Origin of the sequence: Nocardioides lianchengensis (assembly GCF_900101465.1) — a bacterium.
Lineage (GTDB): Bacteria > Actinomycetota > Actinomycetes > Propionibacteriales > Nocardioidaceae > Nocardioides > Nocardioides lianchengensis.
This window is the reverse complement of sequence record NZ_FMZM01000006.1, coordinates 29,988-83,352: the sequence shown is the minus strand read 5'-3', so window position 1 is coordinate 83,352 and position 53,365 is coordinate 29,988. Positions and strand designations below refer to the sequence as shown.

Below are 53,365 nucleotides of genomic sequence, written 5' to 3'. Positions count from 1 at the left end.
GGCCTTGCCGGAGAAGCCGAGCAGGAACCCGAGGTCGCCCGCGAAGAGCTCCAGCAGCACCTCCGCCGCAGCCCCGTCGACCGTCGCCGCCCGGTCCAGCCCGACCTTGACGTCCCACGCGTGCGCGGCGACCTCGTTGAGGCGCATGCCGACCGCGACCACCAGCGGCACCGGGGCGGGCAGGAACCCCATGTCGACGCTGATGCTCCCCTTCTGCTCGGGGGTGAGCGCCGCGAGGGTCTCCAGGTAGCGCGCGTCGTGGCGGACGTACGCCTCGGCCTGCTCGCGGGGCGTCGAGCCGTCCCAGCGGGCCCAGACCGACTGGTTGTCCTCCTCGTCGAACGGCTGGCCGGAGGCGGCGGCCACCGGCTTGCGGCTGATCTCCGCCCCGCTGCCGAGGTGGGACAGCACCTGAGCGACGGTCCACTCGGACGCGCCGCTCGGGCCGGCGAGCTGCTCGTCGGTCAGCGTCGGCACCAGCAGGGCCAGGTCGTCGTGGTGCGCGCGCAGCGAGGCGATCGCGCGGTCGAGGAGAAGGGTCATGCCAGCGACGGTAGCGCTCGTGGCGGGCCTCGGAAGTTGTTGAGTGCCTGGCGTGCTCAGGGCGTGGCCGTCGCAAGGCGCCGGCGCGCCGCCGTACTGGCTCGTCCAGCAAGCGTCGGCAACGCCGCGAGGGGCGCGTCCTGGGTGCGCGAGGTGCTCAAGAACTTCTGACGCGCGCCACTAGCTTGCGGCTGTCGAGGACGCCGTCCGCGACGCCGTAGGCCACCGCCTCCGGGGCGGTGAGCACCAGGTCGCGCTCGGTGTCCTCGCGCAGCCGCTCCAGCTCCTGTCCGGTGTGCCGGACCAGGATCTGCTCCATCTCCGAGCGCAGCCGGACGATCTCCTTGGCCTGGAGGGCCAGGTCGGGCAGGGTGCCCTGCCCGCCGCCCGACGGCTGGTGCAGGACGACGCGCGCGTGCGGCAGCACCATCCGCCGGCCAGGGTCCCCCGCGGCCAGCAGCACCGCGGCCGACGAGCCGGCCTGGCCGATGCAGGTGGTCCCGACAGGCGGCCGGACGAACTGCATCGTGTCGTAGACCGCGAGCATCGCGGTGACCGAGCCACCGGGGCTGTTGAGGTAGAGGTTGATCGGCGCCTCGGGGTTCTCCGACTCCAGGTGCAGCAGCTGCGCGATCACCACGTTGGCGACGCCGTCGTCGATCTCGGTGCCGACGTAGACGATCCGGTCGGACAGGAGCCGGCTGTAGATGTCGACGGCGCGCTCGCCACCGCGCACGGTCTTCTCGACCACGCTGGGGATCGTGTAGGAGCTCATCGGCTCAGCCCGATCCGCTGGGACGGGTACGACGGGGTCACGTCGGCCACGTCGGTGAGGATCGCGTCGACGAAGCCGTAGTCCAGGGCCTGCTGCGCGGTGAACCACCGGTCCCGCAGCGCGTCCCGCTCCACCTTCTCGACCGGCTGGCCGGTGTGCTCGGCGATCAGGCCGATCATCACGTTCTTGGTGTGCTCCAGGTTCTCGGCCTGGATCTCGATGTCGATGGCCGTGCCACCGATCCCGGCCGAGCCCTGGTGCAGCAGCACCCGGCTGTGCGGAAGGGCGAAGCGCTTGCCCGGCGTACCGGCCGAGAGCAGGAACTGGCCCATGCTCGCCGCCAGCCCCATGGCCAGCGTGCTGACGTCGTTGGGGATCAGCCGCATGGTGTCGTAGATGGCCAGGCCGGCCGAGACCGAGCCGCCGGGGCTGTTGATGTAGAGGCTGATGTCGCGCCGCGGATCCTCGGCCGAGAGCAGCAGCAGCTCGGCGCACAGGCGGTTGGCGATCTCGTCGTCGACCTGCTGGCCGAGGACGAGGATCCGTTGGTGGAGCAGCCGGTCGGCCGCCGAGGGTGAGAGCGTCGTGGTCATGGAGCCAGCGTGGTCCGGCGTACGGCGCCACCCCAGCGATTCTGCTGCCGGCGGTTCTGCCCTGGGCAGATCCGCCGCCTAGGCTGGCCGGGTGATCGAGCTCCGCACCCCCGCCCAGATCGAGCAGATGCGCCCCGCCGGGCGCTTCGTCGCCGACGTCATCACCCGCCTCGCCGAGGTCGCCGACGTGGGCGTCAACCTGCTCGAGCTGGACGCGGTCGCGCACGAGATGATCCGGGAGCGCGGCGCGGAGTCCTGCTACATCGACTACCACCCGTCGTTCGGGGCCTCGCCCTTCGGCAAGGTGCTGTGCACGTCGGTGAACGACGCGGTGCTGCACGGCCTCCCGCACGACTACGTGCTGCAGGACGGCGACCTGCTCAGCGTCGACTTCGCGGCCAGCGTCGACGGCTGGGTCTCCGACTCGGCGCTCAGCGTCGTCGTCGGTACGCCGCGCCAGGAGGACCTCGACCTGATCGCGACCACCGGCCGCGCCCTCGAGGCCGGGATCGCCGCCGCGACCGTCGGCAACAAGGTCGGCGACATCTCCGCGGCCATCGCCGGCGTGGCCCGGGAGGCCGGCCTGGCGATCAACACCCAGTTCGGCGGGCACGGCGTGGGCCGGACGATGCACGGCGACCCGCACATCCCGAACGACGGCCGCGCCGGCCGGGGCTTCAAGCTCCAGGCCGGGCTGGTGATCGCCATCGAGCCGTGGTTCCTGCACACCACCGACGAGATCTACACCGACCCCGACGGCTGGACGCTGCGCAGCGCCGACCGCTCCCGGGGCGCCCACATGGAGCACACCGTGGCGATCACCCCGGACGGTCCGCAGGTGCTGACCGCCCGGGGCTGAGCCCGTCGTACGACGGGGTCAGGCGCCGTACTGGACCTGCAGGTCCTTGATGCCGTTGACCCAGGAGTGGCGCAGCCGCGCGGCCGGGGCCAGCCGGGTGATGTCGGGCGCGTAGTCGGCCAGCGCGTCGAAGATCACCTTGATCTCCTGGCGGGCCAGGTTGGCACCCAGGCAGTAGTGGTTGCCATGCCCGCCGAAGCCGAGCTGCGGGTTGGTCTCGCGGGTGATGTCGAACCTGAACGGGTCCTCGAAGACCGTCTCGTCGAAGTTCGCGCTCGCGTAGAACAGCGCCGCGCGCTGGCCCTTCTTGAACTGCACCCCGCCGAGCTCGACGTCGTGGAGGGCCGTGCGCTGGAAGACCGTCACCGGCGTCGCCCACCGGACGACCTCGTCGATCATGGTCGCCGGACGGTCCCGCTTCCAGATCTCCCACTGCTCGGGGTGGTCGAAGAAGGCGTTCATGCCGTGGGTGATCGCGTTGCGGGTGGTCTCGTTGCCCGCGACCGCCAGCAGGATCACGAAGTAGCCGAACTCGTCGTCGGTCAGGCCCCGCTCGCCCTTGTGGGCGTTGATCAGCTTGGTGATCAGGTCGTCGCGCGGGTTGGCCTGCCGCTCGGCGGCCAGCATCATCGCGTAGCCGAGGATCTCGGCGGCCGCGACGTCGTTGGCGCCCTCGTAGTCGGGGTCCTCGCCCGCGAGCATCAGGTTGGACCACTCGAAGAGCTTGTGACGGTCCTCCATCGGGACACCCAGCAGGTCGGCGATGGCCTGCAGCGGCAGCTCGGCGGCGACGTCCTCGACGAAGTTGCCGGTGCCCTTGGCCACCGAGTCCTGGACGATCTGCGCGGCCCGCTTGATCATCGTCTCCTCGAGCTCGTTGATCGAGCGGGGCGTGAAGCCGCGGGAGATGATCTGACGGGTGGTGGCGTGCTCGGGTGGGTCCTGGTTGATCAGGATGACCCGCTGGAGCTCGATCTGGTCGCGCGACATCTCGCCGGGGAAGCGGATGATCGCGCCGTTCTCGGCGGTGGACCAGTTCTTGCTGTCCTTGGAGATCGCGGCGACGTCCTCGTGCCGTGTGACGGCGTAGTAGCCGGTCCCGGACTCCGGGGCGAAGCCGCTGCGCCAGAGCTGGTCCTGCTCGATCCAGATGATGGGCTCGTTCTGCCGTGCAGCCCGGAACTCGTCGTGCGGGATGCCCCGCTGGTTCACGTCCGGGTCGGTGAAGTCGAACCCCTCGGGGAGGACATCGGTAGCAGTCACGTGCGTTCCTTCGGTCGACGAGAGGTGGAACAGGTTCTAGTGGCCCAGGTTACATACTCTCGGTACGTCCTGCCAAGCACCCTTGTCGAAGAACGAGAACCTGTTCTACTTTCTGATCCATGGGCACCCCTGTGATCATCGACGCGGTCCGCACTCCCCTCGGCAAGCGGAAGGGCTGGCTGGCCGGCGTGCACCCCGCCGTCCTCATCGGCCACGCGATGCGCGAGGTCCTGGCCCGCTCGGGCCTCGACTCCGAGCTGGTCGACCAGGTGGTCGCCGGCTGCGTCACGCAGGCGGGTGAGCAGTCCAACGGGATGGCCCGCCGAGCGTGGCTGCACGCCGGCCTCGCCCAGCACACCGCCGGCACCATGGTCGACGCCCAGTGCGGGTCCGGCCAGCAGGCCGCCCACCTGGTCAACGACATGATCACCGCCGGCACGATCGACATCGGCATCGCCGCCGGCGTCGAGGCGATGACCCGGATCCCGCTGGGCGCGAACGTGCCGCTCGGCACCGGCGACCCGCGCCCCGACGACTGGTCGATCGACATGCCCAACCAGTTCGAGGCGGCCGACCGGATCGCCAAGAACCGGGGCCTGTCGCGGGCCGACCTCGAGGCGTTCGGCCTGGCATCGCAGCAGAAGGCCCGCGTCGCCGTCGACGAGGGTCGGTTCAAGCGCGAGATCGTGCCTCTCGAGGCGCCGGTGCTCGGCGAGGACGGCGCCCCGACCGGGTCCACCCGAGTGGTCGACACCGACCAGGGCCTGCGCAACACGACGCTCGAGGGCCTGGGCGGGCTCCGCACCGTGCTCCCCGACGGCCTCCACACCGCCGGCACGTCCTCGCAGATCTCGGACGGCGCGTCCGCCGTACTCATCATGGACTCCGACCGCGCCGCCGCGCTCGGCCTGAAGCCCCGCGCCCGGATCGTCAGCCACTGCCTGGTCGGCTCCGACCCCTACTACCACCTCGACGGCCCGATCGACGCGACGCAGCGGATCCTCGACCGCACCGGCATGGCGATCTCCGACTTCGACCTCTTCGAGGTCAACGAGGCCTTCGCCTCCGTCGTCCTCTCCTGGGCCGGCCAGCACCACGTCGACCTCGACAAGGTCAACGTCAACGGCGGCGCCATCGCCCTCGGCCACCCCGTCGGCTCCACCGGCACCCGCCTGATCACCACCGCGCTCCACGAGCTCGAGCGCCGCGATGCCTCCACCGCCCTCATCTCGATGTGCGCCGGCGGTGCCATGGCGACCGGGACGGTCATCGAGCGGATCTGAGGGGTCGGGCGGGGTCCACGTGAGTTTCATCGGCTAGCCGATGAAACTCATCCCGGGACGATGAACCTTTGTCGTCCAGGGACGAGCCTCGCGGAACCGCCTATCCACAGATGCCCCGGAGCGCCCCCGATCGGCCGTCCGGGCAGGCAGCCTGTCCGCCATGCCCGACATCCCGTTCGACCAGCACGGCATCCTGCTGCGCCGTGCGGCGATCCGCGCCGGGTACGACGACAACTGGCTCAACCGCATGCTGAGGGCCGGAGCCGTCGTCCGGATCCGGCACGGCGCCTACGCCGATCCGTCGGTGTGGGCGCACCTCACCGCTGCGGAACGTCACGTCGTACTCAGCAGAGCAGTCCTCGAGCAGTACGACGACCGCGTCGCGCTCTCGCACGCGAGCGCGCACCTGCTGCGGGGCGGGCCGGACTGGGGACTCGACCTGAGCACGGTCAACCTCACGAACCTGTTCGGGCGCGGTGACCGGACCCAAGCGGGCATCACCCACCACCACGGGACCGTTCGGGTCGGCGACATCACGCGTCACGAGCCCCACTGGATCACCTCGCCGGGCCGGACCGCGGTCGAGACAGCGGCCGCCGCCGAGCACGTCGCCGCGGTTTGCGTCCTCGACTGGACACTTCAGCAGAAGCTCGCGACCCAGGAGGAGCTCACGGCGTACGCGGAGACGCACATGCGCGAGTGGCCGGGCAGCATCGGGCTTCCCCGTGCGGTCGCGAGAGCCGACGGGCGCTCGGAGTCTGTCGGCGAGACTCGGACGCGTCTGAATTTGAACGACCACCACATCGCGACCGAACCGCAGTGGAAGATCCTCCACTCGTCCGGACGCGTGGCCGGGCTGGTCGACGCGCTCCTCCCCGACCTGGGCGTCATGGTCGAGTTCGACGGCGCGGTGAAGTACGGCCGGCTCCTGAAGCCCGGTCAGACCATCTCCGACGTGATTCGCGCCGAGCGCGCCCGCGAGTTGCTGCTGGAGGAGCTCACCGGCCTGAGGATGGTGCGCTTCGTCTGGGCCGACCTGGACCGCCCCGACCGCATGGCGGAGCGCGTCCGCCGGGTGGCCGAACAGCGTCGAGCTAGCTGACCCCGCGAAGCTCACGCCGGGACGACAAAGGTTCGTCGTCCCGGCGTGAGTTTCATCGGCCAGCCGATGAACCTTTACGGCCGCCCGGCAACCCACCACCACGAACCTCACGCCCGGACGACGAAGCTTCATCGTCCCGCCGTGAGTTTCATCGGCCAGCCGATGAACCTTTGCGGCGGCGGCGACGACCCCTCACGCCCCGTACACCGGCTCCGGGGCAGGCGCGTCGGCGAGCAGCCGCCGGAGGGCGGGGCCCACGTCGGGGGCCGACCAGCGGGCGCCGAGATCGCGGGCGGGGCCGTGGGACCAGCCGTTCTCGACGGTGATCTTCCCGCCCTCGATCTCGATGACGCGACCGGTGACGTCCCCGGCCTCGACGGAGGCCAGCCAGGCGACGATCGGGGAGTTGTCCTCGGGCAGGGCCATGGCGGAGGTGTCGAACGCACCCTCGGTCATCCGGGTGCGGGCGACCGGCGCGATCGCGTTGACGGTGACGCCGTACCGGCCCAGCTCCTGGGCGGCGACCAGGGTGAGGCCGGCGATGCCGGCCTTGGCGGCGGAGTACGTCGCCTGCCCGACCGAGCCCTGCAGCCCGGCGCCCGACGACGTGTTGATGACCCGCGCCGAGCGCTCACGTCCGGACTTGGACTCCGTGCGCCAGTAGGCGCCCGCGTGGCGCAGCGGGGCGAAGTGGCCCTTGAGGTGCACCCGGACGACGGCGTCCCACTCCTCCTCGGAGGTGTTCACCAGCATCCGGTCGCGGACGAACCCGGCGTTGTTGACCAGGACGTCGAGGCCGCCGAAGGTGTCGATGGCCTGGCGCACCATGTCCGAGGCCGCCTCGAAGTCCGCGACGTCGGCGCGGTTCACCACCGCCTGGCCACCGGCGGCCTCGATCTCGGCGACCACGGACTCGGCCGGGGTCTCCCCCGTGTCCTCGCCGGCCAGCGAGACGCCGTAGTCGTTGACGACCACCGCCGCCCCGTGCCGGGCCAGCTCCAGCGCGTGGGCGCGGCCGATGCCGCGGCCGGCTCCGGTGACGATCGCGACGCGACCCTCCAACAAGCTCATGACAGTCCCTTCTGCACCAACAGGAAGGCGGGCGTCTCTCCCCCGCCGTGACAGGCGACGCTCGCCCCGGAGACGTACGACGCGAGGTCGCTGGCCAGGAAGGCGGCGACGTGGCCGACCTCCTCGGGCCGGGCCATCCGCCCGAGCGGGATGGTCCGCTCGATGGTGGCGACCGAGGCGTCGTCGCCGTAGTGATCGTCGGTCTGCTCGGTCCGGCAGAGGCCGACGTCGATCGCGTTCACGCGCACCCGCGGCGCCCACTCCATGGCCAGCGAGGCGGTCAGCGAGTCGAGCCCGGCCTTGGCGGCGGCGTACGCCGCGATCGTCGGCGCCGGCCGGCTCGCCGAGATCGACGAGATGTTGACGATCGTGCCGCCGGAGTCCTGCTGCTGCATCACCGCGTTCGCGGCCTGCGCCACCAGCAGCGGCGCGAGCAGGTTGAGCCCGACGATCCTCTCGTGGAATCGCGGGGAGGCCGTGGCCGCGTCGACGGCCGGCGCTCCCCCGGCGTTGTTGACCAGGACGTCGAGCCGGTCGAGCGACGCCACCAGCGCCTGCACCGACTCGGGGTCCCGCACGTCGCAGACCCGGTGAGTGGTGCCCGGCACGGGCTCGACCTCCGAGCGGGAGCAGGTCACGACGGTCGCGCCGGCGGCCTGGAGTGCCCGCGTGATGCCGAGCCCGATGCCCCGCGCCCCGCCGGTGACGAGCGCGACGCGACCGGTGAGATCCAGGACGAGCGACATGCTGCAACCGTACCAAGCAAATGTTAGGTTGGCACTCATGGCGATCACCTCCGACCTGCGTGACGACGGCATCCGCGTGGTCACGATGGAGCACCCCCCGGTCAACGCCCTCACCGTCCAGGGCTGGTACGACGTCGCCGCGGCCCTCGACGAGGCGGCCACGGACCTGGACACCAAGGTGGTCGTGCTCCGGGCCGAGGGCCGCGGGTTCAACGCGGGCGTCGACATCAAGGAGATGCAGCACACGACCGGCTTCGACGCCCTGATCGGCGCCAACAAGGGCTGCTTCGCCGCCTTCAAGGCCGTCTACGAGTGCGCGGTCCCGGTCGTCGCGGCGGTCAACGGCTTCTGCCTCGGCGGTGGGGTCGGCCTGGTCGGCAACGCCGACTGCGTGGTGGCCAGCGACGACGCGTTCTTCGGCGTACCCGAGGTCAAGCAGGGCGCGCTCGGCGCGGCCACCCACATGGCCCGACTGGTCCCCCAGCACATGATGCGCACCCTCTACTTCACCGCCCGCACCATCAAGGCGCAGGACCTCGTGCAGTTCGGCTCGGTCCTCGAGGTGGTCCCCCGGGCCGAGCTCGACGACGCGGCCCTGCGGGTCGCGACCGACATCGCGGCCCACGACACGCGGGTCATCCGGGCGGCCAAGGAGTGCCTCAACGGCATCGACCCGATCGACGTCAACAAGAGCTACCGGTTCGAGCAGGGCTTCACGATGGAGCTCAACCTCGCCGGCGTCAGCGACGAGCTGCGCGACCAGTTCGCGGGAACGGACAAGGCCAAGCGATGAGCAAGGGACCCCGCGACAAGCGGATGAGCATCGACGACGTCGTCGGCGAGCTGCGCAGCGGCATGACCATCGGCATCGGCGGCTGGGGGCCGCGGCGCAAGCCGATGGCGCTGGTGCGCGCGATCCTCAACAGCGACCTGACCGACCTGACGATCGTCAGCTGGGGCGGTGCCGACGTCGGCCTGCTCGCCCGGGCCGGGAAGATCCGCCGGCTGGTCTACGCCTTCGTCAGCCTCGACTCGGTGCCGCTGGAGCCCAGCTTCCAGAAGGCCCGCCAGGAGGGCACGATCCCCGAGGTCGTCGAGCTCGACGAGGGCATGTTCCAGACCGGCCTGCGCGCGGCGGCCCAGCGGCTGCCGTTCCTGCCCATGCGCGCCGGGCTCGGCTCCGACGTCCTGGTCAACAACCCGTGGATCAAGACCGTCGAGAGCCCGTACGACGAGGGCCACGGCCACGAGGATCTGGTCGCCGTGCCGGCGCTGCGCCTCGACGTCGCCCTGGTCCACCTCAACCGGGCCGACCGGCACGGCAACGCGACGTACCTCGGTCCGGACCCCTACTTCGACGACCTGTTCGCGATGGCGGCCGAGAGGACCTACCTGTCCGTCGAGCAGGTCGTCGACACCGCCGGCCTGACCGTCGACACCCCGGTGCAGCGGCTGCTGCTGAGCCGGATGCTGGTCGACGGGGTCGTCGAGACGCCGAACGGCGCGCACTTCACGACCTGCACGCCCGACTACGAGCGGGACGAGAGGTTCCAGCGGGCCTACGCGAAGGCCGCGTCCGGCAGCGACGAGGACTGGACCGCCTTCGAGCAGCGGTTCCTGGCCGGTGACGAGGCGGCCTACCAGGCGGCCGTCCGCGAGTTCCAGGAGGAGCAGGCATGAGCATCACCCGCGCGGACGTGTGCGCGGCGGCGATCGCCGACGCCTTCGCCGACGACGGCGAGATCTTCGCCAGCCCGATGGGGCTGCTGCCGATGCTCGGGGTCCGGCTGGCCCGGCTGACCAGCAACCCCGACCTGGTGATCTCCGACGGCGAGTCGCTCTTCCTGGCCGGCACGCCGCCGCTGTTCGCGAAGGCCGACGTCGTGGAGGGCTGGATCCCGTTCCGCAAGGTCTTCGACGTGGTCGCGAACGGCCCCCGCCACGTGATGATGGGTGCCACGCAGGTCGACCGGCACGGCAACCAGAACATCTCCGCCATCGGCGACTTCGACCGACCGAAGCGCCAGCTGCTGGGCTCGCGCGGCGCGCCCGGCAACACCGTCAACAACCGGACGTCGTACTGGGTCCCGAAGCACTCCTCGCGGGTGTTCGTGGAGCAGGTCGACATCGTCTCCGGCGTCGGCCCGGCCCGGGCGAAGGCGGCCGGGCCGGCGGCGGCCCGCTTCAACGACATCCACCGCGTCGTGAGCAACCTCGCCGTGCTCGACGTCGGCGGCCCGGACGACACGGTGCGACTGCTCAGCGTGCACCCGGGCGTGACCGTCGACGAGGTCCGCGAGGCGACCGGCTTCGAGCTCGACGTCCCCGCCGACGTCCCCACCACGCGCGAGCCCACGCCGGAGGAGCAGGTGATCATCCGCGAGGTGCTCGACCCGAAGGGGCTGCGCTTCAAGGAGGTCCCCCAGGATGCTTGAGCAGCTGCTCCGCACCCCGCTCACCGACCTGGTCGGCGTCCGCCACCCGGTCGTGCAGACCGGGATGGGCTGGGTCGCCGGCCCGCGCCTCGTCAGCGGTACGGCGAACGCCGGCGGGCTCGGCATCCTGGCCAGTGCGACGATGACCCTCGAGGAGCTCGAGAACGCCATCGTCGAGGTGAAGGGCCGCACGGAGCAGCCGTTCGGCGTCAACCTGCGTGCCGACGCGGGCGACGCGCCCGCCCGCTGCCAGCTCCTCATCGACCACGGCGTGAAGGTGGCGTCGTTCGCCCTGGCACCCAAGCCCGAGCTGATCGCCCGGCTCAAGGAGCACGACATCGTCGTGATCCCGAGCGTGGGCCTGCCCAAGCACGCGAAGAAGGTCGCCTCCTGGGGCGCCGACGCGGTGATGATCCAGGGCGGTGAGGGCGGTGGGCACACCGGCTCCACCCCGACCACGCTGCTACTGCCCTCGGTGCTCGACGCGGTCGACATCCCCGTCATCGCCGCCGGTGGCTTCTTCGACGGCCGGGGCCTCGCGGCCGCCCTGTCGTACGGCGCCGCCGGCATCGGCATGGGCACCCGCTTCCTGCTGACCCGCGACTCCGCCGTACCGGACGCGGTCAAGGAGCTCTACCTCTCCCACGACCTGACCGGCACCGTCGTCACCGCCAAGGTCGACGGCATGCCGCACCGGATGCTGCGCACGAAGCTGGTCGAGGAGATCGAGGAGACCAGCGCCCTGAAGCGCCTCGGGCCGACCGTGCGCCGGACCCTGGAGTTCAAGCGGGACAGCGAGATGTCCTGGGCCGCGCTGCTGAAGGACGGCCGCGCGATGAAGAAGGCCCAGGGCCGCTCGCTGGCCCAGATGGCGCTGGCGGCCAACACCCCGACGATGCTCAGGGCCGGCCTGGTCGAGGGCGACACCACCGCGGGCGTGCTCGCCTCCGGCCAGGTGGTCGGCGTGCTCGACGACCTGCCGAGCTGCGCCGAGCTGATCGAGCGGGTGGTCACCCGGGCCGTCGAGGAGCTGCGCCGCGGCGCGTCGTACGTCGTGTAGGTCTCAGCGGTCGACCGAACCCTGGAACACCAGCTCCCGCCCCAGCACCCGGTAGCCCAGCAGCTCATTGACGCCGATCATCCGGCCGTTGGACTCCGCGTTCCAGGTGTCGACGGTCTCGACCCGGGGGTGCTCCTCGGCGAGCCAGCGGAGCATCTCGAGCTTGAGCAGCAGCCCGAGCCGGTGACCGCGGTGGGCGGCGACGACGGAGGTGTCGTGCTGCTCGGCCAGGGTCGGGCGCTCGCCGTCGACCGCGACCACGCTCTGCCCGGCCAGGGCGCCGGTGGCGGTCTCGCGGGCCACCACGCGGAGCAGCACCTGCCCACGGGCGAGCTGAGCGTCCTCGTAGGCCCGGACCCGCTCGGGCGGGAAGACGTTGTCCTCGATGTCGAGGTCGTCGGTCGGGGCGTCGTTGATGGCCGCGGTCATCTCGGCCAGCGCGGGCAGCTCGGCGTCGTCGCTGCGGCCGGACATCCGCACCAGCTCGTAGCCGGCCGCGTACGGCCGGGCCTCGTCGTACGCCGTGTCGAGGGCGACGCGATCGAGCTCGCCGAGCGACTGGCGTCGGTTCACCTCGACCGCCTTCCGGGCCAGCCCCTGCGCCGTCGCGAACCCGACCGTGGCCGGGGAGTCCCAGCCGGCGATGCCGATGGAGGTGCGGCCCTGCGCACGCGCGCGGTCCCGCAGCGCGGTGAAGACGGTGGTCCCGTGTCCCCGACGCCGGTGGCCGGGGTGCACCTGCACGCCGACCCAGGCCAGGTGGAGGTTGTCGTACTCACTGGTCTCGTACGTCGCGGTCGCCACCGCGACGCCGTCGACGCGAGCGAGGAAGCCGACCTCCGGCTCGCCGTCCCAGCCGTGCCGCAGCTGGCCGGCCGCCTCGTGCGGGGTGAGCGGATGCTCCCACGGGGCGTCGGCGGCGCGGACGGCGTTCGAGACCGCGACGTACGCCTCGACGGTCGCGTCGTCGTCGGGGTCGACCTGCTCGAGCCTCACCTCCCGAGCATGACTCCGAGCGTTCACCCGCGCACCTGATTAACGGCACCTCCAGCGGGAACGCGCCCGGTATGACCGGCCTCTCCCGCCGCGCCACCCTCGGCGCCGGCTCGTCGCTGCTGCTCGCCCAGGGTCTCGGCTCCGCCACCGGCGCGATCGCCGACCACGGCCCGGCGCCGCGGCCGGGCGCCCGGCGCCGCTCGCGGATCAGCCGCGGCACCCGGCTCGTGCACGCCGACCTGCACAACCACACCCTGATGTCGGACGGCGACGGCGACCCGGCGCGAGCGTTCGCCTCGATGCGCAGCGCGGGCCTCGACGTGGCCGCGCTGACCGACCACGCCACCCTGAGCGAGCACCTGCTCGGCGACGTGCTGGCCGGGCTGCTGCCACCGGAGTACCGCGACGTCGCCGGCCTGACCCGCTCGGACTGGGCGCGGACCAAGCGGCTGGCCGACCAGGCGGACCAGGACGGCCGCTTCACCGCGCTCCGGGGCTTCGAGTGGTCCGAGCCGCTGATCGGGCACGTCAACGTCTGGTTCACCGAGCACTACGTGGACGTCCTGCAGGCGGGGCTGATGCAGCCGCTCCTCGAGTGGCTGCGCCGCGAGCCCGGCCTGGTCCTCGACGGCGGCGCCGGCGGCCTCGCCGGGTTCAACCACCCGGGCCGCGAGCCGGGCCGGTTCCAGGAGTTCCACTACGACCCACGAGTACGACGCCAGGTGGTCTCGCTGGAGATGTTCAACCGCGGCGACGACTACCTCTTCGAGGGGTACGCCGACGGCCGCACCTCCCCGCTCGTGGCCTGCCTGAACGCCGGCTGGCGCACGGGGATCACGGGCGTGACCGACGAGCACGGCACCGACTGGGGCCACCCGGAGGGCAAGGGCCGCACCGGTCTCTGGGTCGCCGAGCACAGCCGGGCCGGCGTGAAGCGGGCGATGCTGCAGCGGCGGTTCTTCGCGACCCGCACGTCCGGGCTGCGGGTCGACGCGACCGCGCGGACGCCGGGCGGCCGCTGGGTGCGGATGGGCGGCCGACTGCCGATGCGTCGCGGCGTCGTCACGATCCGGCTCGACCTGGCCCGCGACCCGTCCTGGGTCGGACGGCCGCTGACCGTGCAGGTGCTCCGGCCGGGCCGCGCCGTACCGGAGGTGGTGCGGGTGAAGGAGTTCGAGGTCGGCCCGGTGGTCCGGCTCCGGGTGCGGGTCGACGAGGCCGACGGGGACTGGCTGCTGCTGCGGATCGCCGACCCGACGCAGCCCAACGCCACGCCCGGACCCGCGGGGCACCCCGGCAACGACCTGGGGGTGGCCTACACCAGTCCGTGGTGGATCGCGCCGCAGCGCACCTGACGGCTCCCGAGGCCCTACGCTCCGGTCGTGAACCGAGTGACGCTGTGGCTGATGATCCCGCTCAACCTCCTGCTCTGCGGGTGGGTCTGGATCGGTCGGCTGGTGTTCGGCGTGGGCGGCTGGTTCATGCTCATCCTGTTCCCGGTGGTCCTGATCCTGCTCGTGATGCTGATCGTCACGACCGTGCTCGCCTTCACCCAGGACGGCAGCCCCAAGGAGCTGACCGTCTTCCAGACGCTCTCCCAGCTCACGCTGTGGTTCGGCCTGTTCGTCCTCGGGGCCGTGATGCCCGACTTCGGCGACGCCGACGACAGCATGCGCTCGGGCCTCACCCAGCTCTTCGGCTACTCCGACAGCCTGTACGACCTCAGCTTCCTGCTGGCGGTCGTGGCCGCCGTGGCCAGCCTGGTCGCCTGGGTGACACTGCTGGTCAGCCTGACCGCCGGCCGCCGTAGGCTGGCGACATGACCGAGCAGCAGGCGCCCCGCCGGCGCCGGCACCTGATGGACCCGGCCAACCCGCAGCCCGCTCCCCCGCCGCCGGGCAGCAAGGCCATCGAGGGCGTCCAGAAGTGGGTGCTCTCGGTCCTGGTCGCGACCACGATCTTCCACCTCTCCGCGGGCCTGGTCATCGCGGCCGTCTTCGTCGACGAGACCAACGACGCGGCCCGGATCGGGCTCAACGTCATCGCGGGCGCGTTCGGGATCATCGCGGTCGCGGTGGCGCTGGTCATCCACCGCAAGCCGCTCCCCTCGGCCTGGCTGCTCCTTGGGCTGGTGCCGACGGTCATCGGCCTGGTCATCTGCTACGCCTGAGCCACCGCCCGCCGGAGCGCGTCCACCAGCTCGGCGTCCATCCGCTTGACGACGGCCGCGTCGCGCACCAGCTGCGAGCCGTGCACCGTCCCCGGGAACGAGTGCAGCTCCACCGAGACCCCGGCCGCGAGCAGCCGCATCGCGTAGGTCAGGCCCTCGTCGCGCAACGGGTCGAGCTCGCAGGTGACGACGTACGCCGGCGGCAGCCCGGCGAGGTCCTCGGCCCGCGCGGGAGCGGCGTACGCGTCGGCGTCCCGGCCCCCGAGGTAGTAGCGCCAGGAGAGCTCGGCCTGCCGGCGGCTCCACATCGGGGTCGTCTCGAAGGCCCGCATCGACGGGGTGTCGAGCCGGTCGTCGAGCTCGGGGATCCCGAGCGCCTGGAAGCAGAGCGCCGGCCCGCCCCGGTCGCGGGACAGGAGGGCGACGGCGGCCGCCAGTCCCCCGCCCGCGCTCTGGCCGTGCACGGCGACCCGGGCGGGGTCCACGTCGGCGCGGCCGGCGAGCATCTCGAGCGCGGCGTAGCAGTCGTCGAGGCCCGCGGGGTAGGGGTGCTCCGGCGCCAGCCGGTAGTCGACGCTCGCCACCACCGCGCCCAGGGTGTGGCACAGCTCGACCGCGAGCCCGTGCTCGAGCTCGATGTCGCCGAGGCAGAAGCCGCCGCCGTGGACGTAGAGCAGGCCCGCCAGCTGACCGGTCGCGCCCCGCGGGCGGTAGAACCGGACTCGCGCGTCGGCGCCGATCGGCTCCTCGGTCGTCTCGACCAGCTCCTCGCCCGGCACCGGACCCTCCGGCACGAAGCCCGCGAGCAGCGCCCGCGCGCCCGCGACGTCGGTGAGCGAGTCCGACAGGTCGGGCAGCAGCTCGACGATCGGCCGGAGCTCGGCGTCCAGGGTGGGGTACGGCGTGGTGTCCATGGCGATCCTCAGGTCAGGGCGGGGACGAGGTAGGTCTGCAGGTAGGCGCGGACCGACACGCGGTCGGCGACGTCGACGGCGAGGCCCGGCACCTGGACCAGCGAGATGACGATCCGCAGGATCCACTCGGCGGCGCCGGTCAGGTCGAGGTCGGCGCGGACCTCGCCGGCCTCCTGGGCCCGGGCCAGGTGGTGCTCCCAGAAGCCGGCGAGTCCCGGGACGATGTCGTCGGCGAAGGTGCCCATCACCGACGCGAAGGCCTGGGGCTCGGCCTCCTGCAGCTCCAGGGCCAGCGGTCCGAGCGGCGAGCTGCGCGACATCACCACCGCCTCGGCCACCTTCGCGGCCATCCCCGCGGCCCGGCCCACCCGCTCGTGCGCCTCGGCCCAGAAGGCCTGGTCGCGACGGATCAGCGCCGCCGAGAGCAGGGTCGCCTTGTCGGGGAAGTGCTTGTAGAGCCCGGCCCGCGACACCCCGGCCTCCTCGGCCACGCCCGCGACCGTCGTACGACGGATGCCGTCGCGGCGCAGGCACGCCTCCGCGGCGTCGAGCAGGCGCTCGCGGGTGCTCGTCGCAGCGTTCACCGGACCTCGAAGTCGGCCAGGTCGACGGTGCGGGTCCAGGCCCAGAAGTCGACGATCCGCCAGGGGCTCAGCACGTGTACCTCTCCGGCGTCGTTCGTGTAGTAGTTGTGCTCGATGTGAGGCGACGCCCAGACGGTCTGGCGGAGCTCGGCCTGGCAGCGCTCGTACCACTCGTCGTACTTCTCCTGGCGGGGCTCGAGCGCGGTGAGCGCACCGTCGGCGAGCGCGGTCAGGCACTGCACGACGTAGCGGACCTCCATCTCGGAGTTGATGATCAGGCTGCCGCCGCTGGCCAGGTTGGTGCCGGGGCCGTAGAGGCAGAAGAAGTTGGGGAAGCCGGGCACGGTCATGCCGAGGTAGGCGCGCGGGCGGGTGCCCCAGTGCTCGCGCAGGTCGACGCCGTCGCGGCCGGTGATCCGCAGCGGCAGGAGGAACTCGTTGGCCCGGAAGCCGGTCGCCCAGACCAGGACGTCGGCGCGGTGGAAGGTCCCGTCGCTGTCGACCACGCCGCCGGGCTCGAGCCGCTCGACGCCGGCGCGGACCAGCTCGACGTGCTCGCGCTGCAGCGTGCGCAGCCAGCTGCCGTTGTCCTGCAGGGTGCGCTTGCCGGTGGGCGGGTAGTCGGGCAGCACCTTGGCCAGCAGCTCCGGGTCGTCCGGGACCTGGCTGGTGATCCAGTCGGCGAACATCATCCGGGCCAGGTCGTTGGCCTCGCTGACCGACGTCTCCTGCGGCGCCCACGCCGGGTCGACCTTGGCCGCGACCAGCCCGGTGTCGCAGCCGGGGTAGAAGATCAGGAAGCGGTACCACCGCGCGTAGAACGGCAGGTGCCGCAGCGCCCAGCGCACCCCCGGACCGACCTCGCCGTGGTAGTTCGGGTTCGGGAACATCCACTGCGCGCTGCGCTGGATCACCGTCAGGCTGCCGACCTCGTCGGCGATCGCGGGCGCCACCTGGAAGCCGGTCGCGCCGGCGCCGACCATCACCACGTCCTTCCCGGCCAGGTCGACCTCGTGGTCCCAGCGCGCGGTGTGGAACGAGGGCCCCTCGAACTCGCCGGGTACGGCGGGCAGCGCCGGCCGGCTGAGCATGCCCACGGCCGAGATCACGGCTCGCGCGGTGAGCGTCTCCCCCGTGCCGAGGTGCACCGCCCAGGTCCCGCTCGCGTCGTCCCAGGTCGCGCCGGTCACCTCCGTGCCCCAGCGGACGTGGCGGCCCACGTCGTACTTCTCCAGGACGCGCTGGAAGTAGGCCTGCAGCTCGGGCTGGCGCGCGAAGTACTCGGTCCAGTGGTCCGAGCCCTCGAACGAGTAGCAGTAGAAGTGGTTGCCGACGTCGACCCGCGCTCCCGGGTAGGTGTTCTCCCACCAGGTGCCGCCGACGCCGTCGTTCTTCTCGACCACCGTGTAAGGGAAGCCCGCCTCCTGCAGGCGGATCGCGGCCAGCAGGCCGGACATCCCGCAGCCGATCACCACGACCGGCAGCGCGGCCGCGGTGGCCGGGTCGAGCGGCCGGGCCGCCGCCCGGGCGTCGGTGCCGTCGAGCTCCATCTCCTCCAGCAGCATCGGGACGTACTCCGCCCCGACGTCCTCGCAGGTGATCCAGTCCATCATCCGCTTCAGCAGCACCGGGCCCACCGGCTCGGGCTCGGGGCAGCCGCGGTCCCGCCAGTCCCGGACGATGCCGGCGGCGAACGCGCGGGCGGCGGCCTGGTCCTCGGGCGACATGAAGCCCTGGACCTCGTTGAGGAAGAGCCCCTGCGGGCGCAGCGGTCCGCTGAGGATCTCCTCGACGACCGCGGGGTCGTCGGTCATGTGGACGCAGGAGAGCAGCAGGGTCGGCACGGAGACGTCCTCGAGCGCCCGGGCGATGGCCGCGTCGTCCATCTCGTCGGCGGTGAACGGGGCACCGGCGTGCGGGTTCCGGCCGTGGTTCCTCTGCATGGGACGCATTGGTGCACAGATCGCAAACTCTGTCTACCGTCGCGACCATGCGCACCGTCGTGATCGAGGCCCCCGGGGTCGTCGCCGTCGAGGACCGCCCCGACCCCACCCTGCCCGGCCCGGACGGCGCCGTCGTCCAGGTCTCGGCGACGTCCATCTGCGGGTCCGACCTGCACTTCTACGACGGCGACCTGCCGCTCTTCCCGGTGGCCGTCGGCCACGAGGCGATCGGCACGGTCGTCGAGGCCGGCCCCGACGTACGACGCTTCGCCGTCGGCGACCGGGTCCTGGTCGCGTCGGTCGCCGGCTGCGGCGCCTGCGACCGCTGCGCGCTCGGCGACTCCGTCACCTGCGTGCACGGCGGCAAGGTGTTCGGCGCCGGCGAGCTGGGCGGGGCCCAGAGCGACCTGCTGGCGGTGCCGGCGGCCGACTTCCAGCTGCTCGCGATCCCCGACGGGATGGACGACGAGGCCGCGCTGCTGCTGACCGACAACCTGGCGACCGGCTGGGCCGGGGCGCAGCGGGCCGACTTCGCGCCGGGGGCCACGGTGGTGGTGCTCGGCCTCGGCGCGGTCGGTCAGTGCGCGGTGCGAGCGGCGTACGCGCTCGGCGCGGGGCAGGTGCTGGTCGCGGACCCGGTGGCTGGGCGGCGGGCCCGCGCGGTCGAGGCCGGCGCGATCGCGATCGAGGGACCGACGGTCGAGGCCGTCCTGGAGGCGACCGGCGGCCGCGGGGCCGAGGCGGTCATCGACGCCGTCGCGCTGGACGCCACGCTGGACGATGCGTTCAACGCCGTACGGCCCGGCGGCACGGTGTCCGTGATCGGCGTGCACGACCTCGCGCCGTACCCGCTGCCGATCCTGGGGGCGCTCTTCCGCAGCGTCACCCTGCGGATGACCACCGCGCCGATCCAGGGCACCTGGGCCTCGCTGGTCCCACTCATCGGGAGCGGCCGGATCGACACGACCGGGATCTTCACCCACGAGTTCGCGCTCGCCGACGCGGCGTCGGCATACGCCGCGGTGGCCGCCCGCACCGCCGACTGCGTCAAGGTGCTGATGCGGCCGTGAGCGGGGTCGTCGTCACCGGGGCGGCCTCCGGCATCGGGCGGGCCAGCGCGGAGGCGCTGGTGGCCGCGGGTCGCCGGGTCGCCCTCTGGGACCTCGCCCCGTCGGTGCTCGAGGTGGCCTCGGGCCTCGGGATGCCCGGCGCGGTCGTCGACGTGGCCGGACCGCTCAGCGAGCCGGTCGCCGCGGCCGCCGCTGACCTGGACGGTCGACGGGCTGGTGCACGCCGCCGGTCGGGTGGCCGTGGAGCCGGTCGGCGCGTACACCGCCGACTCGTGGGACGCGGTCGTCGACGTCAACCTGCGCGCCCACGCCCTGCTGGTCCAGGAGCTGCTGCCCCATCTCCGAGCCGCGGAGGACGCCGCGGTCGTCGGCATCTCCTCCATCGAGGGCATCGCGGCCAGCCCGTGGATCCCGGCGTACTGCGCCTCCAAGGCCGGCCTGCTCGGCCTGACCCGCTCGATGGCCGCCCAGCTGGGGGCTGACGGCATCCGCGTCAACGCCGTCTGCCCCGGCTTCATCGTCACCCCCATGATCGCCGACGCGATGGCGATCGACGAGGTCCGCACCGGCTTCGAGCAGGCCGCTCCCCTGGGCCGCATGGGCCGCCCGGAGGAGGTCGCCGCCGTCGTCGCCTTCCTGATGTCGCCCGCCGCGTCCTTCGTGACCGGCACCGAGATCGTCGTCGACGGCGGCCTCATCTGCCACCACTGACGCCGAGTCAGCACCAGTAGTGGGCCGAGTCAGCACTACTGGTGCTGACTCGGCGGTGGGGGCCAGTCAGAGGCGTTCGATGATCGTCACGTTGGCCTGGCCGCCGCCCTCGCACATGGTCTGCAGGCCGTAGCGGCCGCCGGTGCGCTCGAGCTCGTTGAGCAGAGTGGTCATCAGGCGGGTGCCCGTGGCGCCGATGGGGTGGCCCAGGGCGATGCCGCCGCCGTTGACGTTGACCTTCTGGTGCGGGACGTCGAGCTCCTTCATCCACGCGAGCACGACGGACGCGAACGCCTCGTTGCACTCGAAGAGGTCGATGTCGTCGACGGTGAGCCCGGTCTTCTCGAGCGCGTGGCGGGTGGCGCGGATCGGGCCGGTGAGCATCCAGACCGGGTCGTCGCCGCGGACCGAGAGGTGGTGGATCCGCGCCCGGGGGGTCAGCCCGTGGGTCTCGACCGCCGCCTGCGAGGCGATCAGCATCGCGCTCGAGGCGTCGCAGATCTGGGACGCGACGGCCGCGGTGATCCGGCCGCCGGGGGCCAAGGGCTCGAGGCCGGCCATCTTCTCCAGCGACGTCTCGCGCGGGCACTGGTCGGTGTCGAAGTCGCCTACCGGCGCGATCTCGTTCTCGAACCGACCCTCGGCGATCGCGGTGCGGGCCCGCTCGTGGGAGGCGAGGGCGTAGGCCTCCATGTCGTCGCGCGAGATGTCCCACTTCTCCGCGATCATCTCGGCGGAGTTGAACTGCGAGACCTCGACGTCGCCGTACCGTTCGACCCAGCCGGGCGACTCGGCGAAGGGAGTCGTGAAGCCGTACTGCTGGCCGACCAGCATCGCCGCGGAGATCGGGATGGCGCTCATGTTCTGCACGCCGCCCGCGACGACCAGGTCCTGGGTGCCGGACAGCACGCCCTGGGCGGCGAAGTGCACAGCCTGCTGCGAGGAGCCGCACTGGCGGTCGATGGTCACGCCGGGCACGTGGTCGGGCAGCCCGGCCACCAGCCAAGCCGTACGGGCGACGTCACCGGCCTGCGAGCCGATGGTGTCGCAGCAGCCCAGGATCACGTCGTCGACGGCACCCGGGTCGACACCGGTGCGACTCATCAGCGCCGAGAGCGTGTGGGCGGCGAGGTCGGCGGAGTGGACTCCCGCCAGCGCTCCGCCGCGCTTCCCGACCGGGGTGCGGACCGCGTCGACGATGTAGGCCTCGGGCATGGGGTTTCCTCTCGGCTGCGGGGGCTTCGACTCGGGACTTCGTCCCTGCTCAACCACCGGTGGTGGCGATCCCGTCTAGGAGGATCGTGAGGTACTGGTCGGCGATGGCCTCGTGGGAGTGACCGGCGCCGGGGCGGTACCACCGGACCGCGACCCAGACGGTGTCGCGGATGAAGCGGTAGGTGAGGGTGACGTCGAGGTCGCCGCGCAGCGCGCCGGACGAGACGCCCTCGGTGAGCAGCGTCATCCAGAGGTTGCGCGACTGGGCGTTGCGGTCGGCGAGGTAGCCGAACCGGTCGAAGGTCAGCAGGTAGGCCGCCTCGTTCTGGAAGATCGCGACCTCGTGGGGGTGCTCGTCGATCGCCGCGAAGGACAGTCGGACGCACTGCTCGATCTTGGTGCGCGCGTCGACGTCGCTGGCCAGCACCGCGTCGTACGACGCGAAGAGCTGCTCCTGGAAGGTCGACAGGATCTCGTCGACCATCGACTCCTTGGAGTCGAAGTGGTGGTAGAGGCTGCCCGACAGGATCCCCGCCGCCTCCGCGATGTCGCGGACGGTGGTGTTCTTGAAGCCCTTGTCGGCGAAGAGCTGCGCGGCGATGGCGAGCAGCTCGGTACGGCGGGTGGGCGCGGCCTCGGCGGTCATGGGAGAGATTGTCCTAGGCCTGCTGGCTGCTGACCGCCACGACCTCGCCGGTCATGTACGACGCGTAGTCGCTCGCGAGCATCACCATCACGTTGGCGACCTCCCAGGGCTCGGCCGCGCGCCCGAACGCCTCTCGCTGCTTCAGCTCCGCCAGCAGCTCGTCGGAGGTGACCTTGGCGAGGAACGGGTGCATGGCCAGGCTGGGCGAGACCGCGTTGACCCGGATGCCGTGCGGTGCCAGGTCGACCGCCGCGCACCGCGTCAGCGCCATCACGCCGGCCTTGGCCGCCGCGTAGTGGGCCTGCCCCTCCTGGGCCCGCCAGCCGATGACCGAGGCGTTGTTCACGATCACCCCGCGCCGGCCGGAGGCGACGAACCGCTGACCCGCGGCGCGCACGCAGCGGAAGGTGCCGGTCAAGGTGATGTCGAGGACCTTCAGCCACTGCTCGTCGGTCATCTCCAGCACGCTCGCGGTGCCGCCGAGACCGGCGTTGTTGACCATCACGTCGACCCCGCCGACGGAGTCGGCCAGGTCGAGGAGCGCGCTCACCTGCGCCTCGTCGGTCACGTCGCAGACCGCCTGGCGGACCCGGTCGGCGCCGAACTCCTCCGCCAGCGCGGCCTCGGCCTCGGCCAGCCGGCGGGCATGGGTGTCGCTGAACACGACCGCCTTCGCGCCCTCCTCCAGCGCTCGTCGTACGACGGCCGCGCCGATGCCGGCGCCGGCGGCGGCCGTCACGACCACCACCTTGCCGGCCAGCAGGTCGTGGCCCGCGACGTACGCCGGGGCGGGTTGCTCGGGGCGAAGGGTCGTCATCCACGTGCCTCTCTCGGAAGGCCGAGCACCCGCTCGGCCAGGATGTTGCGCTGCACCTCGTCGCTGCCGCCGTAGATCGTGTCGGCGCGCGAGAAGAGGAAGATCCGCTGCCACTCGTCGAGGTCGTACGGCGCGCCGCGGGCCGTCAGCCCCTCCGCGCCCAGCACGGCCATCGCGACCTCGCCGAGCCGCTTGTGCCAGCCGGCCCAGACGAGCTTGAAGATCGAGGCGGCGCCGGCGTCGTCGGCGGCCGACAGCCCCCGCAGGGCCTGCAGCCGCATCACCTCGAGCTCGACCTTCAGCCCGGCCAGCCGGTCGCGGAGCACCGGGTCGTCGTACGCGCCGTTCTCACGGGCCAGGGCGACGACGCCGGCGAGCTCGCGGGCGAAGCCGACCACCTGGCCGACCACCGAGACGCCCCGCTCGAAGCCGAGCAGCGCCATCGCGACCTTCCAGCCCTGACCCGGCTCGCCCACCACCAGCGACGCGGACGTGCGCGCCCCGGTGAGGAAGACCTCGTTGAACTCCGACCCGCCGGTGAGCTGCTCGATCGGGCGGACCTCGACGCCGTCCTGGTCGATCGGGACCAGCAGGAAGCTCAGCCCGTGATGGCGCTCGGAGCCGGGCTCGGAGCGGGCGAGCACGAAGAGCCACTGGGAGAAGTGCGCGTTCGACGTCCACACCTTCTGACCGTCGATCACCCACTCCTCCGTGCCCGACGAGGCGTCGAGGCGCGCCCTGGTCTGCACGTTGGCCAGGTCGGAGCCGGCGTTCGGCTCGGAGTAGCCCTGCGCCCACAGCTCCTCCACGGCGACGATCCGGGGCAGGAACCGCTGCTGCTGCTCGGGCGTGCCGAAGGCGATGAGCGTCGGGCCGAGCAGCTCCTCGCCGAGGTGGTTGACCCGCGCAGGCGCCTCGGCGCGGGCGTACTCCTCGTGGAAGATCACCTGCTGCCACAGGCTCAGCCCGCGGCCGCCGTACTCGGTCGGCCAGCCCACGCAGGTCCAGCCGTGGGCGGCGAGGTGGCGGTTCCAGGCCAGCCGCTCGTCGATCGCCTCGTGGTCCTTGCCGGGACCTCCGAGGCCGCGCAACGATCCCCACTCGCCGCTCAGGGAGTCCTCGAGGAACGCCCGGACCTCCGCACGGAAGGTCTCGTCCTCGGCCGAGTAGCTCAGGTCCACGAGTGCTACAGTACCAAGCAATTGCTTGGTTGGGGGTTTCGAGGCTCGCTCCGCTCGCACCTCAACCACCGAGACGTGAGGCAAGGCATGGCAGACACGATCCCGGCCGCGCTCGGCGACGCGGCGGACCGCTTCGGCGACCACCCGGCGTACGTCGCCGACGGCGAGGTCGTCTCCTTCCTGGAGCTGCTGCGCCGGGTACGCCGCACCGCGCGGGGCTACGTCGCGCTCGGGCTGCAGCCCGGCGATCGGGTCTGCGTGTGGGCGCCCAACAGCATCGGCTGGGTGGTCGCGGCCCTCGCGACGTCGTACGCCGGCGGGGTGCTGGTCCCGGTCAACTCGCGCTACACCGGCCACGAGGTGGCCGACGTCGTCGAGCGCACCGGCGCCCGCCTCGTCGTGGTCGAGGACGGCTTCCTCGGGCGCACGCAGATCGCCGACCTCCGAGCCGCCGGCGAGCTGACCGGCGTCACCGTCCTGGACCTGGCCGACCTGCCCGACCTCGACCGGGGGTCCGTGACGACCGAGCAGGTCGATGCGATCGCCGAGGCGGTGTCGGCCGACGACGTCGCCGACATCCTGTTCACCTCCGGCACCACCGGGCGCAGCAAGGGCGCGATGTCGGCGCACCGCCAGACCGTCGGCGTCGCGCGCGCCTGGGGCGAGCTGGGCGGGGTCACCGGCCAGGACCGCTACCTGGTGATCAACCCGTTCTTCCACTCCTTCGGCTACAAGGTCGGGATCGTCACCGGCCTGCTCACCGGCGCCACGCTCTACCCGCTGACCACCTTCGACCTCGACGAGACGATGCGGATCATCGAGAACGAGCGGATCACGGTGCTCCCCGGCGCGCCGACCATCTACTCCTCGCTGCTGAGCGCCCCGGGGCGCGCCGAGCGCGACCTGTCGTCGCTGCGCCTCGCCGTCACCGGTGCGGCCGTCGTACCCGTCGTCCTGATCGAGCGGATGCGGCAGGAGCTGCAGATCGACCAGGTCGTCACCGCGTTCGGGATGACCGAGGCCGTCGTGGTCACCATGGCGCGCGACGGCGACCCCGCCGACCTGGTGGCCAGCACCTGCGGTCGCGCGATCCCGGGCATGGAGACGCGGATCGATCCCGAGACCGACGAGCTGCTGGTCCGCGGCGACTACGTGATGCTCGGCTACCTCGACGACCCGGACGCCACGGCCGCCGCCATCGACGCCGACGGCTGGCTGCACACCGGTGACGCCGGCACCCTCGACGCCGACGGCAACCTGGCGATCACCGACCGACTCAAGGACATGTACATCTCCGGCGGCTTCAACGTCTATCCCGCCGAGATCGAGCAGACCCTCGCTCGCCTCGACGGCGTCCAGGACGTCGCGGTGGTGGGCGTGCCCGACGAGCGGCTCGGTGAGGTCGGCCGGGCGTACGTCGTCGGCAGCGTCGCCCCGGACACCGTGATCGCCTTCGCCCAGGAGCGGTTGGCCAACTTCAAGGTCCCGCGCCAGGTGACGCTGGTCGACGCGCTCCCCCGCAACCTCTCCGGCAAGGTGCTGAAGAACGAGCTCCGGGACGCCACCGGTGGTTGAGCAGGTCCCCGGCTCGCCGGTGGTTGAGCAGGTCGCGCAGCGACCGTGTCGAAACCCGGTGAGCCGTACGACGACCTCCACCACCGTCACCACCCGGCCTACGGGGTTTTCGACACGCTCGTCGCTAGCGCTCCTCCCTGCTCAACCAACGGCGACACCACCGCCGGTGGTTGAGCAGGTCGCGCAGCGACCGTGTCGAAACCCCGTGAGCCGTACGACGACCTCCACTTCCACCGGTCGAGAGGGGACCTGATGGACCTGCAGCTCTCAGACGACGAGCTCGCGTTCCAGACCGAGGCGCGGGAGTGGCTGGCCGCGCACGTGCCGGCCGAGCCGCTGCCGTCCCTGGACACCGCGGAGGGCTTCGTCGCCCACCAGGAGTGGGAGCGGCAGCTCGCCGACGCCCGCTGGTCGGTCGTGTCGTGGCCGACGTCGTACTCCGGGCGGGAGGCCTCGCTCGTCGAGTGGGTGGTCTTCGAGGAGGAGTACTACCGCGCGGGCGCCCCGGGGCGGGTCTCCCAGAACGGCATCTTCCTACTGGCGCCGATCATCTTCGACCACGGGACGCCCGAGCAGCAGGACCGCTTCCTGCCGACGATGGCCACCGGTGAGCGGATCTGGGCGCAGTGCTGGTCCGAGCCGGAGGCGGGCTCCGACCTGGCCTCGCTGCGCTCGACGGCCCGCCGCGACGACGAGCGTGGCGGCTGGGTGCTGAACGGCCAGAAGACCTGGTCCTCGCGGGCGTCGTTCGCCCACTGGGGGTTCGGGCTCTTCCGCTCGGACCCCGATGCCCAGCGGCACGCCGGGCTGACCTACTTCCTGTTCCCGCTCGACGCCGACGGGATCACCGTGCGCCCGATCGCCCAGCTGGACGGCGAGGCCGGCTTCGCCGAGGTGTTCTTCGAGGACGTGTTCGTGCCGGATTCCGACGTCCTCGGTGCCCCCGGCGATGGCTGGCGGGTCGCGATGAGCACGGCCGGCAACGAGCGCGGCCTCTCGCTGCGCTCCCCCGGCCGGTTCTGCGCCGCGGCCGACCGCCTCGTCGAGCTGTACGGCGAGCGCCCGGACCCGGCCTTCGCGGACGGCGTCGTCGACGCCTGGATCAAGGCGCAGGCCTACCGGCTCTACACCTGGGGCACGGTCACCCGGCTCGCGGCCGGCGGCGACATGGGGGCGGCCGGCTCGGTCAACAAGGTCTTCTGGTCCGAGCTCGACATCGCGCTGCACGAGACGGCGCTCGACCTGCTCGGTCCCGAGGCCGAGGTCGGGTCGCGCTGGCTCGACGGCTACACCTTCTCGCTCTCCGGTCCGATCTACGCCGGCACCAACGAGATCCAGCGCAACATCGTGGCCGAGCGGATCCTCGGCCTGCCCCGCGAGCCCAAGGGGGCCCAGAGGTGAGATTCGTCCTCGACGAGGACCAGCGCGACTTCGCGGCCGCGCTGGAGTCCCTGCTGGCCGCGTCCGACACCGTCGCCGTCGCCCGCGCCTGGGCCGACGGCGACCACGAACCGGGCCGCAAGCTGTGGGGCCGGCTGGCCGAGCTCGGCGTCACCTCGCTGGCGACCGAGGCCACCCCGGTCGAGGTCGCGCTCGCCTTCGAGGCGCTCGGACGGTACGCCGTACCGGGGCCCTGGGTGGAGTCCGCGGCGTACCTCCCGACCGCGCTCGGCCGCGAGGTCGACGGGATCGCCACGCTCGCCCTGCCACCGCACGTGCCCTACGCCCTCGACGCCGACGTCGCCGACGAGGTGTACGTCGGCAGCACCCCCGGCGCCGAGGTCGGCGACCGGGTCACCTCGGTCGACCGCACCCGGCACCTGTTCCGGGTGACCGGCGACGGCGAGACCCACGACGACGCCTTCGACCTCGCCGTGCTCGCGACGTCCGCGCAGCTGCTGGGCGCCGGAGAGCGGGTGCTGGCCGACGCGGTCACCTACGTGAAGCAGCGCAAGCAGTTCGGCCGCGAGATCGGCTCCTACCAGGCCATCAAGCACGCGCTGGCCGACGTCCGGATCGCGCTCGACTTCGCCCGTCCGCTGGTGTTCGGCGCCGCGCTCGGCGAGGTCCCGGCCTCCGCGGCGAAGGTGGCCGCCGGCGACGCGGCGTACCTCGCCTCGCGCACGGGCCTGCAGGTCCACGGCGCGATCGGCTACACCCAGGAGTTCGACCTCAGCCTGTGGCTGACGAAGATCCGGGCGCTGGTGACGGCGTGGGGCACGCCCGCCTTCCACCGCGCCCGGCTGCTCGACGGGCTGGTCGGCTGATGGAGTTCGCGCTCTCCGAGGAGCAGCGGGAGCTGGCCGCGACCGTCCGCTCGCTGTTGGCCAAGCGCGCCGACCCCCGCGTCGAGCGGTACGACGAGGAGCTGTGGCGCACCCTGTGCGAGCAGATCGGCGTCGCGGCCCTCGCCGTCCCCGAGGAGTACGACGGGTTCGGCGCGACCCTGGTCGAGTCCTGCGTCGTGCTGGAGGAGATGGGCCGGACCCTCGCGCCCACTCCCCTGCTCTCCTCGGTGGTGACCGCCGAGGCCCTGCTCGCCGGCGCCGACCAGGACGCGCGGGGCCGGCTGCTGTCGCGGATCGCGGCGGGCGAGGTCGCGGCGTTCGCCGACGGCACCGAGGCCGAGCGGGTCCTCGACGGCGACCTGGCGACGGTACTGGTCGTCGCCGTCGACGACGGGCTCTTCGAGGTCGACCCGGCGGCCGCCGAGCGGACCTGGACGCCCACCATGGACCAGACCCTCCGGCTGGCCCGGGTGGTCACCGACCCGGCCGCCGCGACCCGGATCGGCGACGCCGCGCCGGCCCGCGAGCGGGCCGCTCTCGTCGGGGCGGTCGCGGTCGCCGCCCTGCAGGTCGGCACCGCCGCCCGCGGGCTCGAGATGACTGTCGCCTACAGCCTGGAGCGGGTGCAGTTCGGCCGGCCGATCGGGTCGTTCCAGGCCCTCAAGCACCGGATGGCCGACCAGCTGGTGCTGGTCGAGATGGCCCGCTCGGCCGCGTGGGCGGCCTCGTACGCCGTGGCCGCCGGCGCGCCGAACGCCGAGCAGCTGGTCCACGTCGCCAAGGCCTACTGCGGGGACGCCCTGACCCACGTGTCCGGCGAGACCGTCCAGCTGCACGGGGGCATCGCCATCACCTGGGAGCACGACGCCCACTTGGTGCTCAAGCGCGCCCACAGCCTCGGCACCCTCTTCGGCGCCAGCCACGAGCACCGGTGGCAGGTCGCGCTCTGAGCTGAGGATTCGTTGCCTGGTGTTCACCAGCCGTGGGAGACCCGTGACCGTGAGGTAACTCGGGCATCGATAGGTTCACGGCCATGAAGAAGACCGAGGTGACCGAGACCGAGCAGGCCGAGAGCGCGTCCGCCGCGTTCCCGGAGGGCATGCTCGCCAACCCGACCCGCGTCCGCATCTGAGACCGCACCCGTGACCGCCCTCGGGGGCGGCACACTGGGCTCCATGAGCGAGCCCACCCCCGTCCGCGTCTACCGGGCGGAGGACCTCCTCGACGCCGACCCCACCTCCGGCATGCAACGCCGGCGGGCGTTCGAGCTGGAGAAGGTGTGGACCGGTCAGGTCACGACCGCCCCAGGCGCGGTCTCCGGGTGGCACCACCACGACGTCAACGAGTCCAGCCTGTACGTCGTCTCCGGCATCCTGCGCCTGGAGTTCGAGGGTCATGAGGGCTGGCTGGATGCCCGCCCCGGCGACTTCATCCACGTGCCGGCCCACACCGTGCACCGCGAGAGCAACCCGACCGACGCCCCCTCGCTGGCCGTCATCGTGCGCGCCGGCGGCGGCATCCCCACGGTCAACGTCGATCCGCCGCCGGGACGCTGGGACCGGTAGCCCGACGCGTCCTACGGTGGGGCGCATGTACTTCGAGAACATCGTCTTCGACGCCCTCGACCCGCACCGGCTGGGCGGATTCTGGGAAGCGGTCGTCGGCGGCGTGCGGATCACTGACGTGCCCGAGGGGATCGAGACGACGCTCGCCGTACCCGACGGGCCCGAGCTCGACCTGTGCTTCCAGCGGGTGCCCGAGCCGACGACCGCGTCGCCGCGGGTGCATCTCGACGTCACGGGCGGGCCGGACCCGGATGCCGTGGTCGGGCGCCTGATCGGGCTGGGGGCCCGGCGCCTCGACGACACGACGCTCGCCGATCCCGAGGGCAGCCCGCTCCGGGTCGTGGCGGCCGGGCCGGCGTACGACGGGGCGAGCCCGCTCGCGGCGATTCGGCTCGAGTCCGCCGACCCCGACCGGGACACCGCGTTCTGGGCCTGGCTGACGGGCTGGACGCCCGTCCCGGGTGCCCCGCACGCGCTGCGGCACCCCACGGGACGCGGACCGCTCCTCGCGCTGGTCGTCGAGGCCGCCCCCAAGGGCGCGACCAAGAACCGGCGGCACCTCGACCTCCGTCTCGAGCAGGGCGACGACACCGTGGCGGCCGAGCTGATCGCACGTGGCGGCCACGAGCTGGTCGTGGAGTGGGGCGAGCTGCCCTGGCGGTCCTACACGGACCCGTCCGGCAACGAGCTGTGCCTGCTGCCCGCCCGGTCCTGACGGCCGACGACTACAGCCCGAGCTCCGTGAGCCGGGCGAAGTACTCGTCCTCGATCTCCTCCTCGTCGCGCTCGGTGTCCCACATGTCCTCGAGCTCCTTGCGGACGGCCGGGTCGAGCGCGGCCCAGCGCGCGTTCCACTCCTCGGCGTTCTCGGTCCAGTAGGCCACGATCTTGTACGACGACGCCGGTCGCCCGAGCTCGTGCCGGACGTGCTTGCGCACGTTGCGCAGCACCCGCGACTCGCCCACGACCCACAGGTAGCCGACCCCCGCAGGCTGCTCCAGGCCGCGGACCAGCTGCTCGATGCGGCTCGGCGCCACGCCGTTGCCGCCGGTCACCCACTGCACGTCGACCGCGGACGGGATCTCGTCGCCGAAGCGCTGGGCGGCACTGGGCGCCTCGACGATCAGCCTCGAGCGCACCCGCGGGTCGGTCTGCTGGAGGATCCGGGTCGCCGCGGGCAGCCCGGTCAGGTCGGTGACCAGCACCTGCCACTCCAGGTCGGCGGGGGCGTCGTACATGCCGTTCGGGGAGTTGACCGCGACGACCGCGCCGACGGCCGCGGTGCGACCCCACTCGGCGGCCAGGCCGCCGTCGTGGAGCACCACGTCGACGGTCAGCTCGTGCCGCTCGGCGTCCCAGGCCCGGACCGTGTAGGTGCGCAGCGGCGACGGCTCGACACCCTCGGGCCAGTCCCAGCCGCGACCGACGGCGAACGGCATCCGCGGCTCGCCAGTGGGCTCGTCGGGCAGGAAGATCCGGAGGTACTCGTCCCCGACCCCGGTGGTCTCGAAGTCCGCGAGGCCCTCGCCGCCGAAGACGAAACGGCGTAGCCCCGGCACCAGGTCGGTCACCGACAGCACCTCGGCGCGGTGGATCCGCTGGGGGACGTCAGGCACGGGCTCTCCTCGACTCGGCGGAAGTTAGGTTGACCTTACTTCACCGGCGGCCCGGGGCGGTGGCGGGTCGCGTCAGGTCACCGTCGGGTCGCCGGGCACGACGTCGACGACGGTGAGCGTCACCGCGCCGGGCGCGACGGCCCCTGCTCCGAGGAGCCGGACGAGCTCGGCACGCACGTCGACGTGCACGCGGGGCGCGAGGTCCTCCACCGCGACGCCGTAGGCGACGACCAGCTCGAGGTCGACCCGCTCCAGCCGTCCGGCCTCCACGACGAGGTCGACCGCGCGGGGCGCGTGGGTGGGCGAGACCGTGAGCACGCGGCGCAGTGCCGCCGCGAGGACCCGGGTCGAGACCGCGGTCCGCGACCCGGCCACGTCCCGGTCGGGCGATCCGGCGGCGGTCACCACCGTCACCGGCTCCCCGGGCGGGACCAGCGAGCGGATGCGTCGGAGCGCGGCCTCCCGGATCTCCGGCCAGGCCGGGTCCGGACGGCGCGCGATCTCGAGCGCGCGCGCCAGCGGTTCGCTCTCGGGCTCTAGCGCCATCTCGCCATCCTCTCCGAGATCGTGCGGCGGCCGCGGTGCAGGTGTCCCCGCACGCTACCCACGCTCAGCGACAACGTCGATGCGATCTCGTCGTACGACATCCCCTCGACCTCGCGCAACAGCCACACCGCCCGCTGGTGCCAGGGCAGCTCGTCGAGGCATCGCTGCAACGCCTCGACGAGCTCCTCGTCGAGGATCGAGCGCAGCGCGTTCTCCGCCGCCTCGGGGACGAGGTGCGACAGAAGCTGATCGTCGATCGGCACCGGACGCCGGCGCCGGGTCAGGTCCGCCGCCCGGCGGTGCACGATCCGGAAGAGCCAGGTGCGCAGCGCGGAGTCCCCGCCGAACGACGGGAGACTGCGCCACGCCGAGACCAGCGCGTCCTGGGCGACCTCGGCGGCGTCGGCGTCGCGACCTCCGACCAGCCGGAGCGCGTAGCGGTGCATCCCCGGGCCGTGCCGGTCCACGATCGTCGCGAAGGCGACCTCGTCGCCGAGACGGGCGGCACGCACGAGAGCCTCGTCGCTCGGGGTCTCCTCCGGGTCTCGACCCGCGTCGCGGGTGGTCGACACGACTCCCACGTTGCCGAACACCCCGACCGGCACGCTCCCACGCGCCGTGACATTCATCACATCGAGCGAGCGTGACATCCCTGGGCGTCGAAACGACCAACGGACATCCACGACCGAGAGGAACACGCACCATGAGCGAGAAGCAGAGCACGGTCACGACGTCCGCACCGGCGACGGCCACCACGACCGACCTGGAGCGCCGGACGTCCAGCGCCCTGGTCTCGGAGCAGGGCCGAACCGCGATCGCCGACACCGTGGTGTCCAAGATCGCCGGGCTCGCCGCCCGCGAGATCTCCGGTGTCCACGACCTCGGCGGCGGGACCGCCCGGGCGGTCGGCGCGATTCGGGAGCGCATCCCGGGTTCCCGGACCAACCACAGCCAGGGGGTCGCGGTGGAGGTGGGCGAGCGCCAGACCGCCGTCGACCTCGACGTCGTCGCCGAGTACGGCGTGGCGATCGCCGACCTCGCGGCGGCCATCCGTCGCAACGTCATCAGCTCGGTCGAGCGGATGACCGGCCTGGAGGTCACCGAGGTCAACATCACCGTCCACGACGTGTTCGTCGACGACGGGTCGGAGGCCGACCCGGAGGCGTCGTCCTCCCGCGTGGAGTGAGGCGACCGTGAGCACGCCCGACGACCACCCGGCCGACCTGGTCGCGCACGCGGTCCTGGCCGTGCCGGGGGTCCTCGACCTCCACGGCGGGGCGCCGGGCGAGGTGGCGACGTACCTGCCCGGGCGTCGGGTCCGGGGGGTCCGACTCCTGGAGCCGGGGTGCGAGGTCCACGTCGTCCTCGACTGGACGGCACCGCTCGGTGACACCACCGACCGGATCCGCGCGGCCCTGCGGCCGATCGTCGACGCGCCTGTTCACGTGTTCGTGGAGGACGTCGCCGTGAGCGAGGGGCAGCACCCGTGACGGGCCCGCGCGATCCCCGGGCCGAGCGTCGGGCGCTCATCCGCCTCCACCATCCCGACACCGGAGGGGACCCCGAGGCCTTCGCCCGGCTCCTCGCAGCCGTCGATGCGCCGGTCAGTTCCGAACACCACCCGCGGTCCGTCGCCCCGACCGCCTTCACCGACCGTCTGGGGGGCGGCCGGTGGAGGCGGCTCGGGCGCCGCGCCGTCACCCGTGTGCGCGTGACGCTCCCCCGGCGGCTGCCGGGCTCGCGCCGCTACGCACAGATCTGAGAGGAACACCATGACCACCTCCACCCTCGGCCTGCTGGCCGGGCTGCTGCTCACCATCGCGATCGTCGCCGGCGGTCTCGTAGGCCTGCTGCTGGCCGTCGTGCTGGGCGGCGCGGGCTACCTCGTCGGTGCCCACCTCGACGGCCAGCTCGATCTGCGCGAGCTCCTCAGGAGCCGTCGTGGCTGAGCCGGAGACCGCCGACGAGCTCACGGAGGCCGGGCTCCGCGGCCATCTGGACCTGCGCCTCGCGGCCATCACGCGGATCGTCGAGCACGTCGTGACCTCCGCGGACGGCACCCAGGCACGGACGTCGGCCCTGGGATCCACCCTGGGCCGGGTCGCCGGGCGCACCCTGCCCCGCGTCGACGTGCGGGTCTCCGGCCGGACCGTCCGGATCCGGGCGGAGGTCGGGTGTCCCTGGCCCGAGCCCGCCGGACCGCTCGGCGAGCGGGTCCGGGACGCCGTCGTCGCTGAGACCGAGCGGCTCACCGGTCTCCGGGTCCGCGCGGCCGACATCGTCGTGCACGTCCTCCCTGCGGCGGAGGACGGGGCAGGGGCCCAGTCCCGGAGGGTGGCATGAGCACCCTGCGATCCCCCGAGCCGCGTCGGCGGCCGGCCGCCACCGGGACGGCGGTGGGCCTCGCCCTCGTCGTGACGACGCTCGGCGTCCTCCTCGTGACCGATGCGGTGCGGGCAGCGACCACGACGCACGCGTCGGTCCTGCACCGTGCGGTGACCTCCCTCGACGGCGCCACCGCGTCCACGGCGAGCAGCGCCGTCGGCGTGGCTCTCGCAGCCGTCGGCCTGCTGCTTCTCGCGATCGGGCTGGCCCCGCGCCGTCGTACCCACCTGCGCGTCGAGTCCGAGGCGGACGTGTGGATCACTCCGCGCGCCGCGGCGGCCCTGGCCGCGCGAACCGCCGAGCGACAGCCGGGCGTGCTGCAGGCCCGGGTCGAGCGGAGCGGACGCCGCCGCCTCGTGATCGGGGCGGTCCCACGGACGCTCGACGACTCCGCGGCCGTGCAGGGAGCACACGAGGCCGCCGTCGAGGAGCTGGGTCGCCTGGACGGTCCGACGGTCGAGGTACGACGAAGGGAGTCGACATGAGGCACTACGGGCGCGACCGGGCGTCGGTGCTGCTCAGCGGATTGCTCGTGAGCGGCCTCGGCCTCCTGGTCCTCGACTGGCGGCTGGGGCTGGTGGTCCCGTCGGGTCGGCGACTCTCGACGACGAGCGTCACCGACCTGATGGCCGAGGGCTGGTGGCCGTGGGCCCAGGGCGCCGCGGGCGTCCTGATCGCCCTCGTCGGTCTGATGTGGCTGCTCTCGCACCGCCCGCACCGTGGCCCTCGTACGACGGGCACGGGGGCCAGCGGGCCGACGGGCACCGTCACCGTCGACCTCGACTCGCTGCGCGCGGCCCTCGCCCACCGCCTGGACGCGAGCGGGACGACGACCGATGCTCGCGTCGACCTCCGCCACGAGCGCGGCCGACTGGTGGCCACGCTCGACGCTCGCGCGGACGACGACACCGACCTGGACGGCCTGGTGGGCGTCGCCGAGGACCTCACGCAGGAGCTCCGACGGGTCCTCCCCGACGACGAGGTCGTGCTCCAGACCCGGTGGCGCGCCCCGCGTCCGCGCCGCGCGGTCCGCTCGGCCCGCGCCTCCGTGCGCGTGCAGTGACGCACCCACCCCGAGACTGCCCGGCCCACCGGCCGGGTACGGCAACAACCACCATCACCGCAGGAGGAATCACCATGGGATTCACCGAGAAGGCCAAGAACGCCGCCGAGGACGCCCTCGGCAAGGCCAAGGAGGCCGTTGGCGACGTCACCGGCAAGGACGATCTCAAGGCGGAGGGCCAGAAGGACCAGGCCAAGGCCAACCTCAAGTCGGCCGGCGAGGACGTGAAGGACGCGTTCAAGAAGTGAGCACGATGCCGTGGCGGGGGTCCGACGGACCCGTTCCGCGCCCCGCTGCGGCGCCCGCCGATCCCGCCGTCCCCGACGTCGGAGAGCAGGTCGACAGCGAGCTGCCCCTGAGCCGGTGGGACGCCTGGCAGCGACGGCATCCCGTCGTCGCCCTCCCCCTGGCGATCATCTACAAGTTCTTCGACGACCAGGGCGTCTACCTGGCCGTCGTCATCACCTACTACGCGTTCGTGTCGGTCGTGCCACTGCTGCTGCTCGCGACCTCGGTCCTCGGCTTCCTGCTCCAGGACGACCCAGAGCTGCGGGCGCGGGTCCTCGACTCCGCCATCGCCGGGTTCCCCGTGGTGGGCGACCAGCTGGGCCGGCCCGAGGGGCTGCAGGGGTCGACCACCGCGATCGTCATCGGCGGTCTCACCGCGCTCTACGGCTCGCTGGGTCTCGGGACCGCGCTGCAGAACGCCATCAACACCACCTGGGCCGTGCCGCGCAACAGCCGCCCGAACCCGTTCCTGGTCCGCCTGCGCAGCCTGGTCCTGCTCGCCACCGGCGGCCTGGCCCTGGTCGCCGTGTCGGTGCTGTCGACCCTGACCCAGTTCGTCACCGGCTTCCTCGGCAGCGGTGCCGTCTCGCGATGGCTGCTGCTGCTCGCCAGCCTGGCCCTGGTCGCCGGCATCCTGAGCGCGTTGCTGTGGATGGGCAACGCGCGGCGGGAGCCGTGGCGCGCCGTCGTACCGGGGGCCGTGGTGATCGCCGTCCTCTGGCACCTGCTGCAGCTGGGCAGCGCGGCCGTCGCCCGGCAGGCCGCCGACCAGGCGTCGTCGATGAACCAGACCTTCGGCCTCGTCCTCGGGCTGCTGGCCGTCACCTACGCCGCGGCGCTCGTCGGGGTGATCGGCATGGAGGTCAACGTCGTCGTACGACGGCGGCTGTGGCCGCGGGCCCTGCTCACGCCGTTCACCGACGCGGTGGACCTGACCGAGGCCGACCGTCGCGCCTACACCGGCTACGCCCGGGCCCAGCGTCACAAGGGCTTCGAGAAGGTCGACGTCACCTTCGACGACCGGAACCAGGACTGAGCCAACCTCGCGGCAGCCTTGCGGACACGTTGAGGATCCGCTGAGGTTCCGCTGCCAGGGTTCAGGACATGACGACGAAGACCTCCAAGCCCACCACCAACGACCTCAACGTCGGCATGGTCGCCAACCCGCGCCGTACCCGCCTCTGATCCACGCCAGACCTCCGGCCGGGGACCGTCGAGTGACGATCACTCCCGCGGGCGCGGGGTGTGCGGGTGCGTCGGGTCGGCCGCGAAGATCCGCTCGTAGATGTCGTAGATCAGGGCCGCCTTCGCGTTGTTGTAGTCCATCGCGTCGGTGAAGCCGCGCTCGCCCAGCGAGCACTTCAGGTCGGCGTAGGCCGCGTGGTCGTCGGCGTGGCCGGTCAGCCAGTCGCGGAACGCGGCGTGCCGCCGCGGCTCCTGGGCGCCGACGCCCCACACGTGCACGTTCGCGTACGGCGCGCCCAGGCGCACCAGCCGGTGCTGCTCCCACTCGGGCTCGCGCACCCGCAGTACGAACCCGGCCGCCTCCAGGTCCGGCAGCCAGTCCTCCTCGCGTGCGGAGTCGGCGACCGTCAGGTCCACGTCGATCACCGGCTTGGCGTGCAGCCCGGGCACCGACGTCGACCCCACGTGCTCGATCGCGAGCGCCCGCTCCCCGAGCGCGTCGACCACCCGGGCCCGGACCGCGTCGTACGCAGCCGGCCACTCCGGGTCGGGCGGCACGACCACGACCGGCTCCGGCACGTGCGCCTGCACCCGCGCCGCCGCGATCTGCTCGTCGGTCGGGACGTCGTACGGCCGCCAGAGCGGGTGGGTCTCCATGCTGCCGACCCTAGGTCACCGCCGACCCGTCACTCAGTGCCCTGTTCCGGCGGTGTGTCGGTCACGGATCGACGGGTCGACCGGCCAGATGACGATCCAGTCCCCGTCGTACGACGTCGATGGTCAGCTGTCGGTCCAGGGTCGGGACGTGCGTCCGCGTCAGGACGACGATCCCCCAGCCCCCTTCCCTCGTCAGCCAGCCCCGGCGCCGCCCGTCCCGCGCTCGCTGCTCGTCGGTGGTGTGCCAGTCGGCACCGTCGTACTCGACGGCGAAGCGCAGCTCCTCGTTGCCCAGGTCGAGGAAGGCCGACTCACCCCAGGCGCCTGCGCGGCGTACCTCGAGCTGCGGCGTCAGCTCGGGCAGCTCCCCGTCCTGGCAGCGCAGACGCGTCCAGGACTCGGGCAGTGACTCGGCCCGGGCGTCCACCCGCGGTCCGAGGTCGCGGAGCTGGACCACCCCGCGCATGCCCGAGAACCGCTCCGTCTCCCGTACGACGTCGGCCGCGTCGAGGCCGCCCGCTCGGGCGAGCGCGTCCATCGCCCCGAGTGCCTGATCGCGGGGCCGCAGCCGACCCAGGTCGCAGGCCAGCCGCAACGGCGTCAGCACGCGCACCCCGTCGACCTCCATCACGTCGCTCGGCAGCAACGTCCGCTCGCCGCCGACGCAGCCCGACTTGCGGACACGGGTGCGGCCCGGTTCCTGGAAGACGCTCACGGGCGGCGCGACGACGTGGCTCTGGGGCGGCTCGACATCGACACCATGCAGCCAGGCCGCCGACTCGTCGCAGACGACGGCCGTGCGCGGGATCACCAGCCCCACGGCCCGCGCGCGGACCTCGGTGGTGTCGGGGACGACGGCATCGACGTACACCCCCTCGACCACGCGGCGGACGAGCCCGGCCCGCACCAGCTGCCCCAGCACCCGCGGTCGTACGCCGAGCTCCGCGGCCCGCGCGGTCGTGAACGGCATGTCGAGCGGCAGCTCGGCACGCCGATCGGGCAGGTCCGGGAGGTCGGGGAGCAGATCCATGCGGACACGCTCCCGCAGCCGCGCGGGTCGTCGTACTGCTCATCCACAGGCCCGATATCGACCCGTCAACTCGCGACTGACACGCCGCGAAAACCGGTCATCCAGTGACGGGTCAGCGTCAGTCGGTGGTGCGGTACTTGCCCTGGAAGAACAGGAGCGGGTCGGCGACGTCGGAGCTGGCCAGCTCGAGGACGCGGCCGAGGACGACGTAGTGGTCGCCGGCCTCGTGGACGGCGTGGATGGTGCAGTCGACGTGGCCGAGGGTGCCGGCGAGGACCGGCGAGCCGGTCGCCGCCGACGGCGTCCAGTCCACGCCGGCGAACTTGTCGACGCCGCGGCTGGCCATCTGGTTGGAGAGCTCGGCCTGCTCGGCGCCCAAGAAGTTCACGCAGAAGCGGCCGGAGCGCTGGATCAGCGGCCAGGCCCGCGAGGTCTTGGCGGGGATGAAGAGCACCAGCGGCGGCTCCAGCGAAACGCTGGAGAACGACTGGCAGGTCATCCCCACCGGCTCCCCGCCGCTGGTCGAGGTCACGACCGTGACGCCGGACGCGAACCGGCCGAGCACGTCGCGGAACTGCCGGGCGGCGGCCTGCGCCTCGGGGTCCTCCGGGATCTCGACGTCCTCGCCGGGGCGCAGCTCGAACTCGTAGCCGGCGTCGCCGAGCCAGGAGCTGATCAGCTCCGGGCTGGGCCAGGTCTCACGCGCGTCCGAGGACATCCCGTCGGGGATGTCGGGGGTCCCGCGGTGTGCTCCCGAGCTCATGGCCATGGCCGTCTGTACCCCGTCGGGCACTACTGGCCGCCCCCGAAGTCGTGGCCCCAGTAGGACACGGCCGTCGACTCGCGGGCCACCCAGCGGGCGTCGTCGACGGTGAGGCCCTCGGTGCCGAACTCGACATCGAACCCACCGGGCGACTTCACGTAGAAGGAGACCATCTCGTCGTTCATGTGCCGCCCGAGCGTCGCCGAGAGCGGCGCGCCGTGCTTGCGGACCCGCTCCAGCGCACGGCCGACGTGGTCGAGCTGGTCCACCTCGAGCATCACGTGGACGCACTTGGACGGGTTCGGCATCGGCAGGAAGGCCAGCGAGTGGTGCCGGGGGTTGACGCCCAGGAAGCGCAGCCAGACCTTCGATCCCGGTTCCTTGCCGACGAACTCGCCGGGCATGCTCATCGAGTCGCGCAGCCGGAACCCGAGCACGTCGGTGTAGAAGCGCAGCGCCTCCACGTCGTCGAGCACCGGCAGCACGATGTGCCCCATGCCCTGGTCACCTGTCACGAAGGTGGCGGCGTACGGCGTGACGATCGGCCGCGACTCGTAGGTGATGCCGTGGAACAGCTCGAAGACGTTGTCGAAGGGATCGGAGAAGCGGACCAGCTCCTGCACGCGACGCTCGTCGAGCTCCTCACGGGTGCCCTCCTCGAAGTCGACGCCCGCCTTCTGCAGGTGCTCGCGGGCCTCCTGCAGCGCCCGGTGGTCGGCGACCTCCCAGCCCACGCAGGACAGTTGGTCGACCTCGGCGGGCACGACGACCAGCCGCGCCGAGACCTCGTCGATGCGCCAGTACTGGTGCTCGGGGTGCGGGCCCCGGCCCTTGGCCAGCCCGAGCACCTTGCCGGCGAACGTCTCCCACTGGGCCAGGTCGGTGGAGTCGACGCGGACGTAGCCCATCGACTTGATGTCGATCGTCATGGCGACTCCTCCGGTGATCGAGCCTGTCGAGATTCGACGTGGCGGGCCAGGAACGCGGTCGAGATCTCGGCGAACTCCTCCGCCGCCTCGATCTGCGCCCAGTGGCCGCAGTGGGGGAACACGTGCAGCTGGGCCTTCGGGATCAGCTTGAGGGCGGCGAAGGCGCCGTCCAGCGGGTTGACCCGGTCCTCGCGGCCCCAGGTGAGCAGGGTGTGCTTGCGCAGCCGGTGGGCCTCGCGCCAGAGCATGCCGTCCTCGGCCGTCTCGGGGTTCCAGAACGACATGCCCATCGAGCGCATCGCCTCCTGCGCACCGGGCGCCGTCGCGTCGGCGAAGCGCTCCTCGACCAGCTCATCGGTCACCAGCTCCTGGTTGACGACCATCGTGGAGATGAAGGCCCGCAGCGCCTCCCGGGTGGGGTTCGCGCCGAAGTCCATCAGCCGCTGGACGCCCTCGGTCGGGTCGGCGTGGAACAGGTTGAGCGAGAGCCCGCCCGGACCCATCAGGATCAGCCGTCCGACCCGGTCGGGGTAGGTGAGCGCGAGGCGCATCGCCGTACCGCCGCCGAGGCTGTTGCCGAGCAGGTGCACCCGCTCGATCCCGAGCTCGTCCATCAGGGCGACGACGTGGTCGGCGGCGTGCCGGTAGAAGTTGCCGACCACCGGGGGCTTGTCGGAGCCGCCGAAGCCCGGCTGGTCGACCAGCAGGGTCCGGAATCGGGAGGCGAAGTGCGGCAGCGCGCGGCCGAAGTTGGACCACGCCGAGGCGCCCGGGCCGCCGCCGTGCAGCATCAGCAGCGGCAGGCCGCCCCCGAGATCGCCGCCCGTGCCGGCCTCGTAGTAGTTGAGCGTGATGTCGTGGGCCTTGGCGGACCGCCGCGTCGCCTCCTGGGAGAGGTCGGCCATCAGTACATCCCCGGGTCGACCTTGTGGCCGAACTCGTGGGCGCCGTAGACCTGCAGCGCCCGCTCGGGGTCGTTGGCCGCGTGCACCCGGCCCGCGTGCGCGTCGCGCCAGGCCCGCTGGAGGTAGGTGCCGTTGGCCAGCGCCCGCCCGCCCGAGGCCTCGAACAGCGCGTCGATGGCGTCGATGGCCCGCTGGGAGCCCAGCACCTGGTCGCGGCGGACCCGCAGGCGCAGCTCGAGCGGGATCTTCTCGCCCTTCTCGACGTGGGCCATCTCCTCGCGGATGTTGTTGGTCAGCAGCGCCCAGGCCGCGTCGATCTCCGAGGAGGCCTTGGCGATCCGGACGGCGGAGAACGGGTCGAGCGACGCCTTCTCGCCGAGGTACGCCGCGCGGGTGCGCTTCTGCTGCATCTCGACGTGCTCGGCGTAGGCGCCCCGCGCCATCCCGATGATCGGCGTGGTGATCGTGCCGGTGAAGATCGAGTGGAACGGCAGCTTGTAGAGGTCGGAGGTGTTCTGCGCCTGGCCCGGGCCGCGGCACTGGCCGGTCTCGCCCATCGACAGGGTGAAGGCCTCGGGGATGAACACCTCGTCGACGACGATGTCGTTGGAGCCGGTGCCGGCCAGGCCGACCATGTGCCAGACGTCGACGATCGTGTACTTCTCGCGCGGCACCATGAACGTCTTGAAGTCGACGACCTGGCCGTCGGCGTTGAACACCAGCCCCCCGAGCAGCACCCACTGGCAGTGGTCACAGCCCGAGGAGAAGCTCCACTTGCCGCTCAGGGTGTAGCCGCCGTCGGTGACGGTCGCCTTGCCCGTCGGGGCGTACGACGAGCTCAGCCGGGTCGTGGTGTCCTCGCCCCACACCGCCTGCTGGGCCTCGTCGGCGAAGAGCGCGACCTGCCACGGGTGCACGCCCACGACGCTGGAGACCCAGCCGGTGGAGCCGCACGCCGAGGCGATGTCGCGCACCGCGGTGTAGAAGGTGACCGGGTCCGCCTCGAAGCCGTCGAACCGCTTCGGCTGCAGCAGCCGGAAGAAGCCGGTCTCCTCGAGCTCCTTGATCGACGCCTCGGGCACCACCCGAAGACGCTCGGCCTCGTCAGCGCGCTCCCGGAAGGTGGGCAGCAGGTCGCGGACGCCGTCGAGAACAGCCTGGGACATGGACTTCTCCTGTCGTGGTCGGACAGCAGCAATACTAGAACACGTTCTTGTTTTAAGAGAAGTGCCGTGCGGCGGCGTCGACCCGGGCGTGGTGGGCGACCCAGTCGTACCCGTCGTCGATGTTGGCGTCCTGCGGTCGCCGGCCGACCGCGCCGTCGACCGACTCGCGCAGGATGTCGGCGTGGCCCGCGTGCCGGCTGGTCTCCGAGAGCATGTGCACCAGGACCTGGTGGAGGGTGACCCGGCCGCGGTCGCCCGGCCACCACGGCACCCGACCCTCGGCGTCCAGGTCGAGCTCGGCGAAGGTCCGCGCCGCGTGCTCCCAGGAGGTCCGGTAGAGGCCCAGGACCCACTCCCGGGTCTCGTCGACCGTGAGAACGAGATCGTCGTGGGGGTCCGCGGCGTCGTCGTGCCAGGGCAGCGCGATGCCGCTGGGCCGGCCGAAGGTGTCGCCGAAGTAGCCCAGCTCCACGCTGGCCAGGTGCTTCACCAGGCCGAGCAGGTTGGTGCCGGTCGGCGTCAGGGGGCGGCGGGCGTCGTACTCGGAGAGGCCCTCGACCTTCCAGACGATCGCGTCGCGCGCGGACTGGAGGTACTCGACCAGGGTGGCCTTCGGATCGCTCATGCGACTCCCCTACCCCCAGTCCGCGGTGAGCAGCAGCCGGCAGGCCCGGCGCAGGCTGGCCTCCGCCTCCTCGAGGCTGATCTCGCCGGCGACCGCCCAGGTCAGGACGCCGTACGCGCACTGCTCGACGAGGCGTGCGAGGTCCTGGTCGTCGTCGGTGGGCTCGACGATCCCCGCACTGCGCAGCACCAGGTCGCGGAAGGACGTGTCGTTCTGGGGCCCCGACGCCGAGCGGACGATGTTGATCGAGGTGACCATGGCGCGGGCCAGCAGCGGACGGGCCATCAGCCCGCGCGCCGCGCGCACCAGCAGCTCCGAGACCTCGGCGACCGGGTCCAGCGTCGGCCCTTCGGGGATCACCCGGCCGATCGCGGCGATCTGGCCCTCCATCACCCCGGCGAGCAGCAGGTGCTTGGACGGGTAGTAGCGGTAGAGGGTGCCCAGCGCTACCCCCGACTCCTGGGCGATCTCCTGCATCTGGACCTGTTCGAGACCCCGCTCGGCGACCAGCCGCGAGGCCGCACGGCGGATCCGCTCCCGCCGCTCCACCTGGTCCCCGGTCGCCGGCTGGGCCGGTGCGCGGGTCTCTCCGAGGCGGGCCATGGCTCATCGTCACCGCGGGCCGTCCGGGTCGCCGCCGGGTCGTACCGGTCACCGGGACCGACGCCCGGAGCGGCTGCGGGGCCGGTGTTGGCTGCGCCCCATGGACCTGACGCGATGCGGCCCGTGGGCGGTGGTGGCGGGCGGCTCGGAGGGCGTCGGGGCGTCGTTCGCCCGGCAGCTGGCCGAGGCCGGGATCCACCTGGTCCTGCTGGCCCGCCGGCCCGAGCCGCTCGAGGCGACCGCGGCCGAGTGCCGCTCGCTCGGGGTGGAGGTCCGCACGCTGGCGCTCGACCTCAGCGCGGCCGACGCCGTACGACGGGTCGCGGAGGCGACCGCCGACCTGGAGGTCGGCCTGCTGGTCCTCAACGCGGGCGCCAACACGCACAGCGAGGAGTTCGTCGACGGCGACCTCGCCGCGTTCCAGCAGGTGATCGACCTCAACGTCACCACGCCGCTCGGTCTGGTCCACCACTACGCCGGACCCATGCGGACGCGCGGGCGGGGCGGGATCCTGCTGGTCGGGTCGATGGCCGGCTACCTCGGGTCGACGCGGCACACCGTCTACGGCGGAGTGAAGGCGTTCAGCCGGATCTTCGCCGAGAGCCTGTGGCTGGAGCTGCGCGAGCACGGCGTGGACGTGCTCGAGCTGGTCCTCGGCGTCACCCGCACGCCCGCGATGGAGCGGGTGGGGCTCAACTTCGACGTCCCCGGCATGCTCGTCGCCGAGCCCGACGACGTGGCCCGGGAGGGCCTCGAGCGTCTCCCCCACGGCCCGGTCCACGTCGCCGGCGGCAACGACGCCGGCGTGGCCCACCGCAACGACCCCGACCGCGCAGCGGTCGTCCTCGGCGCGCACCGGATGATGCGGAAGCTGATGAACCTCGACCACTGAGACGACGGTGCTCCTAGGCTCCCGCCATGAGTCTTGCGCCGCCGCCGGTCCGGACCACCGTTCGCCCCGCCCTGCGCCGTGGGGTCCTGGCGCTCCTGCTGCTCGGCTCCGCCGCGAGCACCTACGCCTTCCTCGACCAGCCCTGGTACGCCGTCGACGGCGCCACCCGGGTCGTGAACGGCTTCTGGCAGCTGCCGGACGACGGCAGCGGGACCACGACCCTGATCGGCTACCGGACCCAGCGCTCCCCGCTCCTCTGGCTGCTGCTCGCGATCTGCGTCGCCGCCGGCCTCGGTACGGCGATCCGCCGCGCGTCGGTCGCGCTCGCGGCCCGGATCACCGCGGCGTTCAGCGGATCGGCCCTCGTCGTGGGCATCGTCGTCTGGACGTCGTGGACCCTCGCGATCCGACGCGAGACGTTCGCCGAGGACGCGGGCACCCGGCTCTCCGCCGGCTTCGTCGTCACCGTCGCCGCGCTCGTCGTCCTCACGGTCGCCGGGAGCGTCGGACTGCGCCGCGACGCGTCGTACGACGGCAGCAGCTAGGCGCCGAGCGCCTCGCGCACCCGGCAGGCCGCGGCCCGGGCGAGCGGGCCGAGCCGATCGGCGCGGCCGGCGGGGACGACGAGCTCCAGGGCCGCCCCCGAGGCGACGGGCGAGGCGATAGCGACCAGGCCGCCACCGAGCTCCCCGCGGACCAGCTGGGTACGACGGGCGCGGTGCAGGTCGGCGTACAGGCGGGCGAGGTCGACGCCGCCGACGCGGTCGTCGACCTCCTCGGGCGTGAGAGTGGCGAGCGCGGCCCGGCCCAGCGCCGAGCGCTCGGCGCGACGGCGGCTGCCGACCCGCCCGGCGCCGTCGCCGCGGCCGTCGAGCAGCACCACGTCGGCGCCGTCGAGGAGGCCGAGGTGCACGACTCCACCGCAGGTCGCGAGGCGGGCGAGCTCGGGGGCGGCCACCTCCTGCAGGTCGACGCGGGTCTGGCCGGGGCGGCCCCAGGTCCGGCCCCGCCGGCCCAGGACGTAGCCGCGGTCGGTGTGGGCGAGCCAGTCGAGACCGACCAGCTGGTCGAGGATCCGGTGCGCGGTCGAGCGCGGCAGTCCGGTGTGCACCGCGACCTGCCCCAGGGTGAGCCGGCGCTCCGGCTCCTCGAACGCGTCGAGGATCAGCGTCGCGCGCCCCAGCATCGTCGGCAGCATCTCGTCCGGTACCGCAGTCGCAGTCATCCGACCCTCCCTCACCCGTCCGTCCCAAAACTGGAACGAATTCTAGTTTTGCCGCACAGTAGCGCTCCCGATGACCGGGACGCCAGGAAATCGCCAGACACGCGGGGCATAGAAGGAACAGGTGCGCATCGGCCTGTCCACCCCCGTGGTGGTCCAGCTCCCCGGGCACCGCTCGGACTGGGAGGAGCGGGCGACGGTCGAGGACCTCGCGCGCGTCGCCGCGGTCGCCGACGCGCTCGGCCTCGACCACCTCACCTGCTCCGAGCACGTCGCCGTGCCCGTCGAGACGGCGGCGACCCGCGGTGCGACGTACTGGGACCCGCTCGCGACGCTGTCCTTCCTCGCCGCCCGCACCACCCGGATCCGGCTGGCCACGTCGGTCCTGGTGCTCGGCTACCACCACCCGCTCGCCCTCGCGAAGCGCTACGGCACCCTCGACCGGCTCAGCGGCGGGCGGGTCGTCCTCGGCGTCGGGGTCGGGTCCCTGGAGCAGGAGTTCGCGCTGCTCGACGCGGCCTGGGACGACCGCGGCCGGCGCGCCGACGACACCCTCCGCTCCCTGCGTGCGGCGTGGGGCCGACCCGAGGTCGACGGTCTGGTGATCGAGCCGCACGCCACGTCCACGCACGTCCCCGTCTGGGTCGGGGGCCGTACGGCGCGCTCGCTGCGGCGGGCCGTGGAGCTGGGTAACGGGTGGATGCCCTTCGGCCTCCCTTCCGACGAGCTCGGCGCACTGCTGGCCCGCGTCGAGCTGCCCCCGGACTTCGAGGTGGTGCTCGGACCGGGCCGCCCGCTCGACCCGCTCGGCGACCCCGACCGCGCCCGGCGCCGGCTCATCGCGCTGCGCGACGTCGGCGCGACGGTCGCATCCTGCGCGGTCCGAGCCGACTCGGCCGACCACTGCTGCGACCAGCTGGGCGCGCTCCGCGACCTGGCCGACGAGATCGGAGACTGAGGCATGGAAGAACGACTGGCGGCCCTCGAGGCACGCCTCCAGCGGGTCGAGGACGAGCTGGCGATCACTCGGCTGGTGGCGTCGTACGGCCCGCTGGTCGACGCCGGCTCGGCCGACGAGGTCGCCGGGATCTGGGCCGAGGACGGCGAGTACGACGTCGAGGGCTGGCACATGCGCAGTCGCGCCGACGTGCACGCGATGGTCCTCTCCGACGGCCACCAGCACCTGATCGCCGGCGGCTGCGCACACTTCCTCGGCCCCGCGCACGTGACCCTGGACGGCGACGACGCCGTGGCCGTCTGCGAGTCGCTGCTGGTCCGCCACCGCGAGGGCGCGTTCAACGTCCGCCGGGCCGGCGCCAACCACTTCCGGCTCCGACGGCTCACGGAGGGCTGGCGGGTGGTGCACCGCACCACCCGGGCCCTGGACGGCTCCGCCGAGGCCCGCGAGCTCCTGGCCGGTGCCCGATGAGCGGCCAGCTCGAGGGCCGGGTCGCCCTGGTGACCGGCGGCGGTGCCGGGATCGGCGAGGGCATCGTGCGCCGCTTCGCCGCGGAGGGAGCCCGTGTCGTCGTGGCCGAGTACGACGAGGAGGCGGGTCGCGCGGCGGCCGAGTCGGTCGACGGAACGTTCGTCCGTTGTGACGTTTCACAGCGCGATCAGGTCGACGCGGCCGTCGCGGCGGCGGTGGCGACGTACGGCGCGATCGACGTGGTGGTCAACAACGCCTGGGGCGGGGGCGCGATCGGCCGACTCGAGAAGAAGACCGACGAGCAGCTGCAGCACGGGATGGCGGTCGGCTACTTCGGCCCGTTCTGGGCGATGACCGCGGCGCTGCCGCACATGAAGGAGCGCGGCTGGGGCCGCGTGGTCAACCTGTGCAGCCTCAACGGGGTCAACGCCCACATGGGCTCGCTCGAGTACAACGCCGCCAAGGAGGCGCTGCGCACCCTGACCCGGACGGCCGCCCGGGAGTGGGCGGCCACCGGCATCACGGTCAACGCCATCTGCCCGGCCGCGAAGAGCCAGGCCTTCTTCCGCGCGATCAGCGAGTACCCCGACCTCGAGGCGCTCGCGGACGCGGCCAACCCGATGGGCCGGATGGGCGACGCGTACGACGACATCGCCCCCGTCGCGGTCTTCCTGGCCAGCGAGGGCAGCCGCTACCTGACCGGCAACACCCTCTTCGTCGACGGGGGCAGCCACATCAACGGCGCCGCCTGGGCGCCCGACCTGGACTGAGCGAGGCACGAGCTCAGTCCAGGTCATCGGTGGTCGAGTAGCGGGGCGCGACTGAGGAACGAAGTCGCGCCCGGCGTATCGAGACCCGGACCGAGCGAGGCACGACCTCAGTCCACGTCATCGGTGGTCGAGTAGCGGGGCGCGACTGAGGAACGAAGTCGCGCCCGGCGTATCGAGACCCGGACCGAGCGAGGCACGACCTCAGTCCACGTCATCGGTGGTCGAGTAGCGGGGCGCGACTGAGGAACGAAGTCGCGCCCGGCGTATCGAGACCTGGACCGCGGCTCCATCGGCGGCCGCTAAGACAACTCCTCAGTAACTTCGGCCGACTTCCGCTGTGACCGTTGACACCCAGTGACGGACGTCATACCTTTCCTGGGCGCGCGCATCCTGAATCGTTTCATCACTCGGAAGGAACCCTCAGTGGCGTCCCCCCATCCCACGTACCGCCGCGCCCTCGCGACGGCCGCCATCGCCGTCCTCGGCGTGACCACCGCCCCGGCCTGGTCGCCGGCACCCGCCCTCGCCGCCGTCGCGGCCCCGACCTCGGCCCCCGCCTCCGTCGACCTGAAGGTCGGCGGACTCGTCGACCCGCTGGGCATCGACGACACCACCCCCACCCTGCAGTGGCGCCCCGGCACCGGGCTCCTCAACCAGCAGGCCTACCAGGTCCGCGTCGCGTCCAGCGCCGAGAAGCTGTCGACCCCGGACCTCTGGGACACCGGCAAGGTCGTCGGCTCGACGCTGCAGACGACGTACGCCGGCCGGGCGCTCGACTCGCGCGACCGCGCGGTCTGGCAGGTCCGGGTGTGGGACGCCGCCAACCGGGTCAGTGACTGGAGCGATCCCGGGCGCTTCGAGATCGGCCTGCTGAGCCCCGCCGACTGGCAGGCGGACTGGATCACCAACCCCGAGTGGGTCGAGCCGCTGCATCAGGACGTCACGTTCACCGCGCCGCAGACCGCCCAGTGGGTCCGGCTCACGGTCACCGACCTCGGTCGGCCCGGCGAGCCGCTCGACGACCCGGGCTGGCGTCCGCGCCTCGAGCTCGGCGAGGTCGTGCTGCGCAACGGCGACGACCCGGCCAACGTGGTGACCGGCGCGACCGTCACCGCCTCCGAGAACAAGAGCCAGACCGGCGTGTGGAACCCGTCGTTCGTCGTGGACGGCAAGCTCACGACCGCCACCGCCCCGCGCGGCTACCGCAGCACCTACCACCCCGAGACCGACGTCAAGGACAAGCCGATCGTCCTGACGATCAAGCTCCCCGAGGCGCGGACCTTCGACACGGTCGAGCTCTACTCGATGTGGGACAGCCCGGGCCAGTACGGCACGACGCCGAACTTCCCCCGCGACATCGCGATCTCCACCTCCACCGACGGCACGACCTTCACCGAGCGCGCCAAGGCGACCAAGCTGCCGGCCATCTCGACCACGCACGAGGCGCCCGACGCGCTGCCGGTCTTCGCGACCGACTTCGAGGCCGACGACGTCGCCTCCGCGCGCCTCTACGTCACCGGACTCGGCGTCTACAACGCCAGCATCAACGGCAAGCCCGTCTCCGAGGACCTCCTGGAGCCGGCCAACACCTTCCACGCCAAGCGGGTCCCCTACGCGACGTACGACGTCACGGATCTCCTCGCCGACGGCGCCAACAGCCTCGGCGTCGAGGTCGGCAACGGCATCTTCAACGTCTTCAACGAGCCGACGCCGGTCGGCGGCACCGCCCGCTACGTGAAGACCGCCAGCGGCCACGGTGCCCCGCGGGTGCTGGGCCAGCTGGAGCTGACCGACAAGGCCGGCAACGTCACCACCGTCGCGACCGGCGCCGGCAACGGCACCCCGTGGCGCACCACGCTCGGCGAGGTCACCTTCACCAACTGGTACGGCGGCGAGGACGTCGACGCCCGCCGGCACCTGGACGGCTGGGACGAGGCCGGCACCGACCGCAGCTCGTGGGCGACGCCGGTGGCCTCGCAGGCGCCCAAGGCCACGACCCGCCTGGTCGGGCGCGTGCAGCCCCCGATCCGCCAGGTCGACGAGCTCGATACCACCTGGTCCCAGCTCGCCAACGGCGACTACCTGTTCGACTTCGGGGTGAACTTCGCCGGCTGGCAGCAGCTGAACGTGTCCGGGCCCGCGGGCACCGCGATCACGATGCGCCCGGGCGAGCGGCTCAACCGCGACGCCGACGGCAACCCCACCGGGGTCAACCAGGACAGCTCGGGCAAGAACGCCTACGACACCTTCACCCTCGCCGGTGAGGGCACCGAGACCTTCACGCCGCGCTTCCGCTACCACGGCATGCGCTGGCTCCAGGTCAGCGGTCTGCCGTCGGCGCCCACCGCCGAGACCCTGAAGGGCCTGGTGCTGCGCACCTCGAACGAGGCCGTCGGCGGCTTCGAGACCTCCCACGAGACGCTCGGCAAGATCAACACGATCATCGACCGGTCGGTGCAGAGCAACATGTACTCGATCCTCACCGACTGCCCGCACCGCGAGAAGCTGGGCTGGCTCGACCAGACCAACCTCAACTTCGACACCGTGGCCCGCGGCTACGACATGCAGGCGCAGTACCGCAAGATGCTGCAGGACGTCGCCGACTCCCAGACCGCCAACGGCCTGATCCCGACGACGGCTCCCGAGGACTCGCTCTTCGCCGGCGCGTTCCGCCACGACGCCAACTGGGGCGCCACCATGTCGGTCTCGGCCTGGCAGGTCTACGAGGAGTACGGCGACCGCGACCCGATGGAGCGCTACTGGCCGAACATGGTCGCGTACGACGAGTTCCTCTCCTCGCAGGCGACCGGCTTCATCCTGCCCGGCGGCCTGAACGACTGGGCCACCCCGGAGGAGGCGGCCAACAAGGTCCCGGACGCCTTCGTCCAGACCTACGCCTGGCACAAGATCGTGCGCACCATGGCCGACATCGCCACCGTGCTCGGCAAGCCCGCCCAGGCGCGGACCTACGCCCAGAAGGCCGACCGGATCGCCACGGCGTTCGACGCGACCTACTACAACCCGACGACGAAGGTCTACAGCGTCGGCAGCCAGGCCGCGCAGGCCCTCGCCCTCGACGAGGACCTCGTCCCCGCCGAGCGCCGCCAGGAGGCGGTCGACGCGCTGCTGGCCCGCATCACGGCCAACGGCAACCAGTTCATGGTCGGCGAGGTGGGCCTCTACGCCCTGCTGCGGGTGCTCGCCGAGGAGGGCCAGGACGACCTGGTCCACGCCCTGGCGACCCGGCCGACCGGCAACAGCTACGCCAAGTTCCTGGGCCAGGGCGCCACGTCCCTGCCCGAGCACTGGTCGGGCATGACGAGCACCGGCTCGCAGAACCACTACATGATGGGCATGCTGTCCGGCTGGCTGAACGGCCACCTCGCGGGTCTGCAGCAGGCGCCCGGCTCGGTCGCCTGGGACCACGTCCTGGTCGAGCCGTCCCTGGTCACCGGGGTCGACAGCGCCAGCACGTCGTACGACTCCGTCCGGGGTCCGATCGCCACGGCGTGGAAGCGCACCGGCGCCGAGCTGACGCTCGACGTCACGATCCCCGGCAACACCGTCGCGACGGTGCGGGTGCCCAACGCCGCGGACGGCACCGCGGCCTACGGCCCGCGGGACGCGAAGGTCGTGCCGAGCGAGGTCGACGGCTACACGCAGTTCGAGGTCGGCGCGGGTCGGCACTCGTTCGGCTCCGGCGGCCAGGCCCCGTCGTGGGCCTCCGCAGTGACCATCACCGGCGCCACCCAGGTGTACGGCGTCCGCGGGGAGATCGTCGTCGACGTCACCGCCGCGGACGGCCGGCCGGTCACCGACGGCACGGTCACCATGACCGGCCTGGGGGCCGCTCAGAAGGCCGCCGTCTCCGGTGGGCAGGCGCGGTTCACCGCCCCCGCCACGCTGGCGCCCGGCACCCGCACCCTGCAGGCCGCCTACTCCGGGGGGGACCGCCTCGGCGGGTCCGCCGCGAGCGGCACGCTGCGGGTCACGAAGGCCAAGGTCCGGGCCCGGACCGCGGTCGTGAAGAAGCCCGGCGTACGCACCGCCGGTCGGATCCGGGTCGGCCTGGCCTCGACCACCGGTACCGCCGCCGGCGCCAAGAAGGCCAGCGGCAAGGTCCGCGTGCTGCTGGTCAAGGGCGGCCGCACCGTCGCCGTGACCGGCAGGGCCCGGAACGGCGTCGCGGTGGTCCGGGTCGCCCGGCTGCCGCGCGGCTCCTGGGCGATCAAGGTCCGCTACGCCGGCGACACCCGCTACACCGCGCTGACCACGACCCGCACCGGGACGGTCACGGTCAAGCGATAGCGGTCACGCACGGCCAGGAGCAGCTCAGAGCGGCTGGGGCTGGGAGAAGAAGCCGTCGGCGTCGTACGACGTCGACACCCGCCCCAGCCGCTCGGCGTTCGCGCCGTAGTAGGCCGAGCGGTAGTCGTCGATGCTCGCGTCGGCGTAGTTCACGTAGGCGTGCTCGCCCCAGTGCGGGACCATCGCCGCCCGGAGGCCGCGGACGTAGCCGTCCGCGGCCTTCGCGTCTCCCGGCGGGAACGTCGCGGTGTACTGCACCGTCGCCAGCGCCTCGCGGTGCACGAACGCCGTGTCTCCCGGGGCCAGGTCGCCGACCCGCCCGCCCAGCGCGTCGATCGAGAAGCCGGCCTCCTTCAGCCCCGCGTCCTGGGCGGCGCGCACCCGGTCGAGCAGGTCCGCGATCCCGCGATCGTCGAGCGGGTCGTAGGCGACGTGCGAGGTGGCCGCGAACGCCTCCCGCTCCCCCGTCCCGCCGAAGGCGGCCATCTGCTCGCGGTAGCCGCGCGCGTGGGTGGTGCGGACCGTGGGGGCCGGGACGTCGTCGAGCAGCCCCGCCAGCTGCCGGTCGAGGTCGCCGGTCGGTCCGGTCCAGGTCGCCGACAGCAGCAGCGTCGGCCCGTCGGGATGCTGCTGCCCACCCAGCGCCTTCAGCGTCGACCAGAGCCGCGCGTCGGCCGTCGGCGCCCACTCCTGCCAGGCGGCGACCACCGTCGCGGCCGCGTCGAAGGACCACTCCAGGTACGCCGTCCCGACCGTCGGCGCCTCGGCCGTGGCGACCTCGAAGGACGTCACGACACCGAGGTGCCCGCCGCCGCAGCCGCGCAGCGCCCAGAACAGGTCGGGCTCCGCGTCGGCGCTCGCGGTGCGGACCCGCCCGTCGGCCGTCACGACCTCCATCGACGTGACCGCGTCGCAGGTGAGTCCCATCGCCCGCGTGAGCACGCCGACCCCACCGCCGAGCGCGAGCCCGCCGTACCCGACGGTCGCGCAGGAGCCGCCCGCGATCGCCCGGTCGCGGGCACCGAGGGTGTCGTAGACGTCGGCCAGCAGCGCCCCCGGGCCGATCGTGGCGGTTGTGCCGTCGAGCTCGACCCGGTCGAGCCCCCGGCAGTCGAGGACCAGCGCGCGCGGCGACCCGCCCCCGGACCATCCGGGATAGCTGTGCCCGCCCGACCGCACCGCCACCGGCAGGTCGTGGTCGCGCGCGAACCCGATCCCGGCCGCCACGTCGGCGGCCGACGCGACCGCGAGCACGGCGAGCGACCGCTGGTCGTCGTACCGCGGGTTCTGCAGCAGCCGCACCTCGTCGTACGACGGGTCGCGCGGGCGGACCAGCGAGCCGTCGACCGACCGCTCGAGCCGCGCCCACGGGACCTTTCCGCCCGCCGCGGCCGAGGACGGCGTCGGGGCGGGTGGCGCGGCGCCGTCCCCGCTCGTGCACGCCGCCAGCGTCCCGATCGCCCCGGCCGTCAGCAGCCCCCGTCGCGTCCAGCTCGTCACCCGACCACGCTACGACCCCGCCCCACCGGTGGTTGAGCGGGTTGCGCAGCAACCGTGTCGAAACCCGGTGAGCCGACC

Annotated in this window: 59 protein-coding genes (1 of these 59 running past the window's edge); 32 read left to right on the top strand and 27 right to left on the bottom strand. The window is 72.6% G+C overall.

Going from position 1 to position 53,365, the window contains the following annotated elements:
- The 3 genes from BLT76_RS12090 to BLT76_RS12080 all read right to left on the bottom strand — a co-directional run.
- A protein-coding gene (locus tag BLT76_RS12090; protein ID WP_090855943.1) for a maleylpyruvate isomerase family mycothiol-dependent enzyme crosses the window boundary here: on the bottom strand, positions 1-543 show its 5' portion. It extends 231 nt beyond the left edge of the window; only the first 543 of its 774 coding nucleotides appear in the window; its start codon is at positions 541-543; the stop codon falls past the left edge of the window.
- A 157-nt stretch (positions 544-700) separates the two neighbouring features.
- Entirely contained in the window at positions 701-1,318 is a 618-nt protein-coding gene (locus BLT76_RS12085) for a ClpP family protease (protein WP_090855940.1), read from the bottom strand.
- Positions 1,315-1,911: a ClpP family protease gene (locus BLT76_RS12080; RefSeq protein ID WP_090855937.1), complete on the bottom strand. Its 597-nt coding sequence runs from the start codon at positions 1,909-1,911 to the stop codon at positions 1,315-1,317. Before BLT76_RS12080 ends, BLT76_RS12085 begins: the two co-directional genes overlap by 4 nt.
- Before the next feature lie 91 nt (positions 1,912-2,002).
- On the opposite strand from BLT76_RS12080, the gene map reads away from it, so the two are divergent.
- The gene (map, locus tag BLT76_RS12075; protein WP_090855934.1) at positions 2,003-2,770 is read left to right on the top strand and encodes a type I methionyl aminopeptidase; all 768 of its coding nucleotides are present in this window, start codon (positions 2,003-2,005) and stop codon (positions 2,768-2,770) included.
- Between the two features lie 18 nt (positions 2,771-2,788).
- Here the strand turns inward: map and BLT76_RS12070 are convergent, their stop codons facing one another.
- The gene (locus BLT76_RS12070; protein ID WP_090855932.1) at positions 2,789-4,033 is read right to left on the bottom strand and encodes a cytochrome P450; all 1,245 of its coding nucleotides are present in this window, start codon (positions 4,031-4,033) and stop codon (positions 2,789-2,791) included.
- A 119-nt stretch (positions 4,034-4,152) separates the two neighbouring features.
- On the opposite strand from BLT76_RS12070, the gene BLT76_RS12065 reads away from it, so the two are divergent.
- Positions 4,153-5,316 carry a steroid 3-ketoacyl-CoA thiolase gene (locus BLT76_RS12065; RefSeq protein ID WP_090855926.1) on the top strand — a complete coding sequence of 388 codons (1,164 nt, stop codon included), beginning with the start codon at positions 4,153-4,155 and terminating at the stop codon, positions 5,314-5,316.
- Positions 5,317-5,476: 160 nt separating this feature from the next.
- Entirely contained in the window at positions 5,477-6,418 is a 942-nt protein-coding gene (locus BLT76_RS12060; protein WP_090855923.1) for a type IV toxin-antitoxin system AbiEi family antitoxin domain-containing protein, read from the top strand.
- 192 nt (positions 6,419-6,610) lie between these two features.
- On the opposite strand, the gene BLT76_RS12055 is transcribed toward BLT76_RS12060, so the two are convergent.
- Together BLT76_RS12055 and BLT76_RS12050 are read right to left on the bottom strand one after the other, a co-directional pair.
- Positions 6,611-7,489 carry an SDR family oxidoreductase gene (locus BLT76_RS12055; protein ID WP_090855920.1) on the bottom strand — a complete coding sequence of 293 codons (879 nt, stop codon included), beginning with the start codon at positions 7,487-7,489 and terminating at the stop codon, positions 6,611-6,613.
- Positions 7,486-8,235: an SDR family oxidoreductase gene (locus BLT76_RS12050; RefSeq protein ID WP_090855917.1), complete on the bottom strand. Its 750-nt coding sequence runs from the start codon at positions 8,233-8,235 to the stop codon at positions 7,486-7,488. The genes BLT76_RS12055 and BLT76_RS12050 overlap by 4 nt, the downstream gene beginning before the upstream one ends.
- A gap of 37 nt (positions 8,236-8,272) precedes the next feature.
- Here BLT76_RS12050 and BLT76_RS12045 point away from each other — a divergent pair, with 37 nt between their 5' ends.
- From BLT76_RS12045 to BLT76_RS12030, 4 genes are read left to right on the top strand one after another with little or no spacing between them, the layout of a single operon-like run.
- Positions 8,273-9,028 (top strand): enoyl-CoA hydratase family protein, encoded by a 756-nt coding sequence (locus BLT76_RS12045; RefSeq protein WP_090855914.1) that lies wholly within the window; start codon positions 8,273-8,275, stop codon positions 9,026-9,028.
- Complete coding sequence (locus BLT76_RS12040; protein ID WP_090855911.1) at positions 9,025-9,915, top strand: CoA transferase subunit A; 891 nt, start codon at positions 9,025-9,027, stop codon at positions 9,913-9,915. Before BLT76_RS12045 ends, BLT76_RS12040 begins: the two co-directional genes overlap by 4 nt.
- Complete coding sequence (locus BLT76_RS12035) at positions 9,912-10,670, top strand: CoA-transferase subunit beta (RefSeq protein WP_090855908.1); 759 nt, start codon at positions 9,912-9,914, stop codon at positions 10,668-10,670. The genes BLT76_RS12040 and BLT76_RS12035 overlap by 4 nt, the downstream gene beginning before the upstream one ends.
- Positions 10,663-11,730 carry an NAD(P)H-dependent flavin oxidoreductase gene (locus tag BLT76_RS12030; RefSeq protein WP_090855905.1) on the top strand — a complete coding sequence of 356 codons (1,068 nt, stop codon included), beginning with the start codon at positions 10,663-10,665 and terminating at the stop codon, positions 11,728-11,730. The genes BLT76_RS12035 and BLT76_RS12030 overlap by 8 nt, the downstream gene beginning before the upstream one ends.
- Positions 11,731-11,733: 3 nt before the next feature.
- Here BLT76_RS12030 and BLT76_RS12025 read toward each other — a convergent pair whose 3' ends face one another.
- Complete coding sequence (locus tag BLT76_RS12025; protein ID WP_170867033.1) at positions 11,734-12,726, bottom strand: GNAT family N-acetyltransferase; 993 nt, start codon at positions 12,724-12,726, stop codon at positions 11,734-11,736.
- Between the two features lie 71 nt (positions 12,727-12,797).
- Between BLT76_RS12025 and BLT76_RS12020 the strand changes: the two genes are divergently transcribed.
- Genes BLT76_RS12020 through BLT76_RS12010 form a run of 3 tightly spaced genes read left to right on the top strand, consistent with a single transcriptional unit; the run spans position 12,798 to position 14,896 of the window.
- A complete protein-coding gene (locus BLT76_RS12020) occupies positions 12,798-14,081 on the top strand; it encodes a CehA/McbA family metallohydrolase domain-containing protein (RefSeq protein WP_090855899.1) in 1,284 nt (427 codons plus the stop codon).
- A gap of 27 nt (positions 14,082-14,108) precedes the next feature.
- Positions 14,109-14,549 (top strand): hypothetical protein, encoded by a 441-nt coding sequence (locus BLT76_RS12015; protein WP_139175504.1) that lies wholly within the window; start codon positions 14,109-14,111, stop codon positions 14,547-14,549.
- Entirely contained in the window at positions 14,546-14,896 is a 351-nt protein-coding gene (locus BLT76_RS12010; protein ID WP_090855896.1) for a hypothetical protein, read from the top strand. The genes BLT76_RS12015 and BLT76_RS12010 overlap by 4 nt, the downstream gene beginning before the upstream one ends.
- Here BLT76_RS12010 and BLT76_RS12005 read toward each other — a convergent pair.
- From BLT76_RS12005 to BLT76_RS11995, 3 genes are read right to left on the bottom strand one after another with little or no spacing between them, the layout of a single operon-like run.
- A complete protein-coding gene (locus BLT76_RS12005; protein WP_090855893.1) occupies positions 14,887-15,810 on the bottom strand; it encodes an alpha/beta hydrolase in 924 nt (307 codons plus the stop codon). The genes BLT76_RS12010 and BLT76_RS12005 overlap by 10 nt on opposite strands.
- Positions 15,811-15,818: 8 nt before the next feature.
- Positions 15,819-16,394 carry a TetR/AcrR family transcriptional regulator gene (locus BLT76_RS12000; protein WP_170867032.1) on the bottom strand — a complete coding sequence of 192 codons (576 nt, stop codon included), beginning with the start codon at positions 16,392-16,394 and terminating at the stop codon, positions 15,819-15,821.
- Entirely contained in the window at positions 16,391-18,337 is a 1,947-nt protein-coding gene (locus BLT76_RS11995; protein WP_090855887.1) for a flavin-containing monooxygenase, read from the bottom strand. Before BLT76_RS11995 ends, BLT76_RS12000 begins: the two co-directional genes overlap by 4 nt.
- A gap of 47 nt (positions 18,338-18,384) precedes the next feature.
- On the opposite strand from BLT76_RS11995, the gene BLT76_RS11990 reads away from it, so the two are divergent.
- Both BLT76_RS11990 and BLT76_RS11985 read left to right on the top strand, forming a co-directional pair.
- Positions 18,385-19,407 carry an alcohol dehydrogenase catalytic domain-containing protein gene (locus BLT76_RS11990; RefSeq protein WP_090855884.1) on the top strand — a complete coding sequence of 341 codons (1,023 nt, stop codon included), beginning with the start codon at positions 18,385-18,387 and terminating at the stop codon, positions 19,405-19,407.
- Positions 19,408-19,599: 192 nt separating this feature from the next.
- Positions 19,600-20,118: an SDR family NAD(P)-dependent oxidoreductase gene (locus BLT76_RS11985; RefSeq protein WP_306457674.1), complete on the top strand. Its 519-nt coding sequence runs from the start codon at positions 19,600-19,602 to the stop codon at positions 20,116-20,118.
- 66 nt (positions 20,119-20,184) lie between these two features.
- Here BLT76_RS11985 and BLT76_RS11980 read toward each other — a convergent pair whose 3' ends face one another.
- Genes BLT76_RS11980 through BLT76_RS11965 form a run of 4 tightly spaced genes read right to left on the bottom strand, consistent with a single transcriptional unit; the run spans position 20,185 to position 23,977 of the window.
- Entirely contained in the window at positions 20,185-21,333 is a 1,149-nt protein-coding gene (locus tag BLT76_RS11980) for an acetyl-CoA C-acetyltransferase (protein WP_090855881.1), read from the bottom strand.
- A gap of 49 nt (positions 21,334-21,382) precedes the next feature.
- Positions 21,383-21,979 carry a TetR/AcrR family transcriptional regulator gene (locus BLT76_RS11975; protein WP_090855878.1) on the bottom strand — a complete coding sequence of 199 codons (597 nt, stop codon included), beginning with the start codon at positions 21,977-21,979 and terminating at the stop codon, positions 21,383-21,385.
- Between the two features lie 13 nt (positions 21,980-21,992).
- On the bottom strand, positions 21,993-22,796 hold the full coding sequence (locus BLT76_RS11970) for an SDR family oxidoreductase (protein WP_090855875.1): 804 nt from the start codon (positions 22,794-22,796) through the stop codon (positions 21,993-21,995).
- Positions 22,793-23,977 carry an acyl-CoA dehydrogenase family protein gene (locus tag BLT76_RS11965; protein WP_090855873.1) on the bottom strand — a complete coding sequence of 395 codons (1,185 nt, stop codon included), beginning with the start codon at positions 23,975-23,977 and terminating at the stop codon, positions 22,793-22,795. The genes BLT76_RS11970 and BLT76_RS11965 overlap by 4 nt, the downstream gene beginning before the upstream one ends.
- Before the next feature lie 87 nt (positions 23,978-24,064).
- On the opposite strand from BLT76_RS11965, the gene BLT76_RS11960 reads away from it, so the two are divergent.
- The 6 genes from BLT76_RS11960 to BLT76_RS11935 all read left to right on the top strand — a co-directional run bounded on the left by BLT76_RS11960 (position 24,065) and on the right by BLT76_RS11935 (position 30,120).
- Positions 24,065-25,552, top strand: coding sequence for a FadD3 family acyl-CoA ligase (locus BLT76_RS11960; RefSeq protein WP_090855870.1), 1,488 nt, complete (start codon positions 24,065-24,067; stop codon positions 25,550-25,552).
- Between the two features lie 252 nt (positions 25,553-25,804).
- Positions 25,805-26,953: an acyl-CoA dehydrogenase family protein gene (locus BLT76_RS11955; protein WP_090855867.1), complete on the top strand. Its 1,149-nt coding sequence runs from the start codon at positions 25,805-25,807 to the stop codon at positions 26,951-26,953.
- The gene (locus tag BLT76_RS11950) at positions 26,950-27,819 is read left to right on the top strand and encodes an acyl-CoA dehydrogenase family protein (RefSeq protein ID WP_090855864.1); all 870 of its coding nucleotides are present in this window, start codon (positions 26,950-26,952) and stop codon (positions 27,817-27,819) included. Before BLT76_RS11955 ends, BLT76_RS11950 begins: the two co-directional genes overlap by 4 nt.
- Positions 27,819-28,790 carry an acyl-CoA dehydrogenase family protein gene (locus BLT76_RS11945; RefSeq protein WP_090855861.1) on the top strand — a complete coding sequence of 324 codons (972 nt, stop codon included), beginning with the start codon at positions 27,819-27,821 and terminating at the stop codon, positions 28,788-28,790. Before BLT76_RS11950 ends, BLT76_RS11945 begins: the two co-directional genes overlap by 1 nt.
- A gap of 225 nt (positions 28,791-29,015) precedes the next feature.
- Positions 29,016-29,405 carry a cupin domain-containing protein gene (locus tag BLT76_RS11940; protein WP_090856592.1) on the top strand — a complete coding sequence of 130 codons (390 nt, stop codon included), beginning with the start codon at positions 29,016-29,018 and terminating at the stop codon, positions 29,403-29,405.
- 25 nt (positions 29,406-29,430) lie between these two features.
- The gene (locus tag BLT76_RS11935) at positions 29,431-30,120 is read left to right on the top strand and encodes a VOC family protein (protein WP_090855858.1); all 690 of its coding nucleotides are present in this window, start codon (positions 29,431-29,433) and stop codon (positions 30,118-30,120) included.
- 10 nt (positions 30,121-30,130) lie between these two features.
- Here the strand turns inward: BLT76_RS11935 and BLT76_RS11930 are convergent, their stop codons facing one another.
- The 3 genes from BLT76_RS11930 to BLT76_RS11920 all read right to left on the bottom strand — a co-directional run bounded on the left by BLT76_RS11930 (position 30,131) and on the right by BLT76_RS11920 (position 32,139).
- On the bottom strand, positions 30,131-31,021 hold the full coding sequence (locus BLT76_RS11930; protein ID WP_090855855.1) for a siderophore-interacting protein: 891 nt from the start codon (positions 31,019-31,021) through the stop codon (positions 30,131-30,133).
- Positions 31,022-31,093: 72 nt separating this feature from the next.
- Complete coding sequence (locus BLT76_RS11925) at positions 31,094-31,567, bottom strand: hypothetical protein (RefSeq protein ID WP_090855852.1); 474 nt, start codon at positions 31,565-31,567, stop codon at positions 31,094-31,096.
- Complete coding sequence (locus BLT76_RS11920; RefSeq protein WP_244509375.1) at positions 31,558-32,139, bottom strand: RNA polymerase sigma factor; 582 nt, start codon at positions 32,137-32,139, stop codon at positions 31,558-31,560. Before BLT76_RS11920 ends, BLT76_RS11925 begins: the two co-directional genes overlap by 10 nt.
- Before the next feature lie 131 nt (positions 32,140-32,270).
- Between BLT76_RS11920 and BLT76_RS11915 the strand changes: the two genes are divergently transcribed.
- The 8 genes from BLT76_RS11915 (at position 32,271) to BLT76_RS11875 (ending at position 36,339) form a co-directional block, all read left to right on the top strand.
- Positions 32,271-32,753: an Asp23/Gls24 family envelope stress response protein gene (locus tag BLT76_RS11915; RefSeq protein ID WP_090855846.1), complete on the top strand. Its 483-nt coding sequence runs from the start codon at positions 32,271-32,273 to the stop codon at positions 32,751-32,753.
- 7 nt (positions 32,754-32,760) lie between these two features.
- Complete coding sequence (locus tag BLT76_RS11910) at positions 32,761-33,057, top strand: hypothetical protein (RefSeq protein WP_090855843.1); 297 nt, start codon at positions 32,761-32,763, stop codon at positions 33,055-33,057.
- A gap of 282 nt (positions 33,058-33,339) precedes the next feature.
- On the top strand, positions 33,340-33,516 hold the full coding sequence (locus BLT76_RS11900) for a DUF2273 domain-containing protein (protein ID WP_090855837.1): 177 nt from the start codon (positions 33,340-33,342) through the stop codon (positions 33,514-33,516).
- On the top strand, positions 33,509-33,910 hold the full coding sequence (locus tag BLT76_RS11895; RefSeq protein ID WP_090855834.1) for a hypothetical protein: 402 nt from the start codon (positions 33,509-33,511) through the stop codon (positions 33,908-33,910). Before BLT76_RS11900 ends, BLT76_RS11895 begins: the two co-directional genes overlap by 8 nt.
- Positions 33,907-34,437, top strand: a complete 531-nt coding sequence (locus BLT76_RS11890) for a DUF6286 domain-containing protein (protein WP_090855831.1) — start codon at positions 33,907-33,909, stop codon at positions 34,435-34,437. The genes BLT76_RS11895 and BLT76_RS11890 overlap by 4 nt, the downstream gene beginning before the upstream one ends.
- Entirely contained in the window at positions 34,434-35,015 is a 582-nt protein-coding gene (locus BLT76_RS11885) for an Asp23/Gls24 family envelope stress response protein (protein ID WP_090855828.1), read from the top strand. Before BLT76_RS11890 ends, BLT76_RS11885 begins: the two co-directional genes overlap by 4 nt.
- 74 nt (positions 35,016-35,089) lie before the next feature.
- The gene (locus BLT76_RS11880) at positions 35,090-35,263 is read left to right on the top strand and encodes a CsbD family protein (protein WP_090855825.1); all 174 of its coding nucleotides are present in this window, start codon (positions 35,090-35,092) and stop codon (positions 35,261-35,263) included.
- A gap of 5 nt (positions 35,264-35,268) precedes the next feature.
- Complete coding sequence (locus BLT76_RS11875; RefSeq protein ID WP_090856589.1) at positions 35,269-36,339, top strand: YihY/virulence factor BrkB family protein; 1,071 nt, start codon at positions 35,269-35,271, stop codon at positions 36,337-36,339.
- Positions 36,340-36,527: 188 nt separating this feature from the next.
- Here the strand turns inward: BLT76_RS11875 and BLT76_RS11870 are convergent, their stop codons facing one another.
- From BLT76_RS11870 to BLT76_RS11835, 8 genes are all read right to left on the bottom strand, one after another.
- Positions 36,528-37,145, bottom strand: coding sequence for a GrpB family protein (locus BLT76_RS11870; protein WP_090855819.1), 618 nt, complete (start codon positions 37,143-37,145; stop codon positions 36,528-36,530).
- Positions 37,146-37,206: 61 nt separating this feature from the next.
- Positions 37,207-38,175 (bottom strand): hypothetical protein, encoded by a 969-nt coding sequence (locus BLT76_RS11865; protein ID WP_090855816.1) that lies wholly within the window; start codon positions 38,173-38,175, stop codon positions 37,207-37,209.
- A gap of 118 nt (positions 38,176-38,293) precedes the next feature.
- Positions 38,294-38,938 carry a flavin reductase family protein gene (locus BLT76_RS11860; protein ID WP_244509374.1) on the bottom strand — a complete coding sequence of 215 codons (645 nt, stop codon included), beginning with the start codon at positions 38,936-38,938 and terminating at the stop codon, positions 38,294-38,296.
- A 29-nt stretch (positions 38,939-38,967) separates the two neighbouring features.
- Entirely contained in the window at positions 38,968-39,867 is a 900-nt protein-coding gene (hsaC, locus tag BLT76_RS11855) for an iron-dependent extradiol dioxygenase HsaC (RefSeq protein WP_090855813.1), read from the bottom strand.
- A complete protein-coding gene (hsaD, locus tag BLT76_RS11850) occupies positions 39,864-40,772 on the bottom strand; it encodes a 4,5:9,10-diseco-3-hydroxy-5,9,17-trioxoandrosta-1(10),2-diene-4-oate hydrolase (RefSeq protein WP_090855810.1) in 909 nt (302 codons plus the stop codon). Before hsaD ends, hsaC begins: the two co-directional genes overlap by 4 nt.
- Positions 40,772-41,938 (bottom strand): 3-hydroxy-9,10-secoandrosta-1,3,5(10)-triene-9,17-dione monooxygenase oxygenase subunit, encoded by a 1,167-nt coding sequence (gene hsaA, locus BLT76_RS11845; RefSeq protein ID WP_090855807.1) that lies wholly within the window; start codon positions 41,936-41,938, stop codon positions 40,772-40,774. The genes hsaD and hsaA overlap by 1 nt, the downstream gene beginning before the upstream one ends.
- A 52-nt stretch (positions 41,939-41,990) precedes the next feature.
- Positions 41,991-42,563: a DinB family protein gene (locus BLT76_RS11840; protein ID WP_090855804.1), complete on the bottom strand. Its 573-nt coding sequence runs from the start codon at positions 42,561-42,563 to the stop codon at positions 41,991-41,993.
- A 9-nt stretch (positions 42,564-42,572) separates the two neighbouring features.
- Positions 42,573-43,166 (bottom strand): TetR/AcrR family transcriptional regulator, encoded by a 594-nt coding sequence (locus BLT76_RS11835; protein ID WP_090855801.1) that lies wholly within the window; start codon positions 43,164-43,166, stop codon positions 42,573-42,575.
- 100 nt (positions 43,167-43,266) lie between these two features.
- On the opposite strand from BLT76_RS11835, the gene BLT76_RS11830 reads away from it, so the two are divergent.
- On the top strand, positions 43,267-44,058 hold the full coding sequence (locus BLT76_RS11830) for an SDR family NAD(P)-dependent oxidoreductase (protein ID WP_090855798.1): 792 nt from the start codon (positions 43,267-43,269) through the stop codon (positions 44,056-44,058).
- Positions 44,059-44,084: 26 nt separating this feature from the next.
- Entirely contained in the window at positions 44,085-44,603 is a 519-nt protein-coding gene (locus tag BLT76_RS11825; RefSeq protein WP_090855795.1) for a hypothetical protein, read from the top strand.
- Here BLT76_RS11825 and BLT76_RS11820 read toward each other — a convergent pair.
- Entirely contained in the window at positions 44,600-45,283 is a 684-nt protein-coding gene (locus BLT76_RS11820) for an IclR family transcriptional regulator (protein WP_090855792.1), read from the bottom strand. The genes BLT76_RS11825 and BLT76_RS11820 overlap by 4 nt on opposite strands.
- A 121-nt stretch (positions 45,284-45,404) precedes the next feature.
- On the opposite strand from BLT76_RS11820, the gene BLT76_RS11815 reads away from it, so the two are divergent.
- The 4 genes from BLT76_RS11815 (at position 45,405) to BLT76_RS11800 (ending at position 51,787) form a co-directional block, all read left to right on the top strand.
- The gene (locus BLT76_RS11815) at positions 45,405-46,238 is read left to right on the top strand and encodes a TIGR03619 family F420-dependent LLM class oxidoreductase (protein WP_090855788.1); all 834 of its coding nucleotides are present in this window, start codon (positions 45,405-45,407) and stop codon (positions 46,236-46,238) included.
- 3 nt (positions 46,239-46,241) lie between these two features.
- Positions 46,242-46,709 (top strand): nuclear transport factor 2 family protein, encoded by a 468-nt coding sequence (locus tag BLT76_RS11810; protein ID WP_090855785.1) that lies wholly within the window; start codon positions 46,242-46,244, stop codon positions 46,707-46,709.
- Complete coding sequence (locus BLT76_RS11805) at positions 46,706-47,479, top strand: SDR family NAD(P)-dependent oxidoreductase (protein ID WP_090855782.1); 774 nt, start codon at positions 46,706-46,708, stop codon at positions 47,477-47,479. Before BLT76_RS11810 ends, BLT76_RS11805 begins: the two co-directional genes overlap by 4 nt.
- A 423-nt stretch (positions 47,480-47,902) precedes the next feature.
- Positions 47,903-51,787 carry a family 78 glycoside hydrolase catalytic domain gene (locus BLT76_RS11800; RefSeq protein WP_090855779.1) on the top strand — a complete coding sequence of 1,295 codons (3,885 nt, stop codon included), beginning with the start codon at positions 47,903-47,905 and terminating at the stop codon, positions 51,785-51,787.
- Between the two features lie 24 nt (positions 51,788-51,811).
- Here the strand turns inward: BLT76_RS11800 and BLT76_RS11795 are convergent, their stop codons facing one another.
- Positions 51,812-53,287 carry an FAD-binding oxidoreductase gene (locus tag BLT76_RS11795; RefSeq protein WP_090855775.1) on the bottom strand — a complete coding sequence of 492 codons (1,476 nt, stop codon included), beginning with the start codon at positions 53,285-53,287 and terminating at the stop codon, positions 51,812-51,814.
- Between the last annotated feature and the right edge of the window lie 78 nt (positions 53,288-53,365).

What these genes read in the sequence shown, in the direction of transcription:
- BLT76_RS12085 (WP_090855940.1), bottom strand. Translation starts at nt 1,318, where the DNA reads ATGAGCTCCTACACGATCCCCAGCGTGGTCGAGAAGACCGTGCGCGGT.
- BLT76_RS12080 (WP_090855937.1), bottom strand. Translation starts at nt 1,911, where the DNA reads ATGACCACGACGCTCTCACCCTCGGCGGCCGACCGGCTGCTCCACCAA.
- BLT76_RS12065 (WP_090855926.1), top strand. Translation starts at nt 4,153, where the DNA reads ATGGGCACCCCTGTGATCATCGACGCGGTCCGCACTCCCCTCGGCAAG.
- BLT76_RS12060 (WP_090855923.1), top strand. Translation starts at nt 5,477, where the DNA reads ATGCCCGACATCCCGTTCGACCAGCACGGCATCCTGCTGCGCCGTGCG.
- BLT76_RS12055 (WP_090855920.1), bottom strand. Translation starts at nt 7,489, where the DNA reads ATGAGCTTGTTGGAGGGTCGCGTCGCGATCGTCACCGGAGCCGGCCGC.
- BLT76_RS12050 (WP_090855917.1), bottom strand. Translation starts at nt 8,235, where the DNA reads ATGTCGCTCGTCCTGGATCTCACCGGTCGCGTCGCGCTCGTCACCGGC.
- BLT76_RS12045 (WP_090855914.1), top strand. Translation starts at nt 8,273, where the DNA reads ATGGCGATCACCTCCGACCTGCGTGACGACGGCATCCGCGTGGTCACG.
- BLT76_RS12040 (WP_090855911.1), top strand. Translation starts at nt 9,025, where the DNA reads ATGAGCAAGGGACCCCGCGACAAGCGGATGAGCATCGACGACGTCGTC.
- BLT76_RS12035 (WP_090855908.1), top strand. Translation starts at nt 9,912, where the DNA reads ATGAGCATCACCCGCGCGGACGTGTGCGCGGCGGCGATCGCCGACGCC.
- BLT76_RS12030 (WP_090855905.1), top strand. Translation starts at nt 10,663, where the DNA reads ATGCTTGAGCAGCTGCTCCGCACCCCGCTCACCGACCTGGTCGGCGTC.
- BLT76_RS12020 (WP_090855899.1), top strand. Translation starts at nt 12,798, where the DNA reads ATGACCGGCCTCTCCCGCCGCGCCACCCTCGGCGCCGGCTCGTCGCTG.
- BLT76_RS12010 (WP_090855896.1), top strand. Translation starts at nt 14,546, where the DNA reads ATGACCGAGCAGCAGGCGCCCCGCCGGCGCCGGCACCTGATGGACCCG.
- BLT76_RS12005 (WP_090855893.1), bottom strand. Translation starts at nt 15,810, where the DNA reads ATGGACACCACGCCGTACCCCACCCTGGACGCCGAGCTCCGGCCGATC.
- BLT76_RS11995 (WP_090855887.1), bottom strand. Translation starts at nt 18,337, where the DNA reads ATGCAGAGGAACCACGGCCGGAACCCGCACGCCGGTGCCCCGTTCACC.
- BLT76_RS11990 (WP_090855884.1), top strand. Translation starts at nt 18,385, where the DNA reads ATGCGCACCGTCGTGATCGAGGCCCCCGGGGTCGTCGCCGTCGAGGAC.
- BLT76_RS11980 (WP_090855881.1), bottom strand. Translation starts at nt 21,333, where the DNA reads ATGCCCGAGGCCTACATCGTCGACGCGGTCCGCACCCCGGTCGGGAAG.
- BLT76_RS11975 (WP_090855878.1), bottom strand. Translation starts at nt 21,979, where the DNA reads ATGACCGCCGAGGCCGCGCCCACCCGCCGTACCGAGCTGCTCGCCATC.
- BLT76_RS11970 (WP_090855875.1), bottom strand. Translation starts at nt 22,796, where the DNA reads ATGACGACCCTTCGCCCCGAGCAACCCGCCCCGGCGTACGTCGCGGGC.
- BLT76_RS11960 (WP_090855870.1), top strand. Translation starts at nt 24,065, where the DNA reads ATGGCAGACACGATCCCGGCCGCGCTCGGCGACGCGGCGGACCGCTTC.
- BLT76_RS11955 (WP_090855867.1), top strand. Translation starts at nt 25,805, where the DNA reads ATGGACCTGCAGCTCTCAGACGACGAGCTCGCGTTCCAGACCGAGGCG.
- BLT76_RS11945 (WP_090855861.1), top strand. Translation starts at nt 27,819, where the DNA reads ATGGAGTTCGCGCTCTCCGAGGAGCAGCGGGAGCTGGCCGCGACCGTC.
- BLT76_RS11940 (WP_090856592.1), top strand. Translation starts at nt 29,016, where the DNA reads ATGAGCGAGCCCACCCCCGTCCGCGTCTACCGGGCGGAGGACCTCCTC.
- BLT76_RS11935 (WP_090855858.1), top strand. Translation starts at nt 29,431, where the DNA reads ATGTACTTCGAGAACATCGTCTTCGACGCCCTCGACCCGCACCGGCTG.
- BLT76_RS11925 (WP_090855852.1), bottom strand. Translation starts at nt 31,567, where the DNA reads ATGGCGCTAGAGCCCGAGAGCGAACCGCTGGCGCGCGCGCTCGAGATC.
- BLT76_RS11915 (WP_090855846.1), top strand. Translation starts at nt 32,271, where the DNA reads ATGAGCGAGAAGCAGAGCACGGTCACGACGTCCGCACCGGCGACGGCC.
- BLT76_RS11900 (WP_090855837.1), top strand. Translation starts at nt 33,340, where the DNA reads ATGACCACCTCCACCCTCGGCCTGCTGGCCGGGCTGCTGCTCACCATC.
- BLT76_RS11890 (WP_090855831.1), top strand. Translation starts at nt 33,907, where the DNA reads ATGAGCACCCTGCGATCCCCCGAGCCGCGTCGGCGGCCGGCCGCCACC.
- BLT76_RS11885 (WP_090855828.1), top strand. Translation starts at nt 34,434, where the DNA reads ATGAGGCACTACGGGCGCGACCGGGCGTCGGTGCTGCTCAGCGGATTG.
- BLT76_RS11880 (WP_090855825.1), top strand. Translation starts at nt 35,090, where the DNA reads ATGGGATTCACCGAGAAGGCCAAGAACGCCGCCGAGGACGCCCTCGGC.
- BLT76_RS11875 (WP_090856589.1), top strand. Translation starts at nt 35,269, where the DNA reads ATGCCGTGGCGGGGGTCCGACGGACCCGTTCCGCGCCCCGCTGCGGCG.
- BLT76_RS11870 (WP_090855819.1), bottom strand. Translation starts at nt 37,145, where the DNA reads ATGGAGACCCACCCGCTCTGGCGGCCGTACGACGTCCCGACCGACGAG.
- BLT76_RS11865 (WP_090855816.1), bottom strand. Translation starts at nt 38,175, where the DNA reads ATGGATCTGCTCCCCGACCTCCCGGACCTGCCCGATCGGCGTGCCGAG.
- BLT76_RS11860 (WP_244509374.1), bottom strand. Translation starts at nt 38,938, where the DNA reads ATGAGCTCGGGAGCACACCGCGGGACCCCCGACATCCCCGACGGGATG.
- hsaC (WP_090855813.1), bottom strand. Translation starts at nt 39,867, where the DNA reads ATGACGATCGACATCAAGTCGATGGGCTACGTCCGCGTCGACTCCACC.
- hsaD (WP_090855810.1), bottom strand. Translation starts at nt 40,772, where the DNA reads ATGGCCGACCTCTCCCAGGAGGCGACGCGGCGGTCCGCCAAGGCCCAC.
- hsaA (WP_090855807.1), bottom strand. Translation starts at nt 41,938, where the DNA reads ATGTCCCAGGCTGTTCTCGACGGCGTCCGCGACCTGCTGCCCACCTTC.
- BLT76_RS11840 (WP_090855804.1), bottom strand. Translation starts at nt 42,563, where the DNA reads ATGAGCGATCCGAAGGCCACCCTGGTCGAGTACCTCCAGTCCGCGCGC.
- BLT76_RS11835 (WP_090855801.1), bottom strand. Translation starts at nt 43,166, where the DNA reads ATGGCCCGCCTCGGAGAGACCCGCGCACCGGCCCAGCCGGCGACCGGG.
- BLT76_RS11830 (WP_090855798.1), top strand. Translation starts at nt 43,267, where the DNA reads ATGGACCTGACGCGATGCGGCCCGTGGGCGGTGGTGGCGGGCGGCTCG.
- BLT76_RS11825 (WP_090855795.1), top strand. Translation starts at nt 44,085, where the DNA reads ATGAGTCTTGCGCCGCCGCCGGTCCGGACCACCGTTCGCCCCGCCCTG.
- BLT76_RS11820 (WP_090855792.1), bottom strand. Translation starts at nt 45,283, where the DNA reads ATGACTGCGACTGCGGTACCGGACGAGATGCTGCCGACGATGCTGGGG.
- BLT76_RS11810 (WP_090855785.1), top strand. Translation starts at nt 46,242, where the DNA reads ATGGAAGAACGACTGGCGGCCCTCGAGGCACGCCTCCAGCGGGTCGAG.
- BLT76_RS11805 (WP_090855782.1), top strand. Translation starts at nt 46,706, where the DNA reads ATGAGCGGCCAGCTCGAGGGCCGGGTCGCCCTGGTGACCGGCGGCGGT.